Genomic DNA, 56,797 nt, shown 5'->3' on the forward strand with positions numbered 1-56,797 from the left:
CCGCGTCCGGGCAGCAGCTCTTTCAGAATCCGGCAGATATCGTCCATATCAATGGGTTTGCCGGTGTGGGCGTTCATACCTGCCGCCCGGGAGGCGCGCACGTCCTCAGCCAACACATTGGCGGACATGGCCACGATAGGGATGCTGCGCGCCTGGGGATGGCCCGAAGCGCGGATATGCCTGGTCGCCTCATAGCCGTCCATCACCGGCATCTGGATATCCATGAAAATCGCGTCAAAGCGGCCGGGGGCCGAAGCCTCAAAAGCCTCCGCGCCCGCCCTTCCGTCCTCGGCCGTCTCCACCGACGCGCCGGAGAGCTCAAAGATCTGGACAACGATCTCACGGTTGAGCTCGTTATCCTCCACCAGCAGAAACCGCCTGTCAGACAACACATCCTGGGGCGACGAATCGGCGGGTTCGCTGGCCCTGTCGGAAAATATCTTTACCAGGCTCCTGCACAGTACGCTTTTGAAGATCGGCTTTTGCAGGATGGTGTCCAGGGGCTTCTCTGCCGAGTCCATCTCCATATAGCCGTCTCCGTCTGTGACCAGCATGGCCCGGGGATCGGCGCCGCCAGCCCGAATGCAGCGCACCACCTCCATGCCGTCTATGTCCGGCAGCTTCCAGTCCGCCACAACGAGCGCATATGAGGCCTTGCCTGCGGCGCGGACTGCCGCCTCTCCGGAACGCACGGCGTCCACTTCCATGCCAAAGCTGGTGAGATAGGTCTTAAGGAGCTCCAGATCGGTGGGATTGTCGTCCGCCAGCAGAACACGCAGGCCCTTCAAAACCGAAGCACCGTCCAGCTCATCCTCCGCGCCGGGTGGAAGCTTAAATTCCAGTTCGACGGTGAACGTGGTGCCTTTTCCCTCCACGCTCTCCACGAGGAGCTGTCCGCCCATCGCCTCCACGATATTTTTGGCAATAGGGAGGCCAAGACCGGTGCCCTCGGTGTGGTTCACCGTTTTGGAGGACTCTCGGGTGAAAGGCGTAAAGAGCTTGGGCAGAAATTCCGGCGCGATCCCAATACCGGAATCCGCCACTTGGAACCGGAACAGCGCATACTCCATGTGCCGCTGAGGCAGCTCCTCGATGATAAACGTAATGGAGCCTTGCTCCGGCGTGAACTTAACCGCATTGGAGGTGAGATTTAGAAACACCTGATTCAGTCGCAGCGGATCGCCCTCCAGCAGCTCATGGCGGATATTTTTAGTCTCCACGGTAAAGGTCTGCTCCTTGGCCAGGCACTGGGGCTGGACGATGGCCAGGTCCCCCTCAATGAGCTCAGGCAGGGAGAAGGGCTCCGCCGACAGGGTCATTTTGCCGCTCTCGATCTTGGACATGTCCAGCACGTCGTTAATGAGGTTCAGCAGGTGCTTGGAGGAGACCTCGATCTTACGGAGGCATTCCTTCACCTTGGCCCGGTCCTCAATATGGATCTCGGCCAGTTTGCTCATGCCGATTACCGCGTTCATGGGTGTGCGGATGTCGTGGGACATATTGGAAAGGAACCGGCTCTTGGCCGCGTTGGCCTGCTCCGCTGCCGCCACGGCGGCATTGAGGTCCTCCCGGCGCTTCCGGTCCTGCGTGATGTCCGTGGCTGCAAAGATGTACTTGGCCTCGCCGCGCAGCGTCACCGGGAGCGCGGTGAGCTTCAGCCACGCATAGGCCCCCAGCCTGTCGTTGAAGAACCGGCGCTCCCAAACCGTCTTTTCCGTGGGGCGCTCCTCACGCATCCATGTCTGCAAGGCCTGCTGAAATTCCCCGGCCGCCCTGCCGTCCGAACTGGAAAAGTCTCCCGCGGGGATGCCCAGCACCTCCTGTGCATTTTCAAACACATACTCCACCTGAGCGGTTTTATCGTCCACGATAAAGATGACGGTGTCGATATTCTGGGAGATGGCCTGATAGATGTTCTGGATATAGAGTTCGGACTCCCGCCGCCGCTTGGTGCCGTGGTAAAGCATCAAGACGGCCAGAGCCAGGGTGACAAGAATAGCCGCGATAACGACCGCAGCCATCCGGACTGCCAGCGAAATAATCTCCGTGCCGTCCTTTTCCACCATGCTCAGCGGGATTACCGTCACAAAATTCCAGCCGGGCTTTTCATCCAGCGGTACGAAGGAGAGGAACTGCTCCTCCCCTTCAATACTGAAGATAGCGCTCCCTCTGGCACTCGATCTGATTGCATCCATAAATGCAGAGATGGACTCGGGACTGTTCCCGCCCATCTCCAGCACTTGGCGGAATTGGCTGTAGAGCTGCAGGGAACTGAAGCGCACGGGGGAGAGGACGATGCTGCCGTCGGCGTCCAGCACGTAACTGTACCCGGCGTCGTTGTATGTAGTGCCTCCGTAGGTGTTTTGGAGCATCTCAACGGAGTGTGCCACATACAATCCGCCGGCCACCCGCCCGTCCTCGTAGAGGGGCGTCTGGAACAGAACCTGCCGCTTGCCCTGTGCGCCGATGAAGGTGTCGGAGATGCTGGTTTCGCCCCGTAGGGCCGCTCCCGAGAGGCTTTCGTCCTCCGGGAAACCGCCGCCCTCATCTGCGGGTCTGACGCTCCAACAGTTGCCGCTAAAATCCGTGATCCACAGATTGGTAGCGCGATGCAGCTTAGAGTATTCGTCCACCAAGGTCCGGTCGAAAAGCTCAGGGCCGTTCATGCTGATGCTGCTGGCCAGGGATTGGAGGGAGAGCAGTTCGGAGTGCATTTTTTCATCCAAATACTGCGCCTTACTGACGGTTAGTTCGCTGATGTTCGACTTGGTCGTGCTGCGCACCAGATCTTGAATGGACTGTACGTAACCTTTGTTGATAAAAAGAGCGATCAGGGCCGTCAGCACCAAGCACAGACAGACGGCCAGAAATACCATTTTCTTGCCGCCAAATTCCTTCTTTTTCATCTCGGCCCCCCGCTTTCTCTCAGCCTGTATACGCCGCAAGCTGTTCCGCTTGGACGCGGTCGTACTCCTCCGCGGCTTCCTGCGCCGTCATGCCGTCGAACATTTTGATACACAGCTCACGCACGGTGTCCCAGTAGGTGAAATTAAGTCTCATGTCCTCGATGGGGATCTGCCCGCCGCTCATATAGGTTTCGTAGGCCGGCCGCATCCTCTCACTGCTCAGCACGAACGCAACGTCGTCATAAATCGGCAGCTCACTGCCCCCGCCCTCGGAGGTCTTGCGGTAGACGCCGTTTGTGATATAGGAGACGAATTCCAATGCATCCTCCAGGTGCTCGCTGTTGGCGTTGACGCTGAGGCGGGATACCACCGCCGGCAGGGTCACCGTGCCGCCGGGTATGGGGACGCCCTGCGCGATGCAGTTGATCTCCGGATATTTGCTATCCATCCGTTTTATATTGCCCACTGTAACAAAGTAAAAAGCGGTTTTCCCCGCGGCAAAGTCCGGATAATCCGTGTCCCCCGCCTTGAGCGCGTTGACGGCCGCACCGTCGAGCCCGTCACCGTACCACCCCTCCTCCACTGCGGTCTGGAACAGCTCAAAGCCCTCCAGCATGTAATCGCCGATTTTGACCTCGCCGCTGTTCAGCCCCGCAAGCAGTTCCTTGGAATTCTCCGCGCTGTAGATTTGATAGAGGCCGTTGGCCATCGCCGGTACGGTCAACGCATACCAGCGGTTGAGGCTCAGCGGCGTACCGCCGCCAGCCTTGATGGTTCGGCAGCAGTTGATGAACTCCTCCAAATTCTGCGGCGACTCCAGGCCGTACTGCTCCAGCAGATCCACGTTGACAAACATGACGTAAGCCGACATGTTTACCGGGATGCAATAGGCGATATCCCCAATCATCGCCTGATCCTTGGTGGCGTCGTTCAGCTTTTCAAAGACGGGGAGACCGGAAAGGTCGAACAAGTATCCCTTGGCGTGGAGTGGCTTTACGCTGTCCGCGTTGAGGATAAATACGTCGTCTCCTTCGCCGGCGTCCAGACGCTGCTCCAGATATTCGTTGAAGCCGTCTGCCGTGGAAATTCCCTCCAGTGTCACCCGCGGTCCTGAATGGCCTTCATTATAGCGGTCAATCATCTCCTTGTAATACCGCGCCATGCTGGAATCGTTGTCCGTAGGAGCAAAGAACTTCAGAACCTGCTCATCTTGACCCTCGGCTTCATTTTCCACAAAGACCTGCCCGCCCCCGGCAGCCGGAGTGTTTCCGCATCCAGCCAGAAGGCTCAGGCATAAAACCACGGCCATACATAGTGCCGCTGCGCTTTTTCTCATTATCTCTTCCTCCATTTACAAACAGCATTCCATTATTTGCTGTTTTCGGTTGATATACAGATTTCTTTGGGCGGTTCACAAAGCGTTGCCTCAGCACCCCGTTAGGCCGCTAGAAACGACGTGCTGAGGTAAGCTCCGAAAAATACCCCTGCTTGTCCGCACTCACCACCAGGTTTCAGCTCCTGTCAAAAAAGGCCCTTGCGGCTGTTACCGAAGGACTCCGACAAGCCGGAGCACTTGTTTCACTCGGTTATTTTTTAATAAAATATTATAACGCAAATAAATCAAAACCTCAATATGCGTCTTATTTTTTGACAGTTCATAATCGTTTCTCGGTAAACGCTTTCACTAACAAGCTGTAAATTGAAACAAGATTGACAACGTACATGTAATTTGTTGTAATGTACCATCCTTTTTTCCTTTAGGCGCCGTGCCCATTCTATTAAGTATTTTCGTCCACATGTGGCTTTCACATAAGAATATAAAAAGCGCCGAAGCCTATTGTGGCTCTGGTGCATAGTGATGGCAACTTAATGTGGAATTGCTCCTGTTTTTACACTGTACTCCCCGGCCGGGAGTTCAACTCCTGCCGGATGACTTTCTGGGTGCTTAATATCTAAAATTCGAGGCCCTCAACTTTTCTCAGTTGAGGGCCTCGCAAGGCTTGAAAACACTGGTTTTTTTCGGTCAAATATCTTTTTGCCTTGTACTTTGGTCGAGTGGAATTATAGGACTTGGAGTAACCCAGGAAAAAATGATTTGCGAGCAGTGGGCATGCGGTATTTACAACAAAAATCTAAACTGTGGGCAAACGCCATCAAATGAAATGACGGGCAGCGCCTTATATTCCTAAGCCTCTGGCCAGTGTGACCAGAGGCTTTCCATCACAAAACGGCGGGGTGATATGGTTGAACCCATAAATTAAAAAATTGGAGCGTGTGGAAACGAAACACACATGAAAGCGAAGGTTGGCCTGTTAGCTTTTAGCCCGAAAAAAGCCGCTTGTTTCAAGGTTTCGCAGGCCCGGTTTGGAGGAGGCCGGTATCTTTCTATGGCCTGCCCCTGATTTGGACTTCAAAGCATAACATGTATGGCCAGAGCGTGGACAATTAGGCATTCAAAACCCGCTTGTACCAAGGCTTTGCGGGGCCGGTTGGCAGGGGGGGTATGATTTCATGTCCCACCCTTAATTCTTTCCGCAGAAACTAACATTTCAGTCTTGGTGGGCGGGAAAATAAGGCCCAGGAGCGATAACGGCAGGCCGCAGACAATAGGGTACTTCTGGCCACACTGGCCAGAAGTACCCAGCGGGTTTGGGGGCACCCAAACAAGCATTTTCGCGGCGCGAAAATGGCAAGTGTCTATACACTTGCCTTGCTTGCCGTTTTGCGCAACCCCGGAAACCGCGCAATTCATCCCTTCGTTGCATCCTTGCTTATAGGCGTAAAAAGAAATAAAATGAAAAAGAAAAATTGCATTATTTAAGCAACCAAAGACAAAAAACGGGAAGTAGATAGGTGAAGGGCCCTTACATAGACCATAGGAGGTGGCAGGATGGAGGACAACCGAATTGTAGATTTATATTGGGCAAGAAACGAGAGCGCAATCACGGAAACCGCGTCAATGTATGGGAAATACTGCTATGCCATTGCGTATAACATTCTCTGCGATCAGGAGGATGCGGACGAGAGCGTAAACGATACCTACATCGGTGCGTGGAACGCCATGCCTCCACACCGTCCGTCTATCCTGCGTTCTTTCCTCGGAAAAATTACCCGGCGCGTATCCCTCAAGAAATGGCGGGATAGTCATCGGGACAAGCGTGGCGGCGGCGAAGTTTCCCTTGCCCTTGACGAGCTTTCGGAGTGTGTGCCGTCAAACGCCATGGTGGAGGATGAAATTATGGCGGCGGAGCTGTCAAAAACGCTCAATCGCTTTATTGCCAATCTGCCGGTTACGGAAAGGCAAGTATTTCTCTGCCGCTATTGGTATCTGGACTCTATTGAGCAAATCAGCAAAGACTTTTGTTTCAGCACCAGCAAAGTAAAATCCATGCTCCACAGGACAAGGGCAAAGCTGCTTTCACATCTAAAAAAGGAGGGAGTGGCATGAACGCAGGTCACATTCTCGACGCACTTGGAACGATTGATGATAAATACATTATGGAGGCAAAGGAGAGAAGCTTTATGAATACAACGAAAAAAGCCCGAAGCATGAAGCGGACGCTGGCGCTCGTCGCGGTGATTGCCGTGCTGCTGACCCTTTGCGGATTTGCCGCATACCAGTTAGGCTGGTTCGACCCGTGGCTGCAAAAGCCGTCTGCCGATCCGGTGCAAACCGTCCAAAGCGCGATTGAAGGACAGGCCGGGAAGGAATATACGGTCAGCGTGCGTGTGGATGAAATCAAGGTGGATGAAGATGAAACGGCGCGTGTCGCGGCCATGTATTCCGGCAGTGAGCTTGCCCGGGCGCGGGGCTGGACGGACGAGTATCTGGCAAAACACTTTGTTGTGGTATATGCAGACTATTATGTGGAGTACGACCACACAAAGACCTTTATGGACGACGGCCAGACGCAGCAGTATTTTTACTTGACCCAGGACACGGAAACCGGGGAATGGACGATCAGCGACAACACTTCGCCGGATACAAGCGCGACCTCCAGTGCTGTATGGGAATATGAGCCGGTTTTAAGCTCCAAACTCCCCGCATTTCCGTTTCAGTTTGATTTGCCCTATTCGACGATTCAGGCAGAATGCGATACCGGCACGCTCATAGGCTATCATGACCACGACGGTACAGCTTATCCGCAGGGCAAACAGCTATCACTCCCAAGCGGCAGTACCCTTTACTGGACGCCCCAGGCAGAGGAAAATTATAAATATGAGCCTTCTGTCGAAATCACCTTTACCATCTACGATGAAGATGAAGCGACTTTTACCGGCGCCATCTCAATTCAAGCTGAAACAGCCGGGAGCGGTTCGGAAACTGTTGTTTACTCCGCTGTACTCAAAGAAGGATCGGGTCTTTCAATGGCACAGGCAACCGACACAGAGGGAGCGGTTATCACAGTCGCATTTAAACCGCTTGAAAATTAGCCGCCCATTTGTGAAAAGGAAATAGATAATATGAAAAAGCGCCTGGGTGCAATAATCGGCGCGGTATGCGGTGCTACTCTCATTCTCTTTGGTACGGTTGGAGTTTGGACTTTAAACATGACCTATCAAATAATCGACGCAATGCCGAATACCCATATAGTCAGTCAAGGTGCTACTACTCCGATTTGTATCGCATTCATCTTTTTAGGCGTGGGCTTAACCTCGTGGGGCATATACAAATTGTGTGAGTAACACCACCCATATTCCGAAATCGACCACCTATTAAAAAACGATAGTGGGGCAATTTCCAAATCCCTATACTAAAAGTGCAAGGAGCCGAGAGGAAAGGAGGTGACATAATGCAAGTTGAAGTGAAGATAGATGAAAACGTCAAAGACCCGAAAATCATCATTGTTGCCGACAAAATGACAGACGAAATAGGCGCTCTTGTGCAAAGCCTCTCCGCATCTTACCCAAAGGTCATTGCGGGTTTTTCCGGGGACGAGGTTCGGCTGTTGGAAGAAAGCGAGATTGTCCGTATCTATGCGGCAAACCAAAAAGTCTATGCTCAAACGGCAAAACGAGAGTACATTTTGCGCCCCCGCCTCTATGAATTGGAGGAACGGCTGAACAAGCGGCTCTTTGTGCGTATCTCCAATTCTGAAATCATAAATCTGAAAAAGATTGTCCGGCTCGATTTAAGCATGAGCGGCACAATTTGCGTCGAGCTGAACAATCACACGACCGCTTATGTTTCAAGGCGTTATGTCACCAAAATCAAACAAGCATTAGGGATTTAGGAGGTGTCCGGCAATGAAGAAAAAAGTATTGTTCAAAAGCCTTTTCGGTCTGCTCTCCGGCGTTGCGTTAGGCCAGCTTATCGCAATCGTCATATCCGCCGTAAAAGGCGACGGCTCGTTTTACGCCGTCATTCCCGAATTGGTGAATGACTTTGGCGGGGAACAATCCGCAGTTATCGTACAGACGATCTTGCTCGGTGTGTCTGGCGCGATTGTAGGCGCGGCTTCGGTGATATGGGAACTTGACAGGTGGAGCTTGACAAAGCAGACCGGCGCGCATTTCTGCCTGTTTGCTATCCCCTTCATCATTGTCACCTATGTTCTGTACTGGGTGCCCCGTTCTGTCGGCGGTGTAGCCGCTTCGGTTATCGTGCTGGTGGTGATTTATGCCGCCATTTGGTGTGGGGCGTACTTCTCCGCCAAGAGAAACATACAGAAAATCAATGACCAGCTTCACAGGGAATAGGAACCCGACAGGGGCAACCGCAGCTCCGGCGTTTGGAACGTCCCCCAAACTGGGCATGGCACCGGCAGAACGTGGACGAGCTTTCCGATCCCACACACGCATAACCCAGGCGCTTCTGGCCAGTGTGGCCAGAGGTAGGGCGGCCAGTCACGGGAAAGAGGACTGTACTTTGAATATGGAACAACGGGTATTGATCATCGGCAGTGACAAGGCCAACTGCAAGGCCATCAAGTACGCCCTGGCCGAGTACGGAATCGGCGCTTATTACACCCTTTCCGTGGTGGACGGCATCGAGCGCCTGCTGCGGCAAAATTACCAGCTTGTGATCCTGGACGTCTCCCTTTCGGAAACGGAAGGACTGAAACTGATCCGCTTCATGCGGCAGATGAAGGATATGCCCATTCTGGCGCTGTCCTCCCAGGGCGGTATTGAAAGCAGGGAGCGGGCCTACCAAATGGGCGCGGACGATTTTGTGGAAAAGCCCCTGGAGCTGCGGGAGTGCCTTGTGCGGGCCCAAGGCCTGCTCCGGCGCTGTACCGCCGCCGTACCGCCCCTACCCGGCCAGCGGCGGTACACCATCGCCAATCTGGCAACCCTCCTGGTTGACCCCATGACCCGCCGCACCCTCTACAACGGGCGGGAGCTGGAGCTGTCCCGCAGGGAGTTTGACCTGCTGTACCTGCTGGCCTCCCACGAGGGGCGGGTACTCACCCATGAACAACTGCGCTACTATGTGTGGGGCGATGATTTTACGGGCGATGAAAACAAGGCCATCCCGGTCAGCGTGAGCCGACTGCGGCAAAAGCTGGACGGCGGGAGCTTCATTGAGAGTGTCCGGGGCGTGGGCTACCGCCTCAACGACCCCTCGCACAAAAAGGAATAGCCTGTATCATTAGGGCCCGGCTGTCAAACCAGCCGGGGCCTTCTTACATTCTGGTAGAACTTGCGGCGAAACAGAACGCCCAGCGCCTTCGGTTTTAGCTTCTAACCCGCCTGCCAGATAGGCGGGTTTTTGGCACAGGCGAGGACGCAAAAATTATTTCTGGGAAAATTTGTAGGAGAGGGCAACAACCGGCCTCTAACCCGCCTAATAGGTAGGAGGGCTTTTCCGGCCACGGCAAGCCCTCCTGCGCTTCTGGCCAGTGTGGCCAGAGGTGGGGGAAGGTGAAGGGGCGGTTCAGACCGCGCCGCCCTTTCATGTTTCCCCACGGGACATGGGGAGGCTGACAGGCAATCCACCGAAGCAACGAAAGGAGGCAGAATGTCTGATAACTGCGCGGAAAAGTATAGCTATCAGATTGAGAAAATCATGTTTATGGTTGAGCCGGTCTATCGTGATGATGGCGAGACGTTGGCCGCGATCCTGTTAAAGCTCATGCAGGCGGACGCGGAGCGGCTTTGAATTTCGGAGGCATCGTTCCCATTGGTGGTCGGCAGAGGTATCATAATAAGTGTAAATACCGCTTGCCTGACTGCCGGAAAGGAGGACATTTTGAAACAGTCAGGCATTAAAAAACACTCTATCAACACCGCCGCCCTCTACTGCCGCCTAAGCCATGACGATAACATGGACAACGAGTCCAACAGCATTACCAACCAAAAGGCACTTTTGAAAAAGGTGGCAAAGGAGAAGGGTTACGCCGACACCCTGTTTTTCGTGGACGATGGGATCACAGGCACCACCCTTGACCGCCCCGCGTTCAGGCGGATGATTGCCGATATTGAGGCGGGGCTTGTCAACCTGGTCATTACCAAGGACCTCTCCCGGCTGGGCCGGGACTACATCACTGCGGGCGAATATACCGAACGGTTTTTTCCGGAGCACGGCGTCCGCTACATCGCACTGAACGACGGGTACGACTCCGACAGCCCCTATACGGATATCGCCCCGTTCAAGAACATCATCAACGAGTGGTATGCCAAAGATATTTCCAAGAAGCGCCGGATCGTCAACAAGCTAAAGGGCAATTCCGGCGTCCCTCTCTTGCCCCCGCCCAATGGGTACATGAAAGACCCGGAGGCCACCCCCACCCGCTGGATCGTGGACGAGGCCGCCGCCGTGAACGTCCGCCGTATCTTCCGCATGGCCCTGGAGGGATTTGGGATCGGGGAGATTGCTTCGGCGCTGGAGGCGGACGGCATACTTACCCCCACCGCCTACTGGCAGAGCAAGGGCGTGGGACGGGGCGGGAAAAAGGACCTGGGAGAAGGTACAGAAGAAGCGCGGCACCCGCAAGAAGCCCACCACCTACGAGAACTACGGCTATACGCTGAACATTCTCAACGTGGCGTTCGGAGGCCGCAAGCTGGACAGCATCAAGGCGCTGGACGTGGAGCAGTTTCTAAAATCCCTGCGGGCCGCTGGGAAGTCGGATTCCTCTCTGGCAAAATGTCGGGGTATGCTGTAGCAAATCATGCACAAGGCAGAGGCCAACGACTTAATCCACAAGAACCCCGTCCGATTTGCCGACAAGATGAAGGCCAAAGGGCCGGTCAAGTGCAAGGAGGCGTTCACGCAGGAGAAAGTCAAGCTGCTGATGGAGCACTTGCCCGTCGATAGGATGGGCCATACCATACGGCTCATGCTGGCATCGGGTATGCGCACCCAGGAAATGCTGGCGTAGGAGGCCCAGCACATCGAACCGGACGGTTCCTGCATCCATATCCGCCAAGCTGTCAATCTCGTCAAGGGTACTCCCCGAATCGGCCCGCCCAAAACCGCCACCAGCATACGCGACGTGCCCGTACCGCCCAACTTTCGTCCCAGTGCCGTATTTCTTCGGGAGCAGGCAGGGCGGTTTAAATGGGACAGCAACATACCCGGCCAGCCGTTCAATCCCAGCCACTTTCGCCGCAACTTTCAGAGTGTCATAGGAGCGGTGGAGGGCGTGAGGGTGCTCACGCCCCATAGCTGCCGCCACACCTACGTCTCCCAGCTCCAGGCCCTTGGCGTGGACATGGAGACCATTCAAAGCATGGTGGGCCGTGCAGACATAGAAATGACCCAGCACTACCTGCACGTCCAGGAGGAAACCCGGCGGGCCGCCGCAGACAAGTTCAGCAAAGCCTTTGGAATGACGCGATAAATGAGAGAGAAAATTCGCTGTGATACCGTGGATTCTGGTACGCGATTCTGGTACGGTTCCACGGAGCGGTTTACGATAGGTGACGGGCTGTGCCGCCTTATTTGATTGGGTGGCAGGCAGTCTGTTCTCCATTCTGGTATGATTCTGGTACGGGGGAAAAACAGGCCTCGGACATAAAAAAAGAAAGTCCCGAAACCATTGCGGTTTCAGAACTTTCTTGGTCCGAGTGACTGGATTCGAACCAGCGGCCTCTTGAACCCCATTCAAGCGCGATACCAAACTTCGCCACACCCGGATGTCACCGACTCGCTCAGGCGACTTTGATATATTAGCATATTTATCCCGCGGATGCAAGAGGAAAATTACATTTTTATTAAAAATTTTCCCGGTTGGAAAATAAGTCAGACGAAAACTCTACGATCTCCTGAAAAATCCAGGCAAACTGGGACATACTGAAAGAAAATGTGACAGGAGAAATTTTTATGGAACGTCTGGTCTGCCTGGCGGCGGGATACCTGTGCGGCTGCTTCCTCACCGCCGAAATCGTCGCTCACTATCGGACAGGACAGGGCGCCGCCAGTCTGGGCACAGGAAATCCGGGTACGGCGAATGTGGTCGGACACCTCGGTATCGGATGGGGTGCCTTGGTGCTGTTGGGAGATGCGGGGAAAACGGCGCTGGCGCTCGCGCTGTGCCGCTTTTGGCTCGCCCCCGGTCTCGGCATGGTTGGAGGACTCTACGCCGGCCTGGGCGCCGTTCTGGGCCATAATTTTCCGGTCTGGAGACGCTTCTGCGGCGGAAAGGGCGTGGCAGTCACCTGTGCAGCCATTGTGCTGGTTTCGCCCCTCTGGGGCGCGGTATCCTGTCTGGCCGGGTTGGCGGCCGTATTGCTCAGCGGATATCTGCCACTGGGAGCAGTCCTTATTCCCTGCCTTTTTATTTTTCCGGCGTTTGCCGTCCATGGGGTTGAGCCGGGTATCCTGTCGGCGGTGCTGGCGATTTTGATGGTTATACGGCATATCCACGGGCTGGAGCGTATTGCCAGCCATACAGAAAAGAAGTTTGGCCCACGGCGGACTTAAAGCACGGAAACACCTTGACAAAGCTGCTGGAAATCACTATAATAAATGGCAGTCTGTTATCGGGGTGTGGCGAAGCTTGGTATCGCGCATGGTTCGGGTCCATGAGGCCGCGGGTTCGAATCCCGCCACTCCGACCATTGAAAAGACCGTCGACATTTGTCGGCGGTCTTTGCTATATCCATACTTTTGTTCAATGCCTAGTGTAAATCCCGTAATTACGCCCAACAGCGAAAATGACTGACAGGATTTGTTTTTGGTGATATAATTTATACAATTAGATATGTAAAAGCGAAATTGTTTTATACGGGGTGGCTTTATGAACGAAGAGGCATTAAAAAAAGCACAATACTTTTATAATCAAGCCTGGCGTTTTATGAAGTGCGCAGAGCGCTGTATGGGAACAGAAAATGATGATGGTTCAATACAAATTATTGGTGGAAGCTATCCAACATTATCAACGCCAACTATGGTTAATGCTGCTTTTTCATGTGAAGTATTTCTCAAGGCGATTCTTATTCTTTTCTCCATAGATTATAAAAAGGGACATGGGTTAAAATATTTGTATGATTTATTGCCGAACGAAGAATATAAGGAGTATTTGAAAATAGCTCCGTCCTCGGGGCAAACATTTGAAGAAGAGTTAGATGCACATTCAGAGGATTTTGTTGCTTGGCGCTATTATATGGAAACTCCTGGTGAATATCAAATGTCTCCAATGTTTACATTCTTACTTATGAATAACCTACAGTCCTTATCAAAAGCATTAATTGAACAACATTTAACTCAGAATATTATGTAAAAACAGCTTACTAATAACCGGAAAACTATTAATTTTGACTTTCTATTTCTAAGTCCTATAATTACACTCGGACCGAGAAAAGAAGACCGTCGACAGTATGTCGACGGTCTTCTTTTGCTTTGCAGGCGCTTGGCAGATATCCGGTTACTCCGCAGAGATCGCACTGGTTTACTGGCCTGGACTTTTTGTGGTATAATCCAGAAAAGGAGTGACTGTCCATGGAACAGGAGCACAAGCGCCGCGTGCGGTATAAGGGAACCCACCCACGCAGCTTTCAGGAAAAATATAAGGAATTGTCCCCGGACCAGTACCGGGCTGATGTAGAGGCCATCATTCAGCGGGGGAAGACCCCCGCCGGGATGCACATTCCCATCATGGTAAATGAAATTCTGGACGTTCTGCAAATCAGGCCGGGGCAGGTCGGCTATGACGCCACCCTGGGCTATGGCGGACATACCTCAAAAATGCTGGAGCAGTTGGGTGGGGAGGGACACCTCTATGCCACCGACGTGGACCCTGTGGAGTCGGAAAAGACCCGCGCGAGGCTGGAGTCGCTGGGCTACGGTCCCGATATTCTGACGATACGGCGAATGAATTTTGCCGATTTGGATCAGGTTGCCCCCGGCGTAAAGTTTGATTTTGTGCTAGCCGACCTGGGGGTCTCGTCCATGCAGATAGACAACCCGGATCGGGGGTTTACCTTTAAATACGACGGCCCCCTGGACCTGCGGCTGGACCCGACAGCCGGGGTCACAGCGGCGGAACGTCTGCGGGAGCTGGACGAGGACGAGCTGGCCGCGATGCTGTCTGAGAACTCTGACGAGCCCCATGCCGGCCGCATCGCCTGCGCCGTTATGCGCAGCTTCAAGCGGGGCGGCACAATCGAAACCACGAAGCAGCTCTCCGCCGTGGTTGAGGAAGCCCTGTCTTTTCTCCCTGCCGACGAGCGCAGAGAGGCGGTGAAGAAGTCCTGTCAGCGCACCTTCCAAGCCCTGAGAATCGACGTCAACAGTGAATTTGAGGTGCTGTACGCATTCCTGGAGAAGCTGCCGGGGGTGTTGAAGAGCGGGGGGCGGGCCGCGGTGCTGACCTTCCACTCCGGCGAGGACCGACTGGTCAAAAAGGCGTTCAAGCAGTGCCGGCGGGAGGGAATATACAGCCGGGTGGCGGAGGAGGTCGTCCGCCCCTCCGCGCAGGAGTGTTTTCGGAATCCCCGCGCCCGCTCGACCAAGCTGCGCTGGGCCATCCGTGCATGAGACGCAGATGCTCCACCGTTCAAAGGCTCCGCAGTCCACTATCATAGTGGGCTGCGTTTTTTTAGGGGGTTGTCCGATAGAGTCAACGTGTTACAATGGCATTAACCGGACCGGTCAACAGAAAGCGGGGAAAGCCGATGAATGAGAAGTTTTTTACACTGTCCCAGGAGAAACAGGACCGTATCGTCAACGCGGCCTTTCGGTGCTTTGCTGAAAACGGCTACAGGCGTACCGTCACCGACGACATCGCCGCCCAGGCGGGGATATCAAAGGGCCTTTTGTTCCACTATTTTGGAAATAAGCGGACGCTTTACGATTACCTCTTTCAATATGGCCTGCAATTTGTCGGGGAGCGTCTGAGGGCGCTCTACGACTGGGAGAGGGAGGACCTCTTTGCAGTGGTGCTCCGCTCTGCAAGGGTCAAGGCGGAAATCGTGCGGGAATACCCCTTTATTTTTCGTTTTATCATGAATGCCTACTATGAGGAACACGGAGAGACAGGGGAGCGGATCAAGGAGATCTACGGGGATGTCGTAAAGCGGAGCGTGGAGCAAATGATGCAGAAGGTGGATTGGAGCCGTCTGAAAGCCGGGGCGGACGCGCGTCAGCTGCTGAACGTCGTCATTTGGTGCGCCGAGGGCTTCATGCTTGAGCGGCAGCGGGAGGGGACCACGGGCGATCCGGACTGCCTATGCAGGGACTTTGAGGCCCCCATGCAGATGCTGAGGGACGCTTTTTACGAGAGTGAGCCGTCCGACCCGATTTGAGATGAGGGAGTGGTACCAAGTGCTGAACTATTTTTCGTGCCTCTGTTTTATATGGGCGGCGGTCGGGCTTGGGTCACGGCTCCTGATTGTGCGCCTTGGTGAGCGGTGGAAGGATTGGGAGGAGCACTCAGCCTACACGGAGTCCCGCCCCAAGTGGCTGTATGCGGCGGACCTGCTGGCGGTGGCGGTTGTTGCGTTTACCTGGTATATGGTTTGGAAAACAGAGATAACCGGCGCGTGGATCGCCGCGCTGCTGCTGTCGCTGGTGTTAATTAAGGTGTGCGCCCAGATGTACCGCTACAATTCCTTCAGGAAATTTATTCAGCGGGTTCTGGGCGACCGGAAATTGTTTCGGGCCGTAAACTGGAGCGTCGGCGGATTCAGCGCAGTCGTTCTGGCGCTTGGCGTTTACTATATGCTGCAGCTGATACGCGTATAGGCCGGAACGATGAGGGAAATTGATATGATTGATATGACGGAAAAATACGTGGAATCTCTCAACGGAAGGACCTGCTACTGGATCTCCCGCCCGAAGAGCGGGGGCGCGGCGCGGTGCCTTGTCTTCCTGCACGGCATGACGGCCGACCACACGCTGTTTGAAAAGCAGCTGGAGTTCTTCTCCGCGGATTTCACCGTGCTCGCGTGGGACGCCCCGGCCCACGGAAGGTCGAGGCCCTACCGGGACCCGGCCTATGCCAACGCCGTGGGTGAGCTGGAGCGGATATTGGCCGCGGAGAACATCACCCGGGCCGTCTTCATCGGGCAGTCCATGGGCGGCTTCCATACTCAGAGTTTCCTGACGCGTCACCCTGAGACGGTGGAGGGCTTTGTCGGTATCGACACCTGTCCCTACGGGGAGGGGTACTACTCCCGCTCCGACCGGTGGTGGCTGCGGCAGGTGGGGTGGATGTCCCGCCTCTTCCCCCTGAGAATACTGAAAAGGTCCATTGCAAAGGCGGCGGCCGTCACGGGGTACGCCCGCAAAAATATGCTGCGCGCCCTCGCGCCCTACGGCAAGGAGGAGCTATGCCGCCTCATGGGGCTGGGCTTTGCCGGGTTCCTGGAGGAAAACAGGGACCTTCGGATTACATGCCCCGTTGTCCTCATTGCCGGCGAACGGGACGGCATCGGAAAGGCGCGGCAGTACAACAGGGCCTGGCATGAGCATACGGGCTTTCCGCTGTACTGGGTCAAGCAGGCGGGGCACAACGCCAACTGCGACAATCCCGTGGAGGTCAATCGGATTATCGCTGAGTTTATCGCGGGACTGTAGAAACCGGGGCGCGGAGAGCCGCGCCCCGGTTTCAGCTTGTCAAAGAAGCCCTGAGGGGCTTCTTTGACAGAAAGCTGCATGCCGAATGGGGCTCAATTTTCTGGGAAAGGTCTCCTAATCCGTCGTGAGAAGTGACATTTCTGAGGCGCATGTCCCCAGAAATGACGGATTTTCATTTGATTCCGCCGTCCGCGGACGGCGGAACTCTGCGGGGCGTTCTCTGTGGAGGCTTTTTGCGGAAATTTTTTGCATAGCGGGCGGCCCGTCCGAATAGAGATGGTGTACATAAGATTTTGTCCTGGTGTACGCCAGAGAAGGGATGGGCCCTATGGAGAGCGCATATCGCGATTGGGAACGGCAGAGGACGAACAGTGCGGGGCGCCATACGGCCTCCCGGCGCGGCACAAAGGTGGCGCTGGGCCCCAGGGAGTGCCGGCGGCTGGCGCAGCTTGGGATTTGCGTCGTCCTCTTTTTGGTGGTATTCATCGGGAAGGGGGTCTTCCCGGAGCAGATGGTGGCGGCGCGGGAACAGATTACGGGGCTTATCAGCGGGGATACGGATTTCCGGGCGGCCTTCGCCTCGCTGGGGAAGTCCATCTCCGACGGCGAGCCGGTGCTGGAGACCCTGGGCGGCCTTTGGGTGGATGTCTTCGGAGGGGGGCAGCGGGTGGAAGTGGATACCTGGCAGCCCTCGGCGCTGTATGAGAAAAGCAGCGCCCTTATCGGCGTTCCTGCCACCGCTGCCGGGATTCTGGCCTTGGACCTGAGCAAGACGGAGCTCCCCGCGGTCACGACGCCGGTACAGGCGGAGACTCCGCCGGAGGAGACGGCGCAGCCCGTGGAGACGACGCCGTCCCAGGCTGAGCCGGCCGAGCCCGCTGTGGTGGACATGGGCTACACCGGCGAGGCGCTGCCCGCCAACGCATCCATGGATAAGTACAGCCTGGGCATCGCCCAGACCATGTCGCCCATCCAGGGGGCGGAGGGGGCCTGGGTCTCCTCGGGCTACGGCTGGCGGGAGCACCCGGTGGACGGCGGCGAGAAGTTCCACAACGGCGTGGACCTGGCGGTGAACGACGGCACCCACGTCAAGGCGTTTGCCGACGGTACCGTGGACTACATTGGGGAGAGCCCCATCTACGGCCTCTATACCCAGATTGACCACGGGAATGGCGTCACCACGTTCTACGCCCACTGCGGCAAGCTGCTGGTCCAGCAGGGGCAGAGCGTGAAGATGGGGGACGTCATCGCCGAGTCGGGGGAGACGGGCAACGCCACCGGCCCCCACCTCCACTTTGAGATCAAGAAGGACGGCGTGCTGCTCAACCCCCTCTACTATATTGAAACACCCTAATTTGCGCTGGGGGCGGCTTGAAATCAGCGGCGGGTTTCTCCTGGCGGCCGCCGCGCTCTACTACCTGGACGATCAGGGAGTGCTCCTCTGGGGAGCGCTGGCCTGCGCGCTCCACGAGCTGGGCCACTATGCGGCAATTTTCGGACTGGGCGGCAAGGTGAGCCGAATCCGCCTGTCCGCTTCCGGGGCGGAGATGGTGCTCTCTTCCGCCCGGCCCTTGGGGCCGGGGGCGCAGATGATTGCCGCGCTGGCGGGGCCGGCGGTCAACCTGGGGCTGGCGCTCCTTGCCGCGCGGCTGGCGGTGCGCTTCGGGGAGGGCTGGTACGTCTTCGCCGGGCTGAATCTGGGGCTGGCGGGCTTCAATCTGCTCCCCGTCGCGCAGCTGGACGGGGGGCGTGCGCTCTACTCCCTCATTACACTGCTGTGGTCGCAGCGCCTGGCGGAGCGGGTCACCGGCTTCTGCTCCGCCCTGGTGGCGGAGGGGCTGGTGCTGGCAGGGGCGGCGGTCCTGTGGCGTAGCCGGGGCAACTTCACCCTGCTGGTCACGGCGCTGTGGCTGGTATGTTCCCTGGTGCGGCAGGAGAGGGCCCGAAAACCTGCCTATTCCCGAAAATAAGGCAAAAATATGCTTGCAATCGTGCTTTTCCTGTGGTATCATATTACGGTCTCAATAAAGGGTGGTCCTCTGCGGCATGGTAAATCAGCCGGCATGAACGCCTATAAAACAGGAGGAAAAGTTTATGGATCTCATGCAGGCATTTACTGAGAAGCATCTCAAGGCCGAGCCCCCCAAGTGCGACATCGGCGACACCGTTCGTGTCCACATCCGGGTCAAGGAAGGCAACCGCGAGCGTATTCAGGTCTTCGAGGGCACCGTCATTGCCAAGAAGCACGGCGGCATCGAGGAGACCTTCACTGTGCGCCGTATCTCCTACGGCGTCGGCGTGGAGAAGGTGTTCCCCGTCCACGCTCCCTCCATCGAGAAGATCGAGGTCGTCCGTCACGGCAGGGTCCGCCGGGCGAAGCTCTACTACCTGCGCGACCGCGTTGGCAAGAGCGCCAAGATCAAGGAGAAGCTGTAAGACACGATACGAAAAAGAGAGGCGTTTGCCTCTCTTTTTTGTTGCTTTCGGGGGATGAAAAGTGGGGCGGCCCCCTTTTTTTTCAGCCATATATTGTGTATAATACTTAGACCTTGTATGATAAATGGCAACACGGCCAATCGGCGGGTCTTTTTCCGCCCGAACGGCGCAGTTATTCCTTGAAATCCGTCAGGATTCCTGCGAAAACCGCTTGCCGGACGAAAAAATCCCGCGCCGCTGGGCGTATTGCCATTTATCAAACTAGGCCCAGATATATCATAAAGCGGAGGACGCGAGATGAACATTCAGTGGTATCCCGGACACATGACCAAGACCCGGCGGCAGATCGAGGCCGACCTGAAAAATGTGGACATGGTGGCGGAGATCATCGACGCCCGCATCCCGGTGGCCTCCCGCAATCCGGATATCGACGCCATCGTGGGGAGCAAGCCCCGGCTGATTGTCCTCAACCGGGCGGACCAGGCCGACCCGGCGGGGAACCGGGCCTGGAGGGCCTGGTTCCAGGACAGGGGCTATACGGTGCTGGAGACCGACGCCAAGACCGGGGCCGGGGTCAGCCAATTCTCAATTACCATCAAAGAGGCGCTGAAGGACCAAATTGCCCGCTGGCGGGAGAAGGGACAGGTAGGCCGCATCGTCCGCGTGATGGTGGTGGGCATTCCCAATGTGGGCAAATCCACCTTTATCAACAAGGTCGCCAAGCGGAAATCCGCAAAGGCGGGGGATAAGCCCGGCGTCACCCGGGGCAAGCAGTGGGTTGCGGTGGACGCAGGGCTGGACCTGCTGGACACGCCGGGCATCCTCTGGCCCAAGTTCGAGGACGAGCGGATCGGGCTCAACCTGGCCTTTACCGGCGCGGTGAAGGACGAGGTCATGGACGCGGAGACCCTGGCCTGCCACCTGATGGAGACCCTTGCGGAGCGTTATCCGGACGCCCTGCAGGAGCGGTACAAGCTGGAGCTGCCGCCCGTAAGCGGGCAGCTGGAGGGACTGGCCTACGGGTATGACCTCCTGGAGCGGGCGGCCCGGAAGCGGGGCTTTCTCATCTCCGGCGGAGAGCCGGATACGGAGCGCATGGCAAAAATTCTGCTGGACGAGTTCAGGGGTGGAAAGCTGGGGCGCTTTACCCTGGAGCTGCCGGAATCGGTTTGAGGACTTGCCGGGCTTTCGTCGGCTTAGCCGTTCCCCAGGGGGCCGCTGTAATATAAAGGGCAATTGACGGGAGGCGAGGGACATGGACTTCTGGATAATCGAGCGCTCCTGCTTTGAGCGGGGCTATACTCTGGTCTGCGGCGCGGATGAGGCGGGAGCCGGCCCGCTGGCCGGGGCGGTGTACGCGGGGGCGGTGGTTCTGCCCGCGGGGCTGGTGATCGACGGGCTCAACGACTCCAAGCAGGTCAGCGAGAAGCGCCGGGAGGCCCTCTTCGACGTCATCAGGGCGGAGGCGGTGGCCTGGGCGGTGGCGAGCGTGGACGAGGCTGAGATTGACGCCATCAACATCCTCAACGCCCGTCTCAAGGCCATGGACCTGGCAATCCGCGCCCTGGACCCCGCGCCGGAATACGCCCTGATTGACGGCAACCGGGACCGGGGCATCACCATCCCCCACGAGACGGTCGTCAAGGGGGACGGCCGCAGCGCCAGTATCGCGGCGGCCTCCATCCTGGCCAAGGTGAGCCGGGACCGCTATATGCTGGAGATGGCGGCGCGTTACCCGGAATACGAGTTCGAGCGGCACAAGGGCTACCCCACCAAGCGGCACTATGAGCTTCTGCGGAAGTACGGCCCCTGTCCCATCCACCGCAAGACCTTCCTGAAAAAGCTGTGAGCGGCGGGAATACCAAGCTGCTGGGCAGGTGGGGGGAGTCCCTGGTGGCGGAGGACCTGCGCCGGAAGGGGCAGCGCCTGCTGGCGGCGGGCTATCAGTGCCGCTTCGGGGAGATCGACCTGATTACAGCGGATGAACAGTATATTATCTTTACGGAGGTCAAGCTGCGCAGGGACGACCGTTTCGCTCCGGGCCGGGCGTTCGTGGACGCCCGGAAGCAGGCGCGGCTGCGCACCACGGCTGAGCTTTACCTCGCCCAGTTCCCCACCGGACTTCAGCCCCGCTTCGATGTGGCCGAGGTCTACGCGCCCCGGGGGATGGAAACGGAGCATCCGCGCATCCTCTATTTTGAAAACGCCTTTTAGGAGCGAACCGGCGATATGAGTGAGATTGATTTATTTGACGGACACTGCGACACCATCTCCCGCTGCCTGGAGCTTGGGGGAGGCTTTAGGCGCAGCGGGGGCCACCTGGATTTGGAGCGGACCGGAAAGTTCCGGCGTTACGCCCAGTTTTTCGCCGTCTTCGGCGACGGCGCCGCCGTGCCGGGTCTGCCCCTCTGGGAGCTGACCCTGCGGGAGTACGCCCTGTTCCGTCGGGAACTGGCGGCCAACGCGGATCGGCTGGCGCTGTGCCGCACGGGGGCGGAGGCCGAGGCGGCCTATGCCCGGGGAAAGACGGCCGCTTTCCTCTCCGTGGAGGGGGCGGAGCTGCTGGACTGCGACCTACATAAATTGGAGGAGGCCTACGCCATGGGCGTCCGGGCGGTGAATCTGACCTGGAATCATTCAAACGCCCTCTCCGGCTCCAACGCGGAGGAGACAGGCCGGGGGCTGTCCGGGCAGGGGAGGGCCTTCGTCCGGCGGATGGAGGACCTGGGGATGCTGGTGGATGTGTCCCACCTGTCCGACCCGGGCTTCTGGGATGTGGCGCAGCTGTGCGCCGGCCCCTTTTTTGCCAGTCATTCCAACTCCAGAGCCGTATTTTCCGCGCGGAGAAACTTGACCGACGCGCAATTTACTGCCATAATAGAGCATCATGGCGTGGCCGGACTCAATATGTTCTCCGATTTTCTGGGGGAGGACCCGGACATGGAGACCATACTGGCCCATCTGGAGCACTTTCTGGCCCTGGGCGGCGAGCAGAATATCGCCCTGGGCGGGGACTGGGACGGCATCTCCAGGATGCCCCGGGGCTTCGCCGGCATCCAGGACATGGATAAGCTCTTTGAGCGGCTGTTGCAGAGAAACTATTCGGAAGCGCTGGTGCGCGACCTGTTCCATAACAATCTGATGAGGGTAGTGAACGAAGTATGTACTATGTAAGCACGCGCAGCAAGAATCACCGTCTGACCGCCTCTCAGGCCATTGCCCAGGGACTGGCCGTGGACGGCGGGCTCCTGACGCCCGAGGTCTTCCCGAAGCTCTCCCACAACGGCCTCAAGACCCTGACCGACATGTCCTACCAGCAGCGGGCGGTCTATGTGATGAACCCCTACCTGGAGGACTTCACCGCCTCCGAGCTCTCCTCCTTCGCCACCAAGGCCTACGGCCCGGACAAATTCGACGCCAGAGAGGTGGCCCCCGTCCGCACCGTGGACGGCAATACCCACTGCCTGGAGCTGTGGCACGGGCCCACCTGCGCCTTTAAGGACATGGCCCTCCAGATGCTGCCCCACCTTCTAAGCGCCTCTCTGGTGAAGAACGACGAGAAGAAGACGGCCTGTATCCTGGTGGCCACCTCGGGGGATACCGGCAAGGCCGCCCTGGAGGGCTTCCGGGACGTGGACGGCACCCGCATTCTGGTTTTCTACCCCAAGGACGGCGTCTCCGCCATCCAGCAGCTCCAGATGAACACCCAGGAGGGGGAGAATGTCGGCGTCTGCTCCGTGGTGGGCAATTTCGACGACGCCCAGACGGGCGTGAAGAAGCTCTTCTCCGACGAAAAGCTCCGAGCGGAGCTGGCCGGACGGGGTTATTTCTTCTCCAGCGCCAACTCCATCAACTGGGGCCGGGTCCTGCCCCAGATCGTCTACTACGTCTCCGCCTACTGCGACCTGGTGAAGACGGAGAAAATCCAACTGGGTGACCCTGTCAACGTCTGCGTGCCCACCGGCAACTTCGGCAACATCCTGGCGGGCTACTACGCCGGACAGATGGGCGTGCCCATCCGCAAGTTCATCTGCGCCTCCAACAGCAACAACGTGCTCACCGATTTCCTGAGGACCGGCGTGTACGACCGCAACCGCAGGTTTTATAACACCATGTCCCCCTCCATGGACATCCTCATCTCCTCCAACCTGGAGCGGATGCTCTATGAGCTCTCCGGCTCCAGCGACGGGGAGGTCCGCGGCTACATGGATCAGCTCGCTGAAAAGGGCAGATACGAGGTGGGCGACGCCGTCAAGGGCAAGCTGTCCAGGTACTTTGCCGCCGGCTTCTGCGACGACGCCCAGACCCAGAGGGTCATCGCCCGCATGTGGAATGAGCACAAATACCTCATCGACCCTCACACCGCCGTGGCCTTCGACGTGCTGGACCAGTACCGGGCGGAGACCGGAGACGACACCGCCGCCATCGTGGTCTCCACCGCCAGCCCCTTCAAGTTCTGCGACAGCGTACTGGGCGCGCTGGGCGTGACGGACCTCCGGGAGGGCACCGACATCCTGGGCCAGCTCTCCGAGCTGACCGGCGTGAGCGCCCCCGCGCCCCTGGCCGGTCTGGCCGGCAAGGAAGTCCGCTTTACGGATAACACCACCAAGGACCATATGGTCGATAAGGTGCTGGAGATGCTGAAATGAGACCAGCCTATGTAAAGCTGGGCATGCTGGGTCTGATGTTTTTGCTTTGCACAAGCTGTGGGACGGAGGAGCCGTCCGCCACGCCGGAGCCTGTCCGGCAGGAGTTCAGCGAGGACTATACCGATGCGGCGGTCTACCGCGTCGTCGGCTGGGATTTGGATCTGGAGGCGATGGACACCTACCCCCAACGGGTGGATTCTGTGTCTGAGGGCAGGGATGGTGCGATGGTCGTCGACCTGTCCGTTAAGAATCAGACCTATTATTTTCTGGAGCCGGTCCCTATTGACGGGCGGGATTACTCAGAAGAGATTGCCGCCTATTTAAAGCCCTCTGAAAAGGTCACTTGGGAGAGCGATGATTTGATGGCGCTGCTGGATAAGGTCGACGGCGGGGATGTGTTCGCTTTTGCCAGCAACGCGGCCTATTGGGCGGCGCATTCTCTGGAGTATGATGAAGAACTGGCTCGGCGCATCTCGAACGGAGAATGCGATACCCTGAACGCAGAGGAGGCGCTGGCCCGGGGAGGAGGTACTTGCAGCGAGTATACAAACCTCTTTTTGGCGCTGATGCGGGCCAGGGGCATCCCGGCCCGATTTGAAACAGGAATCTGTTTGGACGGCGAGGGGAAGCCTATGTCCTCACATGCCTGGGCGTCTTTTTTTCTGGACGGTTATGGGTGGATCCCTGCCGACCCACAGATTGGGAGCGTGGGTATTTACGACAACTATATTAGGCTGGAGCTGGGACTGGATTTTGCCGATATCGGGAAAGCGTTTCAGGACTACGGGTGCTATGTAACCCTTGCTCCAACATGATAGCGGAGGAATAAAATGGCGCTCTATGCAATCGGAGACACCCACCTCTCTCTGGGGGCCGACAAGCCCATGGACGTGTTCGGCGGCAACTGGGAGGGGTATGTAGAAAAGCTCCGGGCGGGCTTTGCCAGGGTCGCGCCGGAGGACACGGTGGTCCTCTGCGGCGACCTCTCCTGGGGGATGAGCCTTCCCCAGGCCCGGGAGGATTTTGCGTTTTTGGACGCGCTTCCGGGGAAAAAGTATCTGCTGAAAGGCAACCATGACTACTGGTGGGGCACCGCCGCCAAGATGAACGCCTTTTTTGCCGAGTGCGGTTTCAATACCCTGCATATTCTGCACAATAACTGTGGGGAGTACGGGGATTTGGCCCTCTGCGGCACCCGGGGCTGGTTCTATGAGGAGGACCGGGGCGGCCACAACGAGAAGGTCTTCAACCGGGAGCTTGTCAGGCTGGAGGCGTCCCTCAGGGCGGCGGGAGAGCGGGAAAAGCTGTGCTTTCTCCACTACCCGCCCTGCTACCAGGGCTACGTCTGCACTGAAATTATTGCGCTTCTGGAGCGGTACGGCGTGAAGCGCTGCTACTACGGGCATCTCCACGGCGGCAGCCACCGGCTGGCCGTCGAGGGGAGATACGGCGCGGTGGAATACCACCTGGTCTCCGCCGACTATTTGAACTTCAACCCCCAAATAATCTGTGAATAATTGAAAAAAGGGCTGGAAATTTAGTCTGTTTTCTGGTAGTATAAATCGGATAACGCAAAAGGGCGCTTCAAAGGTTGTTTTTTACCCGCTGCAAGCGCTGACAGGAGGAAGTAACAACATGAATGTCAAGAGCGTAGAGAAGAAGGAAAAGAGCACTGTCGAGCTCGTCATCGAGGTCAGCCGCGAGGAGTTTGAGGCCGCTATCGATAAGGTCTACAAGAAGCAGCGCGGCAGCATCTCCATCCCCGGTTTCCGCAAGGGCCATGCGCCCCGCAAGATCATCGAGGGAATGTACGGCTCCGGTGTTTTCTATGAAGATGCCATCAACGATGTTTACCCCGAGGCCTATGCCGAGGCAGTCGAGCAGGAGAAGCTGGATGCCGTGGCCTATCCCGACGTGGAGATTCTGGACGCCGGCAAGGACGGCTTCAGCTTCAAGGCCGTCGTGACGGTCCGCCCTGAGGTCAAGCTGGGCGACTACAAGGGCCTCACCGCGCCCAAGGCCGAGGCTGCCGTGTCCGACGAGGATATTGACGGCGAGCTCAAGCCCTTTATTGAGCGCGCCACCCGCCTGGTCTCCGCCGACCGCGCCGCCCAGAACGGCGACACCGTCGTGTTGGACTTCGAGGGCTTCGACAACGGCGTGCCCTTCGAGGGCGGCAAGGCCGAGGGCCACAGCCTGGAGCTGGGCTCCGGGTCCTTCGTCCCCGGCTTTGAGGAGCAGCTCGTCGGCATGAAGGCCGGCGACGAGGGCGACATCAACATCACCTTCCCCGAGGACTACCACGCAGAGCTGGCCGGTAAGAGCGTGGTCTTCCACGTGAAGCTGCATGAGGTCAAGGAGAAGCAGGCCCCCGTGGTGGACGACGAGTTCGCCAAGGACGTGTCCGAGTTCGAGACCCTGGCGGACCTGAAGAAGGACCTGGGCGAGAAGCTCAAGGAGCGCCGGGAGGCCCAGGCCAAGAGCGACTTTGAGAACGCCCTGATGGAGCAGGTGGTCGCCAACATGGAGGTTGAGATCCCCGACGCCATGGTGGAGCACCGCGCAGACCAGATGGTGGACGACTACGCCCGCCGCATCACCTCCCAGGGCATCCCCTTTGAGAACTACCTCCAGATGATGGGCATGACCGCGGCCGACTTCAAGAAGCAGGCCATGGAGGGGGCCCTCCATCAGGTCCAGGGCGATCTTGCGCTGGGCGCCATTGTGGAGGCCGAGAAGATCGAGGTCTCCGACGAGGAGAAGGAGGCCGAGTACGCCCGTCTGGCCGAGCAGTACAGCATGGATGTGGAGCAGATCAAGGCCGCTGTTCCGGTTGAGGATCTGGAAAAGGAGCTGAAGACCAAGAAGGCCGCCGAGGTGGTCTACAGCACCGCCAAGGCCGGCAAGGCCCCCGCCAAGAAGGCCGCGAAGAAAGCGGAGGAGTCCGACGAGGGCGAGGAGAAGCCCAAGAAGAAGGCCGCCCCCAAGAAGAAGGCCGAGGAGCCCGCCGAGGGCGAGGAGAAGCCCAAAAAGAAGGCCGCCCCCAAGAAGAAGTCTGAGCCCAAGACCGAGGAATAAGTTTCATAAAGCCGGGCATACTTTAGCGGTATGACTGCCCAGCTTTTGCCATGGGGTATGTGTGCGCCCCGAGGTGATGATGGGAGCGGACCGGTTGGGGAGCGCCATGTGCACCGCTCTCCAGCGTCCCTACATCAAAAAAAGGAGATCTTTCACTATGAGCTTAGTCCCTTATGTAGTAGAGCAGACCAACCGCGGCGAGCGTTCCTACGACATTTTCTCCCGCCTGCTCAACGACCGCATCATCTTCCTGGGCGAGGAGGTCAATGCCACCACCGCCAGCCTGGTCGTGGCCCAGCTCCTCTATCTGGAGGCCCAGGACCCGGACAAGGACATCCAGTTTTACATCAACAGCCCCGGCGGCTCCGTCACCGACGGCATGGCCATCTATGACACCATGCAGTATGTGAAATGCGATGTGTCCACCATCTGCATCGGTATGGCGGCCAGCATGGGCGCGTTTCTGCTGTCCTCCGGCGCCAAGGGCAAGCGCTTTGCCCTGCCCAACGCCGAGATTATGATTCACCAGCCCTCCGCCGGGACTCAGGGCCAGATCACCGATATGGCGATCCACCTGAAGCGCCTGGAGATCATCAAAAAGCGGATGAACAAGATTCTGGCCGACAACACAGGCAAGCCCATCGAGGTCGTCACAGCCGACTGTGAGCGCGACAACTTCATGTCCGCCGAGGAGGCGCTGGAGTACGGCCTGATCGACAAGGTCTTTTATCAGCGGTAACGAGGATAGGGAAGGGAGCGGGGAACGAGCGCCCCGCTCCTTTCTCCGCATTTTTCGGGGCGGCAGGCCGGTTCGCTGATTTCCCCACGCGGCGGCCGTGAGGGCCCCCTTTTCCCTTTGCGTTTCTTGCCGGCGGCAATTGCCGCACGGCGCCGGGGCCTTCGCCCCGCTCACTATCGTTCGTATCACGAACAGGAGCAATGAGGTAACACTATGCCTAAAAACGACGAACGTAAGCCGGTACGCTGTTCCTTCTGCGGCAAGCACCAGGAGCAGGTCGCCCGCATCATCGCGGGGCCGGGTGCCTATATCTGCAACGAGTGCGTCCATCTCTGCATGAGCATTCTGGACGATGCGTACGACCCGGAGGAGCAGGCCGCTCCCGACATCCCGGACGTGATCCCCACGCCCCGGGAGATTCGCGAGGTGCTGGACCAATACATTATCGGCCAGGAGACCGCCAAGGTGGCGCTCTCCGTGGCGGTGTACAACCACTACAAGCGCATCTATTTCGGCGGCGCGGACGGGGTGGAGCTGCAGAAGAGCAATATCCTGCTGCTGGGACCCACGGGCAGCGGCAAGACCCTCTTCGCCCAGACGCTGGCCCGCATCCTGAAGGTGCCCTTTGCCATCGCCGACGCCACCACGCTCACCGAGGCGGGCTACGTGGGCGACGACGTGGAGAACATCCTCCTGCGTCTGGTCCAGGCCGCCGACTTTGATATCGAGCTTGCCGAGCGCGGCATCATCTATATCGACGAGATGGACAAAATCACCCGCAAGAGTGAGAATACCTCCATCACCCGGGACGTGTCCGGCGAGGGCGTGCAGCAGGCCCTGCTGAAAATTCTGGAGGGCACCGTGGCCAATGTGCCGCCCCAGGGGGGGCGGAAGCACCCCCATCAGGAGTTCATCCAGATCAACACCAAAAACATCCTCTTTATCTGCGGCGGCGCGTTCGACGGCATTGAGAAAATCATTGAGCGCCGCCTGGATAAGAAGTCCATGGGCTTCGGTGCGGAGATCCAGAGCAAGAAGGAGCGGGACGCGTCCGCCCTGCTGGGCGAGATTCAACCCCACGACCTCATCAAGTTCGGCATCATCCCCGAGCTGGTGGGCCGGCTGCCTGTGGTCACCACTCTGCGCTCCCTGAACCGGGAGCAGCTCATGCAGATTCTCACAGAGCCCAAAAACGCCCTGGTGAAGCAGTATGAAAAGCTCCTGGAGTACGACAATGTGGAGCTTGTCTTCGAGCCGGAGGCCCTGGAGGCCGCGGCCGACAAGGCCATCGAGCGTGAAATCGGCGCCCGCGGCCTGCGCGCCGTGCTGGAGGAGACCATGACCAGGGTCATGTACGACGTCCCGTCCGATCCCACCATCACCAAGGTAATCATCACCGGCGCCTGTGTGCGGGGCGAGGAAGAGCCGGCCCTGGAGCGCGACAGCGAGCGCACCGAGCGCCCCCGTCTGGGCAGCGCGGCCCTCCGCGCAGAGAAGGGCGGCCTGCCCGCCCAGGGCAACGTCTCCTGACGCGCAGCAGAATACCATTTAATATTATCGCAAAGGGCGGGCGGCCGGTGGCCGTCCCTACTCCCCACGAGGGTATGTAGGGGCGCCCATTGGGCGCTCGCCGTCTATAAGGAAGTGATCCGAATGACCAAAACCAAGAGCCCTGTCGTGATGCCCGCGCTGGCGCTGCGGGGGTTGACTATCTTCCCCAATATGCTGCTTCACTTCGACGTGGGGCGGGAGGCATCCATCAAGGCGTTGGACGAGGCCATGGCCACGGGGCAGCCGATTTTTCTGGTGGCGCAGAAGGAGATCACCGTGGAGACCCCCAGGGCCGAGGACCTCTTCTCCATCGGCACCATCTCCAACATCCGGCAGATCCTCCGCCTGCCCGGCGACAATGTGCGGGTCATGGTGGAAGGTGTGGCCCGGGGCCAGCTGGCCGGCCTCTGCCAGACGGCGCCCTACCTCATAGCGGAGGTGGCGGAGATCGAGGCGGGTGAGAGCGTCAGAAGCTCGCCGCGCACCGAGGCGCTGATCCGCCGCACCTACGATCTCTTTGAGACCTACTCCGAGCTTGCGCCCAGGATGACGCCCGACGTGCTGCTGAGCGTGCTCTCCAGCGACGATCCTGGCTATATCGCCGACTACATCGCTCAGAATATCGCCATGCGCGCCGGGGACAAGCAGGCCGTTCTGGAGGAGCTGCGCCCGGTCCGCCGCCTGGAAAAGCTCTATCAGCTTCTCCGCCGGGAGGTGGAGATCCTGGAGCTGGAGCAGGGGATGCAGAACAAGGTCCGGGAGAGCCTGACCCAGAACCAGAAAGACTACTTCCTCCGGGAACAGCTCAAGGTCATCCAGCAGGAACTGGGTGAGGATGGCGGCGGCGACAGCGAGGCGGCCGAGTACCGGGAGAAAATTGCCCGGGCCAAGCTGCCGGCCGAGGTGGAGGAGAAGCTCAGAAAGGAGCTGGGGCGGCTGGAGAAGCAGCCCTTTGGCTCCGCCGAGGCCACCGTCCTGCGCAACTATCTGGATATTTGCCTGGAGCTGCCGTGGAACCGGAAGAGCAAAGAGCGCACCGACGTGGCTGCGGCCAGGAGGGTGCTGGACGCCGACCACTTCGGCCTGGAGAAGGTCAAGGAGCGGATTCTGGAGTTCCTCTCCGTAAAGCAGCTGGCCCCGGAGCTGAAGGGGCAAGTGCTCTGCCTTGTCGGACCGCCCGGCGTCGGCAAGACCTCCATCGCGATGTCCGTCGCCCGGGCCACCAACCGGAAGCTGGCCCGGATCTCCCTGGGCGGTATCCACGACGAGGCCGAGATTCGCGGCCACCGCAAGACCTATGTGGGCGCCATGCCCGGAAGAATCATTGCGGGCGTCCGCCAGGCGGGAAGCAGTAATCCTTTACTCCTGCTGGACGAGATAGACAAGCTGGTATCCAGCATCCACGGCGACCCTGCCTCGGCGCTGCTGGAGGTGCTGGATGGGGAGCAGAACAGCACCTTCCGGGACCACTTTCTGGAGCTGCCCTACGACCTGTCCGACGTGCTCTTCATTACCACCGCCAATACCACAGATACCATTCCCAGGCCCCTGCTGGACCGCATGGAGGTCATTGAGCTCACCAGCTATACCGACGAGGAGAAGCTGCAGATCGCCAGGCGGCATCTGCTGCCCAAGGAGCTCAGGCGCCACGGCCTGAAAAAAGCCCAGCTCAAGCTGACCGACGACGCTATTCGGGAGATCATCACCGGCTACACCAGGGAGTCCGGCGTCCGGGTCCTGGAGCGGGAGCTGGCGGCCCTCTGCCGAAAGGCGGCAATGCGTGTTGTGACAGATGGTGTAAAGTCTATCTCCATCACGGGCGACAACCTGGAAGGGTATCTGGGCGTGCGCAAGTATCAGCCGGAGCGGCTGCCCGGACTGGAGCAGGTGGGCGTGGTAAACGGCCTGGCCTGGACCAGCGTGGGCGGCGAGCTGCTGGAGGTGGAGGCCAACGTGGTCCCCGGCACCGGCAAGGTGGAGCTGACCGGAAACCTGGGGGACGTGATGAAGGAGTCTGCCCATGCGGCCCTCACCTATATCCGCAGCCGGGCCGCCCAGCTCGGCATTGAGCAGGATTTTTATAAAAATAAGGACATCCACGTCCACTTCCCGGAGGGGGCGGTTCCCAAGGACGGGCCGTCGGCCGGCGTGGCGATTACGGTCGCCATGGTCTCCGCCCTCACCAATACGCCGGTTAAGCGGTGTATTGCAATGACGGGTGAAATCACGCTGCGCGGCAGAGTGCTGGCCATCGGCGGCCTGAAGGAGAAGACGATGGCCGCCCTGCGCAGCGGAATAAAGACCGTGCTTATCCCCGCGGACAATGTGAAGGACCTGGAGGAGATTGACCAGACAGTCCGGGCGGCGCTCCATTTTGTTCCGGTGGAGCAGGCCGACGCCGCCCTTGCCGAGGCCCTCAGCCTGACCATGTCCGCCCAGGGCCAGGAGCTGGCCGGGCGGGCCGCCGAGAGCAGGCGGGCGGAGGCCGGACTCAACCTCAAGCAGTAGCCGGGCGCGGTATGGGAGAGCCATGCCGGGAAAGGAGCCTCTATGCCATTGAACCTACAAAAGGCGGAATTCATCCGCTCCGCCGCCAGCGCGGCGGATTTTCCCCGGGACATGCTGCCGCAGGTGGTCTTCTCCGGAAGATCCAACGTGGGCAAGTCCTCGGTCATCAACAAGCTGCTTCTGCGCAAAAACATCGCCCGTGTGGGGGCCGCGCCGGGGAAGACCACCCATATCAATTACTTTCTCATCGACGGGAAGGTCTACCTGGTGGATCTGCCGGGCTATGGCTACGCCAAGGTCTCCATGGCGGAGAAGGCGCGCTGGGGCCGGCTCATTGAGAGCTGGTTTGCGGACACCTCGCTGATGACCCTGGGCGTAATGATCGTGGATGCGCGCCACAAGCCCACGGCGGACGACTGCACCATGGGCGAGTGGTTCAAGCAGAGCGGCAAGCCCTTCGTCGTTGTGGCGAACAAGCTGGACAAGCTGAAAAAAAGTGAAATAGAGCCCAATATGGCCCGTATCCGCGAGACGCTTGAGCTGGCGGAGAATGTGAAGGTGATTCCCTTTTCGGCCGAGAAGGGAGACGGCCGGCAGGAGCTGCTGAGCGCCATTTTGGGAGCTGTGGGGGAGAGTCTATGAAATTCGTGCGATTTGAGCGGGCGGGGGAGCCCGCATGGGGCGTGTTAAAGGGGGAGACCGTGCGCACCTTGGCCCACGCGCCCTATCAGAGCGTCTCTTACGACGGCGGCCTGCTCCCGCTGTCCGAGTGCCGTCTGCTGGCCCCCTGTGAGCCGACCAAGATCGTCTGCGTGGGGAAGAATTACTACGACCATGCCATGGAGATGGGGGAGGGCGTGCCCGACAGGCCCATCCTGTTCCTGAAGGCGCCCAACACCCTTAACTGCCACGAGGGCAGGGTCCACGCCCCGGCCTTCGTCACCCGCCTGGACTACGAGGGGGAGCTGGCCTTCGTGGTGAAGAAGCGGGCAAAGGACGTAAAGGCGAAAGACTTTGCGGAGTATATTCTGGGCTATACCTGCCTCAATGACGTGACCGCCAGGGACATTCAGAAATCGGACGGACAGTGGAGCAGGGGCAAGAGTATGGACGGGTTTGCGCCGGTCGGACCCTGGGTGGTGGACGGCGTGGACGGGGCGGATCTCGCCATTGAGACCCGGCTGAACGGCGAGACCGTTCAGAAATCCCGGACCTCCCTCTTCATGACCAAGCTCCCGGAGCTGATGGAGTTCATCACCGCCTCCATGACCCTGGAGCCCGGCGATGTGGTGACCACCGGCACCCCTGCCGGAATCGGCGCCATGAAGCCCGGCGATGTGGTCGAGGTGGAGATTGAGGGCATCGGAGTGCTGCGCAGCCATATTGTGTGACGAATAGAGGAGGCCGTCCCGGAGACCGGAGACGGCCTCCTCCGTTTTGACGGAGCAGGCCGGGGCAGAATCCTTCGCAGCGGGAAACACTGCTCCAACACCTTGTGTTTTGAGCGCCGATTTGCTATAATAATGTCCAATATTTCATCTGCTGCACAAGGGAAGGGGGAGCGTTGCCGTGCTGCGCCATATCTTGCTTGGAACCATGCGCAATCTCCGGGATTTGGGCGGATATCCCACGGCGGACGGCCGCTGTACGCGGTATGAGCGCCTCCTCCGGGGCGATCTGCCCCAGGGCTTTACCGGGAGGGACGCGGACTGGCTGCTGCGCCGGAACATCACGACGGTGGTGGATCTGCGCAGCAGGTGGGAGGCGGAGAACAGGCCCTGTGCGCTGCGAGATCTCCCCGGCTTCACCTACCGCCACCACGTCCTGGCGGGCGGCGAGACGCCGCCCAATGCCGAGGACGACGTGGCGGGCGGTTATTTCCGTATGCTGGACCGGCCGGAAAACGTGCTGCCCATTATGAGCGCGATAGCGGACGCCGGCGGCGGGGTGCTGTTCCACTGCACGGCGGGGAAGGACCGCACCGGCTGCGTCGCCGCCCTTCTGCTGGCCTGCGCGGGCGTGGGGCTGGACGATATTTTGGCGGACTATCAGATCTCCGAGACCTACATGCTGGACTGGGTGCGCCAGGCTGCGGCCCAGATGCCGGACAAGGCGGCTTTTGTCGGGCGCTCCAAGAGCGAGTATATGGAGGGCTGCCTTGACCTGGTGAACGCCAAATACGGCGGCGTGGAGGGCTATCTCCGGGCCGTGGGACTGACGGACGGGCAGCTCGGGCGCCTGCGGGGCAAATTGCTGGACACAGACTGACGAAGGGTGGCGTACCTTTGCGCGGAATACAAACTGTCTTAAACAATCTGGACTGGATGGGCCTGGTCTCCCTGCTGCTGAGCGCAGTGGGAGTGCTTCTATGCATGACGGTCCATGAGCTCTGCCACGGACTGACAGCCTGCCGGCTGGGGGACCCGACGGCGAAGCGCATGGGCCGGCTGAGCCTGAATCCGATCAAGCATATTGACATCCTGGGGTTTGCGATGCTGCTCTTCGTGGGCGTGGGCTGGGCGAAGCCCGTCCCCGTGGATATGCGCTATTTTAAGCGTCCCAAGCGGGACATGGCGCTGACCGCCCTGGCGGGGCCCGTGTCCAATATGGTATTGTCCTTTCTGCTGCTGGCCCTCTACTCCGGGCTGGTTCGGATTCTTCCGGGCGGGCTGGCCGCCTACTTTCTGCTCAATTTTCTCTCCAGGACGGCGGTGATGAGCATCGGCCTGGGACTTTTCAACCTGCTGCCCATCTCGCCCCTGGACGGATCAAAGATTTTGTTTTCCCTGTTTCCGGACAAGGTATACTATACCATATTGCGGTATGAGCGTTACGTCATGATCCCGCTGATGATTCTGATGTTCGTCGGGGTGTTCGACGGCCTGCTGGACTTCTGTATCAACGGGGTGCTGGGCGTGATGCTCAGAATGGTGGGTTTGACGTAACCGGCATATGAAATTTGATCCGGCAGGGAGGTGACCGCCATGGAGACGCCCATCTTTCATCTGGAGAAGGTGGTTAAGGCAAAATCCGAGGACATGGAGGACTTCACCGGGCCTCTGGACCTGATTCTCAGCCTGCTGTCCAAGAACAGGATGGAGATCAAGGACATCCAGATTGCCGTGATTCTGGAGCAGTACATGACCTGGATGGCCCGGCGCAAGCAGCTTGATCTGGAGGTCGCCAGCGAGTTTGTCACCATGGCGGCCCAACTGGTGTTCATCAAGACCCGTATGCTCCTTTCCATCAACGACGAGGAGGCCCTCTCCGAGATGGAGCAGCTGATCGCCTCCCTGGAGGAGCACCAGCGGCACGAGAACTTCACCCGCATCAAGGGCGTGATTCCCGAGCTCTCCGACCGCTTCGCCATCGGCAGGGACTACATTACCAAGGTGCCCGAGGCGATCCCGGTCAACAGGAGCTACCGCTATCACCACAAGGCGGAGGATCTGCGCAGGGCCATGCTCTCGGTGATGGAGCGGACGGACCACCGCCTGCCGCCGCCGATGGCGGCTTTTGAAGGGATCGTGGGCCGGGAGCCCTACCCGGTGTCCGACAAGGCGGGCGAGATTGTCCAGCGGCTGGTCCGGTTCGGGGTCACGCGGTTCCGTGCGCTCTTTCAGGGCAACCGCAGCCGCTCGGAGATTGTTGCAACCTTTATCGCCGTGCTGGAGCTCTGCAAGGCCAAAAAAATCCGCCTGGCGGGCACCGAGTCGGACTGTACCGTGACCTGTACGACGGGCGAGGCGGAGCCGGATTTTGAATTCTCCACCGATGTGGTTTAGGCCTTGTTTGAAAAAATGCCGGACGGGTTCCGTCCGGACAGAACAAAAGTATAAGGGGTTTCCGCGCGGCATCGGCCGGGCGGGAGATAGGTTTATGGATTTAAAGGAAATGGAGTCGGCCATTGAGGGCATTCTCTTTGCCGCCGGGGACAGTGTGGGAGTAGAGCGGATCTGCATGACGCTGGAGGTGGACCGGGAGACGGTGGACTCGGTCTGCCAGAAGCTGGCCGACGACTACCGCTACCAGCGCCGGGGCATCCGGCTGGTGCGGATGGACAACAGCTATCAGCTCTGCTCGGCCCCGGAGTATGCGGACTACATCCGTAAGGCCTTTGAGAGCCGCAAGCCCGCCCGGCTGTCCCAGCCCGCGCTGGAGGTGCTCTCCATTATCGCCTACTATCAGCCGGCCACCCGGGCCTACGTGGACCAGATCCGCGGTGTGGACAGCTCCTACACCGTGGGACTTCTGCTGGAGCGGGACCTGATTGAGGAGTGCGGCCGCCTGGCCGTGCCGGGCAGGCCCATCCTGTACCGAACCACACAGACCTTTCTGCGGTCCTTCGGGCTCGCCAGCCTTGAGGAGCTGCCCGAGCTCCCCAACGCCAGCGCCGAGGACGGGCAGATTGCCCTGGAGATGCGCTCCGCGGTGGAGAAGCTGAGGGCGGAACAGGAGGCTGCGGCCGGCGCCGGGGCGGAGGAGGAGATCTCGGAGGAGGAGCTTCTGGCCGCCGCCGAGGAGCTGGCCCGGAACGAGAAGCGGGAAACCGCGGACGGCGAGACGGCGGCGCTGCCGCCGGAGACGGAGGAGTAGACCATGGGGATCCTGCGGGTCCTGGGAATCATCATTCTTGTCCTGCTGCTGATATCCCTCATTCGGATCGGCGGTACGGCTGAGTACGGCGAGGCGGGCATTCTGGTCCGCGCGCGGCTGGGCTTCATCCGGTTTACGGTCTACCCCCGCAAAAAAAAGGTGAAGAAAAAGCCTGCAAAAGAAAAGAAGCCGGAGCGGGAGCAGTCCGCGCCCGGGGAGACGCCGCCCTCCAAACCGGGCGGGCTGTTCAGCACCGTGAAGGAGTTTCTGCCCCTGGTGGCCGACGCGGCCGGGCAGTTCAAACGGAAAATCAGGGTGGACAGGCTCTGTCTGGACTTTACCGCCGCGGCCCCCGACCCGGCGGCGGCGGCCATGGCGTTTGGCGGGGCAAACGCTGCGCTGGGTATGATTTGGCCCATTTTCGAGAATAATTTCAATATTCAGGACCGGCGTATCCGCACGGAGGTGGACTTCAACCGCCGGGAGCCGGTGATTTATGTGTTCGCGTCCTTTTCCCTCACCATCGGGCAGGCCGTGGTCCTGGGGATACGGCTATGTGCACGCTTTTTAAAGGTACTCTCACACCTGAAGACCCGGCAGAAAAAACAGAAAGAGGCGGTTTGACCATGGAAAACAAGCAGCATCCCATCGGCGATCTGATGAGCACCACCATGCAGAAGATCCGCGAGATGGTGGACGTAAACACCATCATCGGCGCGCCTATCCAGACCGGAGAGGTCACCATCATCCCCGTGTCCAAGGTGAGCTTCGGCTTCGCCTCGGGCGGCAGCGACTTCACCACCAAGAATCAGAAGCCCGAGGCGGACAACGCCTTCGGCGGCGGCAGCGGCGCGGGCGTGAACATCATGCCCATCGCCTTCCTCATCGTCAAGGGCGACTCCGTGCGCCTGCTGCCCGTGGCGCCCCCGCCCGGCACCACTGTGGACCGGGTGGTGGAGATGGTGCCCGAGGTCATCGACCGGGTCACCGGCTTCATCGAAAAGCAGCAGGACAAGAAGGAGCCCGACAGCGCGTTTTAACCCCGGGAGAATTCCGCGGCGGCCGGGGACATAAAAGAGGCCGGACAGGGCCATACTAGCACCATCTATCGTGTTTTCGAGGTGGCGCAGTATGAAGCGTATGTTTGCGGCCCTGTTCGCCGTTTTGTTCCTCTCCTCCGTGCTCTCCGTCCGGGCCCGGGCCGCCGCGCCCACCCTCTCCGCCGCGTCCGCCATCCTGGTGGACGGCGGGTCGGGACGGGTGCTCTTTTCCCAGAATGCGGACGAGGAGCGGGCCATCGCCAGCATTACCAAGCTGATGACCGCCCTGGTGGCGGTGGAGTCCACCGCCGATCTCTCTCAGGAGGTCACCGTCAAGCGTGAGTACACCCTCACCGAGGGCTCCTCTATGTATCTGAAGGTGGGGGAGAAGCTCACCCTGGAGGATTTGCTCTACGGCCTGCTCCTGGTCTCGGGCAACGACGCCGCGCTGGCGGTGGCGGGCTTCTGCGCGGGCGATGTGGAGACCTTCGTGGAGTGGATGAATCGGAAGGCGGAGGAGCTGGGCATGGAGCACAGCCACTTCTCCAACCCCAACGGCCTCTCCAGCGACGACCACTACTCCACCGCCGCCGACATGGCGAAGCTGGCCAGGGTGGTCATGGACAACGAAATTCTTGCAAAAATCGTCTCCACCAAATCCATTACCATCGGCACCCGGAGCCTTACGAACCACAACAAGCTCCTCTGGCAGTATGAGGGCTGCGTGGGCATGAAGACGGGCTACACCGACAAGGCCGGGAGGACCCTGGTCTCCAGCGCGGAGCGGGACGGCCAGCGGCTCATCGCCGTGACCCTCTGCGACCCCAACGACTGGCGGGATCACGCAGCCCTCTTCGACTACGGCTTTGAGGAGTGGCCCGGCGCCATGCTGGCCACCGCCGGGAAGGATGTGCGCAGCCTCCCGGTGACGGGGTCGCTGGTCCGCTTCGTGCCCGTACGGACCGAGAGCGGCGTGAGCTATCCCCTGGGCGCGGGCGAACGGGTGACCGCCAGGATAGACCTGCCGGAGACGGTGAAGGCCCCCGTCGAGGAGGGGGCGATTGCCGGAAGCCTGACCTTTTATATGGACGGCGAGCCCATCGGCAGCACCTATCTGGTCTACTCCAGAAGCGTGAAAAGCGACGCGCTGGAGGAGCAGAGCCTGGTTGAGCGTATTCTGAGCCTTTTCCGGGGGGACAAGACCGCCAATGTGATGGCGGCGTTTTACCCCAGGACATTTTAAAAACTAGAGTGTATCTGAAACATCCAGGCGGCGCGCCTTTCGGCGGAAACTGCGACCTGCCGCGCCGTTTTTCCTTGGAATCCACCCAGGATTCCTGCGAAAAACGGCTTGCATGACGCCTTCCGCTCGAAATCCACACCACCCCGAAATTTCAGATACACCCTAGACGACTGCGGATTGCCGCGCCGGTCACTTCGCCGGCGTGGCAATCCTGCTCAAAAGAGGTGAACGGCGTGGAGGAACGCCTGCAAAAACTACTCTCCGCCTGCGGCGTGGCCTCCCGCCGGACGGCGGAGGGGTACATTGAGGCCGGCCGTGTGACCGTCAACGGAAGCGTGGCCCGCCTGGGCGACAAGGCGGACCCGGCGCGGGACCGGGTGGAGGTGGACGGCAAGCCCGTCCGGCCGGTGGGGGAGCATACATATATCCTGCTCCACAAGCCCCGGGGCTATGTGACCACCCTCTCCGACGAGAAGGGCCGCAGGACCGTGGCGGAGCTGGTGTCCGCCTGCGGTGCCCGTGTCTGGCCTGTGGGCCGGCTGGACCTGGACTCGGAGGGGCTGCTCCTTATGACTGACGACGGGGAGCTGACCCACACGCTTCTTCACCCCAGCCACGGGGTGGAGAAGGAGTATCTGGTCTCGGTCACCGGCGACGTGGACGCCGCGCTGCCCATCCTCAGAGGACCCATGAGCCTGGACGGCGTGCCCCTGGCCGCCGCCGGGGTGGAGGTGCTGCGCCGGGAGGGCGGGGGCCGCGCCTGCCTCTCGGTGGTCATTCACGAAGGAAAGAACCGCCAGGTGCGGCGGATGTGCGCCGCCGCCGGACTGGAGGTCAGGCGCCTCAAGCGGGTCAGGGAGGGGACGCTGGCGCTGGGGGAGCTGCCTCCGGGCCGCTGGCGGCGTCTGACGGGGGAGGAAGTGGCCCGGCTGCGCGGCGGATAAGGGAGGGAAGTCCCGCCATTTTGCAAGGAAAATGTTACGTCTTGCAGAATGCTATTGATTTTCAGCCGAATTCCCGGTATGATACTATTTGCTGATTCAGAGAATGGCGCGCCCCGAAACGGGGGGTACCGGGAGGATAGAGGAACCATGTCCAAGGATATATTATCGGTTATTCAGGCCAGTATGAGCGCCTTTTCCAAGGGCCAGAAGCTCATTGCCAAATTTATTCTGGAGTCCTACGACAAGGCGGCCTTCATGACCGCCAGCAAGCTGGGCAAGACGGTGAACGTCAGCGAGTCCACGGTGGTGCGCTTTGCCGCCGAGCTGGGCTATGACGGCTATCCCGCCATGCAGAAGGCCCTGCAGGAGATGATCCGCAACAAGCTTACCTCCATCCAGCGCATCGAGGTCTCCAACGACCGCATCACCGACCAGGACCTGCTGCCCATGGTGATGCAGTCGGACATTGAGAAGATCCGCATGACCATGGAGGCGGTAAGCCGTGAGGATTTTTACCACACGGTGGACGCCATCGTGTCCGCCCGGCGCATCTATATCCTGGGCGTGCGCTCCGCCTCGGCCATCGTGAGCTTTTTGGGGTTCTATTTCAACCTGATTTTTGAAAACGTGGTCATCGTACATACCACCTCGGTCAGTGAGATGTTTGAACAGATTCTGCGGGTGGGGGAGGGCGACGTGGTCATCGGTGTCAGCTTCCCCAGATACTCCAGCCGGACGGTGAAGGCCATGCAGTTTGCCCGGGACCAGGGCGCGGTGGTGGTGGCCATTACCGACAGCGAGGCGTCCCCGCTGGCCGCCATCGCCAACCACGCGCTCCTCGCCAAGAGCGATATGGCCTCCTTTGTGGACTCCCTGGTGGCCCCGCTCTCCATGGTCAACGCCCTCATCGTGGCGGTGGGCCGCCGGAAGAACGAGGACCTGTCCCGGACCTTCGAGACCCTGGAGCGGATCTGGGACGAGTACGAGGTCTATGAGAAGGTAGAGGAAGAAACGTAAGCGCCTGCACGGCAGGCTCGGATGAAGGATGATGGAAATTTGACGCCGGATATAATCGTGATCGGCGGCGGGGCGGCGGGATGTCTTGCCGCGCTGACCGCCGCCCGCCAGGGTGCCTGTGTGACCCTGCTGGAACGGAACCAGAAGCTGGGCCGCAAGCTCTATATTACGGGGAAGGGCCGCTGCAACGTGACAAACGACTGTGGCGCGGACGAGGTGCTCAAAAACGTCCCGCATAACAGTCGTTTTCTCACCAGCGCCGTCACCCGCTTCCCGCCCTCAGCGGTGAAGGAGCTCTTCGCCGGGCTGGGGGTGCCCCTCAAGACGGAGCGGGGCGGCCGGGTTTTCCCCGCGTCGGACAGGGCGGCCGACATTATCGACGCCCTCCTCATGGGCCTGCGCCGCGCGGGCGTGAATATCGCGCAGGAGCGGGCGGAAGCCCTCCTGACGGAGGGTGGGGCCGTCACCGGCGTGACGACGGAGCGGGGTCGGTTTCCATGTAAGGCGGTTATCCTTGCCACTGGCGGCGTCTCCTATCCTCTGACCGGCTCCACCGGGGACGGCTACCGCATTGCGGAGGCCCTGGGCCATACGGTGATTCCCCCCAGACCCTCCCTGGTGCCTCTGGTGGCCGAACAGGATTTTTGCGCCGCAATGCAGGGGCTGTCCCTGAAAAATGTATCGGTTAAGGTTCAAAATTCCAGGAACAAGGTCGTCTTTCAGGAGCAGGGCGAGATGCTCTTCACCCACTTCGGACTGTCCGGGCCGCTGATTCTGAGCGCCAGCGCCCATATGCGGGACTTTGATAAGGAGCGCTACAGCGTTTTTATCGATATGAAGCCCGCCCTGGACGAAAAGACCCTGGACGCCCGGCTCCTGCGGGACTTTTCCGAGAATCCCAACCGGGACCTTCACAATGTGCTGGACGCCCTGGTGCCCCGGCTGATGTCCCCGGTGCTGGCGGAGCTGTCCGGCATCCCGGGGGAGACCAAGGTCAATTCCGTCACCAGGGAGCAGCGCCGCCGCCTGCTGGAGCTTCTCAAGGGCCTGCGGGTGGATATCCGGGGGCCGCGCCCGGTGGAGGAGGCGATTATCTCCTCCGGCGGGGTGAAGGTCACTGAGGTGGACCCGAAAACCATGGGGTCCAAGCTGGTCTCCGGGCTGTACTTCGCCGGGGAGCTTTTGGACGTGGACGCCTACACCGGCGGCTTTAACCTCCAAATCGCCTGGGCCACGGGCCGCGCGGCGGGGGAGGCGGCCGCGGCAGCCCTGTAGCGGCGGGGGCGCAGCCCCACAGCTTTGATTGGGAGGATACCACATGACTTATAAAAGCATCGCGGTGGACGGGCCGTCCGGCGCGGGGAAGAGCACCCTGGCAAAAATGCTGGCCGAGGCCCTGGGCTACCTCTATGTGGACACCGGCGCCATCTACCGCACGGTGGGCCTGTCCGCCTGCCGGCGGGGCGTGGACCCCGGCGACGGCGCGGCGGTGGTGCCCATGCTGGCCGGGCTGGACATCGATCTCAGGCATGGAGAGGACGGTCTGCAGCATATGTATCTGGACGGCGAGGACGTGACCGACGAAATCCGCCGCCCGGAGATCTCCAAGTACGCCTCCGCCGTGTCGGCCCTGCCTCAGGTCCGGGCATTCCTGATGGACATGCAGCGGGAACTTGCCCGGCGGCAGAACGTCATTATGGACGGCCGGGATATCGGTACGGTGGTGCTGCCCGGAGCGGACGTGAAAATTTTTCTCACCGCCGCCCCGGAGGACCGGGCGAAGCGGCGGTATGCGGAGCTGCTGCAGCGGGGGCACGGGGGCGATTACGAAACCGTCCTGCGGGATATCATCCAGCGGGACGAGAACGACACCCGCCGGGCGGCGGCTCCCCTCAGGCAGGCGGAGGACGCCCTGCTGGTGGACACCACGGGCAACTCCCTGGAGGAGAGCTTCGACGTGCTGCTGAATACCATCAAGGAGCGATTGGACGCATGAGAACAGCGTATGCTATCATCTGGACCATTGTGTGGCCATTCTTCAGCCTGTTCCACCCCTGCCGCTGTATCGGCAGGGAGCATATCCCCGAGGGGGGCGCCCTGTTCTGCGCCAACCATACCCGCCTCAGCGACCCGGTCTGTCTGGTGATGGCGGTGGGCCGGAAGCACCAGATGCGGGTCATGGCGAAGGCGGAGTTCATGCGGGCGCCCATCCTGGGCTTTCTCCTGAAAAAGGCGGGGGTCTTCGCCGTGGAGCGGGGCAAGTCCGACGTGGGCGCCATCAAGACCGCCATCAAATTCCTCAAGAGCGGCGAAAACGTGCTGCTCTTCCCCGAGGGGACCCGGGTGAGGGACGGGGAGGAGGGCGAGGCCAAGACCGGCGCGGCCATGCTGGCCGTCCGCACCGGCGTGCCCATCGTCCCGGTGTACATACCCGCCAGGAAGCCGTGGTTTCGCTTTACCGACGTGGTGATCGGCGAGCCCTACTATCCCCAGGTGGAGGGCAGGAAAGGCACCGCCGAAGAGTACAAGGCGATTGCCGAGGATCTGATGGAGCGCATTTACGCGCTGGGGAAGGCGGCATGAGCCTGCGCCTTGCGGAGCACGCCGGCTTCTGCTACGGGGTGAAGCGGGCGGTGGAGCTGGCGGAGCAGGCGGCGGCCTCGGGCAAGAAATGCGTCATGCTGGGCCACCTCATCCACAACGACAGCGTGATTGCGCGGCTGGAGGCCATGGGGATTTCCAGCGTGGAGCGGCCCGGGGACGTGCCGGAGGGGGCCGCGGTCATCATCCGGTCCCACGGGGAGCCCAGGGCGGTGTTTGAGCTGCTGGAATCCCGGGGGGCGGAGATTCTGGACGCCACCTGTCCCAACGTCTCGCAGATTCATAAAATTGTCGCCGAGGCGGAACAAAACGGACGTCAGAGCGTCATTATAGGGTCCCCGGAACATCCGGAGGTCCGGGCGATTGCCGGCTGGTGCCGCCGGGGCGTGGTGCTGGCCGACTGCGAGGCCCTGGAGCGCTGGCTGGACGAGGAACCGGAAAACCGCGCAAAACCAATCACAATGGTCTCTCAGACCACGTCCACCCGGGCTGATTGGGATTTGTGCGTAGAAAAAGCAAAAAAAGAGTGTACAAATTTAAAAGTTTTTGATACAATATGTGGTGCTACGTGCAAGCGGCAGCGGGCGGCCCAAGCTCTGGCCGCCGAGAGCAACGCCATGATTGTGATTGGAGACCGCAAAAGCGCCAACACGAGACACCTGGCCGAACTCTGCCGCGCCCTCTGTCCCATGGTCATATGGATCGAACGAGGGGCGGAGCTGGAACCTTCCAACCTGTATGGGAAGGCTTCTATTGGAATCACCGCGGGCGCGTCTACGCCGGGGTGGATTATAAAGGAGGTCTATGACAAAATGAGCGACGAAATCATGGAGATCGAAGAATCCTTTGCTGAACTGCTGGAGAAATCGATCAAGACTTTAAATACAGGGGAGAAGGTTACAGGCGTCGTCACTGGTATTACGCCTACGGAGATCTACGTCGACCTGGGCACCAAGCACGCCGGTTACATACCGGTGTCCGAGCTCACCGACGATCCCACTGTTAAGGTCGAGGACCTGGTTAAGGTCGGCGAGGAAATCGAGACCTACGTCATGCGCGTGAACGATCAGGAGGGCGTGGTCACCCTGTCCAAGAAGCGTCTTGACACCGTCAAGAGCTGGGACGACGTGGCCCAGGCCTGCGAGGATCACACCACCGTGGAGGGTGTGGTCACCGAGGAGAACAAGGGCGGTGTCGTGGTGTCCATCAAGGGCGTGCGCGTGTTCGTCCCCGCCTCCCAGACCGGTCTGCCCCGGGAGACGCCTATGAGCGAGCTGCTCAAGCACAAGGTCCGTCTGCGCATCACCGAGGTCAACCGCGCCCGCCGCCGGGTGGTGGGTTCCATCCGCGCTGTCGCCAATGAGGAGCGCGCCGAGAAGGCCGCCGCCGTCTGGGAGGGCATCGAGGAAGGCAAGAAGTATGACGGCGTGGTGAAGAGCCTGACTTCCTACGGCGCTTTCGTGGACATTGGCGGCGTGGACGGCATGGTCCATATCTCCGAGCTGAGCTGGAGCCGTATCAAGCATCCCTCCGAGGTGGTGAAGACCGGCGACGCCGTCCAGGTCTATGTCATTTCCTTCGACAAGGAGAAGAAGAAGATCTCCCTGGGCATGAAGGACCGCGGCCAGGATCCCTGGGCTGTGTTCACCGACAAGTACGGCGTGGGCGACACCGCCAGCGTCAAGGTTGTCAAGCTCATGACCTTCGGCGCTTTCGCCGAGATCGTGCCCGGCGTGGACGGCCTGATCCATATCTCCCAGATCGCCGATCACCGGATTGACAAGCCCGGCGACGCGCTGAGCGAGGGAGAGATGGTGGACGTGAAAATCACCGATATCGACATGGACCGCAAGAAGGTCTCCCTGTCTATCCGCGCCCTGCTGGAGGATGCCCAGCGCTCCGACGCAGGCGAGGACAGCGGAGAGGACACCCTGGTGGCCACCTCTGAGGGCGGGCACACCGAGGTCGCGCCCGGGTTCGAGAGCGCTCCCGAGGAGTAAGAAGCGCGGCGCATTACTGCCTGTATACACAAAAAGAGGCCTGTTTTCCATGGAAAACAGGCCTCTTTTTTGGCTATTTATATGTAAATTTTGATTTTACTTGCAAAATGTTATACAGAAGGCTATAATATAAGTATCATTTCGGTACGATAGGGAAAGTAGGTTTGGGAGCGCTGGGAGGTGCAACATGTTTCAGGTAGGCGATAAGATCGTGCATCCGATGCACGGCGCGGGCATTGTGGACAGTATCGTCCAGAAGAAGGTGAACGGTGTGGTGCGGGAGTACTACATTCTAAAGCTTCCTGTGGGCGGCATGCTGGTGATGATCCCCACTGAGAACAGCGGGGAGATCGGCGTCCGGCCCGTGTGTGAGAGGGATGAGGCGGACAAGGTGATTGCTGCCATGCCCGATATTGAGGTCGATATGACCCAGAACTGGAACCGCCGCTACCGGGAAAACATGCTGCGTCTGAAGAGCGGGGACCTGCTGGAGGTGGCCCGGGTGGTCAAGGGGCTGATGCTGCGGGACGGGGACCGGGGACTCTCCACCGGGGAGCGGAAGATGCTCCACTCTGCCAAGCAGATTCTGATCTCCGAGATCGTGCTCTCCCAGAACACCAGCTATGAGGACGTGGAGGCGCGCATAAACTGCGCGCTGGCGTAATAGAATTCCAGGGGACGCCCGGCTGGGAGCCGGACACGCTCCGGGGCGATTGTGCGCATCCCGCCGCCGTGCGGAGACGCTCCGGTCAGATCTGGGCGCGAAACGTGATCCCCCACGGCAAACGCGGGGGATTTTGTTTTGCCCGCATTGGCGAAAGGATGATGCATCATGGGGCTTTTCGGCCGCCTGCGGCGGAGAAAAAACGCTCAGACCCCCTACTGCGCCGCGGTGGTGCCCGCCGCAGGCAGCGCCGCGCGGATGGAGGGGCAGGATAAAATCCTGACCATTCTGGGCGACTATCCCGTATTGGTACATACCCTGCGCGCACTGAACGACAGCGCCCTCATCCAAGAGATTGTCGTGGTCACCCGGGGAGACCTGATTGTCCCGGTGGGCCAGATCTGCAGGGACTTCGCCTTCGGCAAGGTCACAAAGGTCATCGTGGGCGGGGATACGCGCACCGCCTCCGTTCTGGCCGGGGCCCGGGAGGTGAGCGGGGAGGCGGAGCTCATCGCCATCCACGACGGGGCGCGGCCCCTGGTGCCGCCCGAGGTGGTGGACGCGGCCATCCTCCGGGCGGCGGAGTGCGGCGCGGCTGCCCCTGCCGTGCCCGTGAAGGACACCGTCAAGCGGGCGTCCGGCGCCCTGGTGGAGGCCACGCTGGACCGGGACAGCCTCTTCGCCGTTCAGACGCCCCAGGTCTTTCATGCCGACCTCATCCGTGGCGCGCTCCAGAAGGCGCTGGACGACGGTGCGGCGGTCACCGACGACTGCGCCGCCGTGGAGCGCATCGGCATGACGGTGGCCCTCACCGAGGGCTCCTATGAGAACATCAAGATTACCACGCCCACGGACCTGTTGATTGCCGAGGCCATCCTGAGCGGGAGGGAATGACCCTTTCGCCGGGGCCGGAAATTTTGGGCGGAGCGCAGAGGAGCTTGAGCTTATGAGAATCGGACACGGCTATGACGTACACCGCCTGGTGCCGGAGCGGAAGCTGATTTTGGGCGGTGTGGAAATTCCCTTTGAGCTGGGCCTCCTGGGCCACTCGGACGCCGATGTGCTCACCCACGCCCTGATGGACGCCCTGCTGGGCGCCGCCGGGCTGGGGGACATCGGCGGGGCCTTCCCGGACAGCGATCCGGCCTACGAGGGCATCTCCAGCCTCCTTCTTCTGGAGCGGGTGATGGGGATGCTGGCGGGCAAGGGGCTGCGTGTAGGCAGCGCGGACATGACCATCCTCTGCCAGCGGCCCAAGCTGGCGGGCTATCTTCCACAGATACGCGCCCTCCTGGCGCAATACCTGGGGATCCCCGGGGACCGTGTCAATGTGAAGGCCACCACCGAGGAGGGGCTGGGCTTTACCGGCCGGGGCGAGGGCGTCGCCGCCCACGCCGTGGTCCTGCTGGAGGAAGACGGCGGATAAAAACCAAACGCGCCCCTCGTGCATACACTGCACTGAGAGGAGCGTTTTTTTATGGTCTATTATCTTATCATCTGCCGCTCTCTGACCTATGCGCAGCGGACGGCCCAAGCACTGGAGCGGGCCGGCATCACCGCCCATATCCTGCGGTCTCCCAAGAGCATCTCCGGCGAGGGGTGCAGTCATTCCGTCAAGGTGTCCGAGCGTAACCTGCCGGACGCTCTGGTGGTTCTGAACCGGGTGGGACTCACGCCCAAGCGGGTCTTTATCATGTCCAGCGACGGCAGCTACAAAGAGGTGAGGCTGCTGTGATATACCTGGACAGCGCGGCAACCACCCTGCAAAAGCCGCCCGCCGTGGTGCGGGCGGCCTCCTACGCCATGGAGCACATGGCGAGCCCGGGCCGGGGCGGGCACCGCCCGGCCATGCTGGCGGCCGAGACCGCCTTCGCCTGCCGTGAGGCGGCGGCGGAGCTTTTCCATATGGAGAACCCCGAGAACGTGGTGCTGACCTTCAACGCCACCCACGGCCTCAATCTGGCGATTAAGTCCATTGTCAGGCCGGGGGACACGGTGCTCATCTCAGGCTACGAGCACAACGCCGTGTCCCGCCCGCTGTATGCGATAGAGGGCGTGCGCATCAAGGTGGCGGCGGCGCCCCTGTTCCGGCCGGAGCTGCTGTATCAGCGCTTCGAGGAGCAGCTCACCGGGGACGTGGCCGCCGTGGTCTGCAACCACGTCTCCAACGTGTTCGGGTACGTCCTGCCTGTGGAGCGCGTCGCCGCGCTCTGCCGGGCCAGGGGTGTGCCCTTTATCCTGGACGCCTCCCAGTCCGCCGGCTGCCTGGACGTGAATATGCCCCGGCTGGGCGCGGCCTTCGCCGCCATGCCGGGGCACAAGGGGCTGTACGGTCCCCAGGGTACCGGCCTGCTGCTGTGCGGCGCCGGCGCGGAACCCCTCCTGGAGGGGGGGACCGGCAGCCTGAGCAGCCAGCAGGCCATGCCCGAGTTCCTGCCCGACCGGCTGGAGGCCGGTACCCACAACATCCCCGGCGCGGCCGGACTGCTGGAGGGCATCAAGTACGTCCAGTCCCAGGGCATGGAAAAAATACTGGCCCACGAGCGCAGGCTGACCCTCCGCGCGGCGGAGGGCCTCGCCGGCATTCCCGGCGTGACGGTCTACGCAGACGAAAAGCTGGAGCGCCAGGCGGGCGTTCTCTCCTTCAATGTGGACGGTTTGGACTGCGAGACGGTGGGGGAGACCCTTGGCGGGCAGGACATCGCCGTCCGGGCGGGGCTCCACTGTGCGCCGCTGGCCCACAGGTCCGCCGGTACCCTGGAGATTGGCACCGTCCGGGCCAGTTTTTCCGCGTTCAATACCCCCAAGGAGGCCGACGCGCTGGTTCGGGCCGTGGCGGTCATCGCCGGGGAAAAGAAATAGTGCGGCGGAGCGGTATTCAGGCCGCTCCGCCGTTTTTTCTCATTTAATATGATAAAGGGATTGCTATTCAACAGAGAGTGATTTATAATATAGGAAAAGAAGGAAAAATAAAGAAAATGACGAATGCGTACGCATTCGTGTCTTTTACACTGTAAAAGACAATCCTGCACTATGCGGCGCTCTCACAACTGAAATCATCGGGCAAACCTGTCTAAAGACAGCGACGCAAAGCTAGAGGGGCTAATCCGCTTTGAAGAGAGCGGTATGCCAGCCAGCCGTGGAATGCGCCATCTTTGCCGACAGGGGAGAGGGCGCTTTTTCTTTGAAAGGAGGAGCGGGCACAGCGGTATGAAGTACGGGGCGAATAGTATGGAAGAAACAAAAGGAGGAAGGTAAAATGAAGAAAAAGTTGGTGGCCCTGCTGGCGGCCGCGGTTATGCTGGTCTCGCTGCTCCCGGCGGCGTTCGCGGCGTCGGAGGTGACCACGGAGCAGGCGCTTATCGACGCCGTGGCCGCCGGCGGTGAAGTCAACCTGGGCGCGGATATCACACTGAGCGGCCCACTGAGCATTGACAAAGCAGTTACCATCAATGGCGGCAATCACACGCTGACCTATACGGGAAACGATGCGGCAATTGCGGCCACATCGAACAATCTTCTGACAGTCAATGACCTGAACATCACCGCAGCGGCGGCGGGAGCCGACGGAATTTCTCTGTCCGGTACGGCTCCAAAGCTCACGGTAAACGGCTGTGTGCTGACAGTCAACGACCGCGGCGTAAACGATTTTCCGGCGGATTACAACAATTTGGTGACCGGCGCGGCGATTACTGTTTTAAACTCCACGATTCAGTGCTCCAGACTTCCTTCCGGTCAGAGCTATGAAACCTGGGCCACGGTGGGCGATACGCGGGGCCTATCGCTGACCGATTTAAAGGCTGCTGCGGTAACGGTAGACAATTCTGTAATTCAGGGCTTTGGCTACAGTATCAACATCAACGGACACAGCGACAGCCAGGGCGTAAGCGATACGCAGAATACGCTGTTTACCATTACAAACAGCACCATTCGGGGCTGGGCGGCCATTAATATCTGGAGTATCAACGCCACATATAATATTACCAATTCCCATCTGATGGGCATCAATGTGGCGACCTCCGGCCAAAATGGGTTTTCCACGATTGCGCTGAATAACGGGATATATGGTTCCGTGACGAACAAGCCCAATGTTTTCAATATTATGGATGGCTCTATTCAGGCATACAAGTATAGCAGTAATGCAGACCTGTCCCAGAACCTAATTCGCGTAGAAGCGGAGGGGCAGACGAAGTTTAACTTTGATGTGTTGGACGAAATATCGGTCATTCTGGAAGCAAATGAGACCGAATATGGAGTGTTTATCACCGCTTATCCCGGAATGAGCGACGCTGAGCTTGCAAATTGGTTTGAAAGCAATGTGACCGGTTGGGAATATGTTGAGGCCAATGTCCCGCCCTATGTGGGATATGCCGGCTATAGGATGGCGTTAAAGCCTTATATTCCTCATGAGGGAGGAATGATTAAATGAAGTTGAAACGAGTTCTGGCGGTGCTGCTTTGCGCGGTGCTGCTTTGCGCGGTGCTGCTTTGCGCGGTGCTGCTTATGGTCGGAACGCCGCTTGCACTGGCAGCGGACGAGGAGGGGAGTTTCCCCAACGAGTATGCCGACTTTTTAGAAGACGGTATTGCTTATAAGATTGTAGACCACGAGAAACACCAGGTAGAGGTCGCGCCGCGCTATAAATATGCGCCGGGCGGCGCACATGCCGCGGGTTCGTATTATTGTAAAACTTCTTACGAGATTCCAGCGTCTGTGACCCACGAAGGTACGGAATACGCAATTGTCGGAATTGCGGCAGGAGCGTTTGTTCAGGCTGGAAATATAACATCAATCACCTTTGCGGCAGATTCAGAAATAGAGTACATTGGCGATGATGCATTTGGGGCAACTTCTCTGACCTCAATTACCATTCCAGCGTCCATAAAGGAAATCGGCGGGTCGGTATTTACCCCTCCTCTCAGCGGAACGGCAACGCTGAGTACCATTGTTTTTGAGGCGAACAGTCAGCTTGAGAAAATCGGATTCCGTGCATTTTGGCATTGTAGGGCGGTGACCTCCCTGACGCTTCCTGAAAGCGTTAAGAGCATTGAAGGACAGGCGTTTGCGGACAGTGGAATTGAAAACCTGAGCATTCCTGCCGGGGTATGTGACATCGCCGCCGACGCCTTTGACGGCTACGACCATATAGATACCCTGACAATCGTCCCGGAAAACCTGGCGTACAGTCTGGAAGGCGGTACGTTTAGCAGTTCGACGGCGGTACTGCGCCAGTTTGATAAAACAGCAACCAGCGTTACCGTGCCGGAGGGCGTGACAGCGCTCAGCGAAGATGTTTTTAAAGGCTGTGCCGGTTTGGAAACCATCAGCTTGCCAGACAGCCTGAGGACGATAGGTCGTGGGGCGTTCAGCGGGTGCGCGGCATTGAAAAGCATCACGCTTCCTGATGACGTAACGGAGCTTCCCGACGCGACAACCAGCATCAACGGCGTTTTTACGAACTGCAGTTCCCTCGAAAGCGTTACTATGCCGTCGGTCACCACGATTGGTAAATACGCATTTAGCGGCTGTTCGAGTCTGAAGAGCATTGATTTGCCCGACACATTGACCTCTGTAGGACAAAACGCTTTTCGCAAAGCAGGACTGACATCCATTGTAATACCCGCATCAGTAACCACACTTGAACAAAACTCGTTTGCTACTTGCGCGGATTTGGCCAGCGTTGTCATTCCAGCAAGCGTAACGTCTATTGGAAAAAACGCTTTTAACGGCGCACTGAAGAAGGATGGGTCTGCGCTTGTAATGCAGGGCGAGACCGTTCCGACGATTGATGAAAATGCATTTAAAAATGTGGCTGCCACGCTGACCGTTTATTATCCCGAAGCCGCGAAAGACGGCTATGAGGCCGAAGTTTCTTTTACTGGCAAGACAAAAAGTGGGTTTGCCCTGAACGTTGACAAACCGGCAGTCACGGCCTACAGCGGCGATACCGTAAAATTGGCTCTCACCATGACCAAGCCTGTGGGCGCGGAAGTTACTTGGACCGCCAATCAGCCTGACATCGCGGATATCGCCTCCAGCAGCGATGCAGATTTGGTGCTTAACGTGAAATCCGCCGGAAAGGCCACTTTTACCGGGACCATGAAAGTGGGCGGGCTGGCTCTTATATCTGTGACGGTGGACCTGACCGGTGAAACGGTCTATGTTCCCCCTTCCACGCCGTCCAAGCCAGGGACGACCGTGACCAATCCCGACGGCTCCACGACCACCACCAAGACCGACGCCAACGGGACCGTCACCGAGACCACCAAGGGGCCCGACGGCTCCACCACCGTGGTGGAGACCAGGAAGGACGGCACGGTCACCGAGAAGCAGGAGACCGCTGACGGCGTCAAGTCCGAAACCGTGACCAGGCCCGACGGCTCCAAGGGCACCACTACCGTCACGGCCGGGGGGGAGACCAGGGCGGAGGCCACCGTCACAGTCAAGGCGGTGGAGACCGCCGCCAGGGCCGAGGCGCCCGTGGTGCTGCCGGTGGCCCCCGTGGCCGCAGCCAAGACCTCCGGGGCCGCGCCCGTGGTCTCCGTCACCCTGCCGTCCTCCGCCGGGGCCGTCGCCGTCAAGGTGCCCGTGGCCGGCGTGACCGCCGGCACGGTGGCCGTGCTGGTCCATGCCGACGGCACGGAGGAGATTGTCATGAAGTCCACTGTGGATGCCGATGGCGTGGCTCTGACCCTGGACGGCTCCGCCACCATCAAAATCGTAGACAACAGCAAGGCGTTTGCCGATACCGCGCCCGTCAGCGGCTGGGCGGGCGACGCCATTGACTTCGTTACCTCCCGCGAGCTCTTCCAGGGCACCGGGGAGAACGCCTTCTCGCCCCTGATGACCACCGACCGCGCCATGATTGCCACCGTGATTTGGCGGCTGGAGGGCAGGCAGTCCGCCGCCGGCGCCGCGCCGGCCGACGTGCCCTCCGACGCATGGTATGCCGACGCCATGGCCTGGGCGGTGGAGCAGGGCATCGTGAACCCGGACAACGGCAGCGTCAGCCCCGCCGCCCCCGTCACCCGGGAGCAGCTGGCCGTAATGCTCTACCGCCTCAGCGGCGCTCCCGCCGTGAGCACCTCCGTCAGCGGCCAGGTCTCCGCCTGGGCCGCCGACGCCATGGCCTGGGCGGTGGAGCAGGGCCTGATTCAGGGCGACGGCGCATCCCTCAACGCCGGGGCCGCCGCCACACGCGCAGAGGTGTCCGCCATCCTGATGCGCTATATCAGCCTGTAGTATCTAAATGCAAAGAGACGTGGCGGCCCGGGAAGGGCCGGCACGCCCCCCCCCGCCCCCCCCCCCCACGTCTCTTTGCGGTCCGGGCGCCGTGGCGCTTCAAAAGCCCCCGGCGCCCAATCTTAGAAAAATTCCGCAATAAAGGCTGTTTTCTGGGTAAAACAGCCGCTCTGAGGCGTATGAGAGAAAACCGTGTGGAAACAGGGGGATCAGGAGAGGTTATCGCCCTTTTTGGGGCTACCGCCGGCGTGGGTGGAGATATTAATAGAAAATTCATGTTCGCCTTATTGCCATTTTGTCACCGATAAAGTATAATCTTTAAGATAGGCAGATTGCGGGAAATCCCATCCCGAAGCTGCCCAACAGGCAGTGAGAAACGCGGGTGAGATTGGCATGGACATCATCATACAGTGGTGGCAGGGGGTGCTGGAGATCCTCCGGACCATCGGCATTCCTGAAATCGTGGATATCGTCATCATGGCGTTCATCTTCTACAAACTCTTGATGCTGGTGCGCCGCACCAGCTCGGGACAGGTACTCAAGGGCGTGCTGATCGTTGTGGTGGTCTTCGCACTGGCCAGCGCGTTCCAGCTCACCGTGTTCAGCTATCTCCTGGGCAAGGCCCTGGAGTGGGGCGTTCTGGCGCTGGTGATTCTGTTCCAGCCGGAGCTGCGCCGCTTCCTGGAGCAGATGGGCCGCAGCAAGCTGGGGAAGCTGGGGGGCGTCTTCTCCCACAATGAGACCCCCGACGAGATGGCCGCCGCCATCACCCAGACCGTGGCGGCCTACACCGACCTCTCCAAGACCAAGACCGGGGCGCTGATGGTCTTCGAGCGGCAGAACCTGCTGGATGATGCGATTAAAACGGGCACGGTGCTGGACTGCGCAGTGAACGCCGAGCTTTTGAAGAACATATTCTGGAACAAGGCGCCCCTCCACGACGGCGCGGTGATTGTCCGCGGCGGCCGCATCGCGGGCGCGGGCTGTATGCTCCCCCTGTCGGGGAACGTGAACCTCTCCCGTGAGCTGGGGATGCGCCACCGGGCGGGTATCGGCGCCAGCGAGGCGTCCGACGCGGTGGTGGCCATCGTCTCCGAGGAGACCGGCTCCATTTCGGTGGCGGTGGGCGGGATGCTCAAGCGGCATCTGGCGCCGGAAACCCTGGACCGGCTCCTCCGCAACGAGCTGATGCCGGAGCAGGAGGCCGAGGCCAAGCCCAAGTTCAGCCTTGCCGGTATTTTCAAGTCCAAAAAGGGAGAGGACGCCGATGTGGAACAAAATCAAAAATAGCAAATGGCTCTACGTCCTGCTCTCCATTCTGATGGCGGTAATCCTTTGGGCCTATGTGGTAAAGGAGGCGGACCCGGACCTAACCAAAGACGTCGCGGGCATCCCCGTGACCTTCACTGGGACGGGCATCCTGAACTCCCGCAACCTCATCGTCACCGAGGGCGGGGAGCAGTCCCTGACGCTGAATATCTCCGCAAAATCCGCCACCCTGAACAAGCTCAGCCGGGATACGATCAGCCTGACGGTGGATCTTTCCAACATCGTGGAGCCGGGGACGTTCCGCCGGATTGTCAACGTCAGCTATCCGCAGAACGTCAACCAGGGGGATATCAGCCTGAACACGGAGCTGGACGGGCTGTATATCGAGTTCACCGTCTCCAAGAAGGAGACCAAGGAAGTCCCCGTCTATGTGGAGTTCAGCGGCAGCATCGCCAAGGGCTATCAGGCGGGGGAGGCCACGATTACCCCCGGCACCATCAGCGTCAGCGGACAGCGCGAGCTGGTCAACCAGGTCGCCAGCGCCAAGGTGGTCCTCACCCAGCAGGAGCTCAGCGAAACCTATGAGGGGGATCTGGCCTTCGTCTTTGTAGGGTCCGACGGCGAGGAACTGACGGACGCCAATATTCAGAGCAACGTGGACACCGTCCATGTGATTTACCCCATCGTGCAGTACAAGCAGATTCCGCTGGTGGTGGAGCTGGTGCCGGGCGGCGGAGCCACGCCGGACGACGTGACGGTCTTGCCGCTTCTGGAGGGCGCGGAGCCGCTGGAGGATCAGCCGGACGGCGCCAGGCAGGTGGTGGTGGGCGAGATCAGCATCACCGGGCCGGAGGACGAGCTGGACGGGCTGCACAAACTGGTGGTGGGCCAGGTCGATCTGGCGGATGTCATCACCAGCAAGACCTATACGTTCCCCATAACCCTCTCGGAGGGCTTCGGAAACGAGAGCGGCATCCAGGAACTTTCGGTCAGCGTCGCCATCAAGGAAGGGGCGCTGGCGAGACGTGAATTTGCCGTGACCAATATTGTCCTCGTGAACAAACCCGAGGGCCTCAATGTCGAGCTGGTCACACAGTCCCGGCAGGTTACCATCCGGGGGACGCAGGAGGCCGTGAACCGCATCTATGAAGGGCAGCTGCGCATTGTGGCGGACGTTGCCGCCAGCAACGCCACCGCCGTGGGACGGCACAACATCCCCGCCAAGGTCTATGTGGACGGCAGCGACGACGTGGGCGTCGTCGGCGGCGACTACAATATTACGATTGATATTACGCAGTAGGAGGGAAGGGCGCTATGACCCAGACGGCGATGGTCAAACGGCTGGTCAGTTCCAGAAAAGCGGAGATCGTCGTCCGCCGAGAGTCGGCCTGCGGCCACCACTGCGCCACCTGCGAGGGCTGCAAGATGTACGACCAGCCCACCGTCACCGTGACCGCCGAGAACGAGGCGGGGGCCATGCCGGGGGATACCGTGACGGTGGAGACCTCCAGCGCTCACGTCCTCGGGATGGCCGCGGTGGTCTACCTGCTGCCCTTCGTCCTCTTCTTCACGCTCTACCTGGCGGCGGGAGCGCTGTCCTTTTCTACGCCCGTATCCGTTACCCTGGGCGTGGTGGGATTTGCCGCCGGGGCGGCGGCGGACCTGCTGCTGGACCGCCGTGTGAAGAGGAAGCAGGCCCTCTCGTTTCGCATCGTCTCCGTGGAGCGGCGCTGATGTTCGGATACGTCAGGCCCTTCCGGGAGGAGCTGAAGGTCCGGGAGCTGGAGGCCTATGAGGCCATGTACTGCGGCCTCTGCGCCGCCATGGGCAGGCGGCACGGCTTCGTGGCCCGGATGTTCCTCAACTACGACTTCACCTTTCTGGCCATGCTTCTCGCCCCGAAGGAGGACAGGCCGTCCACCGGGTACTGCCGCTGCCCCGCCAACCCGCTGAGGAAGAAGTGCGCCTGCACCGCCGGCGCGGGGCTGGAGGCGGCGGCGGACGAGAGCGTGATTCTCAGCTATTGGAAGCTCCGGGACACGGTTGAGGACGAAGGCTTCTGGAAGGGGCTTGGAGCGCGTGTCCTCTCGGTGCTCCTGCGGCGGGGCTACCGCAGGGCGGCCTCCTCCCGCCCCGGGTTCGACGCCGCCGCCCGCGGCTGCCTGGAGGAGCTCCGGGCGCTGGAGCTGGCCGGCTCCCCCTCCCTTGACCGCACGGCGGACACCTTCGCCCGGCTTCTCCAGGCGGCCGCGCCGGACTCCGGCGACGAGGTGCGGGACCGGGCGGTGGGACAGCTTCTCTACCACGTGGGCCGCTGGATTTACCTGACCGACGCCTGGGACGATTTGGGC

Annotated in this window: 56 protein-coding genes, 2 tRNA genes, 1 pseudogene and 1 riboswitch (2 of these 60 only partly in view); of the genes and pseudogenes, 56 read left to right on the forward strand and 3 right to left on the reverse strand. The window is 60.0% G+C overall.

The features are described from left to right. Together H8S62_RS12705 and H8S62_RS12710 are read right to left on the reverse strand one after the other, a co-directional pair. Positions 1-2,906, reverse strand: partial view of a response regulator gene (locus H8S62_RS12705; protein WP_186919671.1) — the 5' portion only. Its footprint begins 10 nt before the window's first position; the window shows 2,906 of its 2,916 coding nt (coding positions 1-2,906); the start codon lies at positions 2,904-2,906; its stop codon lies off the left edge, out of view. Between the two features lie 19 nt (positions 2,907-2,925). Next, a complete protein-coding gene (locus H8S62_RS12710) occupies positions 2,926-4,242 on the reverse strand; it encodes an ABC transporter substrate-binding protein (protein WP_186919672.1) in 1,317 nt (438 codons plus the stop codon). Between the two features lie 1,554 nt (positions 4,243-5,796). Here H8S62_RS12710 and H8S62_RS12715 point away from each other — a divergent pair. The 8 genes from H8S62_RS12715 (at position 5,797) to H8S62_RS12755 (ending at position 11,692) form a co-directional block, all read left to right on the forward strand. Then, positions 5,797-6,354 carry an RNA polymerase sigma factor gene (locus tag H8S62_RS12715; RefSeq protein ID WP_155151171.1) on the forward strand — a complete coding sequence of 186 codons (558 nt, stop codon included), beginning with the start codon at positions 5,797-5,799 and terminating at the stop codon, positions 6,352-6,354. Then, on the forward strand, positions 6,351-7,340 hold the full coding sequence (locus H8S62_RS18105) for a hypothetical protein (protein WP_243255677.1): 990 nt from the start codon (positions 6,351-6,353) through the stop codon (positions 7,338-7,340). The genes H8S62_RS12715 and H8S62_RS18105 overlap by 4 nt, the downstream gene beginning before the upstream one ends. A gap of 359 nt (positions 7,341-7,699) precedes the next feature. Then, the gene (locus H8S62_RS12725; RefSeq protein WP_186919674.1) at positions 7,700-8,140 is read left to right on the forward strand and encodes a LytTR family DNA-binding domain-containing protein; all 441 of its coding nucleotides are present in this window, start codon (positions 7,700-7,702) and stop codon (positions 8,138-8,140) included. A 13-nt stretch (positions 8,141-8,153) separates the two neighbouring features. Continuing rightward, positions 8,154-8,606, forward strand: a complete 453-nt coding sequence (locus tag H8S62_RS12730; RefSeq protein ID WP_186919676.1) for a DUF3021 domain-containing protein — start codon at positions 8,154-8,156, stop codon at positions 8,604-8,606. Between the two features lie 175 nt (positions 8,607-8,781). Then, on the forward strand, positions 8,782-9,489 hold the full coding sequence (locus tag H8S62_RS12735) for a response regulator transcription factor (RefSeq protein ID WP_243255686.1): 708 nt from the start codon (positions 8,782-8,784) through the stop codon (positions 9,487-9,489). Positions 9,490-9,867: 378 nt separating this feature from the next. Further along, the gene (locus H8S62_RS12740; protein ID WP_186919679.1) at positions 9,868-10,008 is read left to right on the forward strand and encodes a hypothetical protein; all 141 of its coding nucleotides are present in this window, start codon (positions 9,868-9,870) and stop codon (positions 10,006-10,008) included. 90 nt (positions 10,009-10,098) lie between these two features. Next, on the forward strand, positions 10,099-11,166 hold the full coding sequence (locus tag H8S62_RS18110; protein WP_243255679.1) for a recombinase family protein: 1,068 nt from the start codon (positions 10,099-10,101) through the stop codon (positions 11,164-11,166). 178 nt (positions 11,167-11,344) lie between these two features. Next, the gene (locus H8S62_RS12755) at positions 11,345-11,692 is read left to right on the forward strand and encodes a tyrosine-type recombinase/integrase (RefSeq protein WP_186919681.1); all 348 of its coding nucleotides are present in this window, start codon (positions 11,345-11,347) and stop codon (positions 11,690-11,692) included. Between the two features lie 218 nt (positions 11,693-11,910). Here H8S62_RS12755 and H8S62_RS12760 read toward each other — a convergent pair. Next, positions 11,911-11,987 (reverse strand) — tRNA-Pro (locus H8S62_RS12760). Between the two features lie 187 nt (positions 11,988-12,174). Between H8S62_RS12760 and H8S62_RS12765 the strand changes: the two genes are divergently transcribed. From H8S62_RS12765 to H8S62_RS12995, 48 genes and pseudogenes are all read left to right on the forward strand, one after another. Further along, positions 12,175-12,774 (forward strand): glycerol-3-phosphate acyltransferase, encoded by a 600-nt coding sequence (locus tag H8S62_RS12765; protein WP_155151156.1) that lies wholly within the window; start codon positions 12,175-12,177, stop codon positions 12,772-12,774. Between the two features lie 60 nt (positions 12,775-12,834). Continuing rightward, positions 12,835-12,911: transfer RNA gene (locus H8S62_RS12770), tRNA-Pro, on the forward strand. A gap of 179 nt (positions 12,912-13,090) precedes the next feature. Beyond that, positions 13,091-13,573, forward strand: coding sequence for a HEPN domain-containing protein (locus H8S62_RS12775; protein ID WP_186919683.1), 483 nt, complete (start codon positions 13,091-13,093; stop codon positions 13,571-13,573). A gap of 218 nt (positions 13,574-13,791) precedes the next feature. Next, positions 13,792-14,829: a 16S rRNA (cytosine(1402)-N(4))-methyltransferase RsmH gene (gene rsmH / locus H8S62_RS12780; RefSeq protein WP_186919684.1), complete on the forward strand. Its 1,038-nt coding sequence runs from the start codon at positions 13,792-13,794 to the stop codon at positions 14,827-14,829. Between the two features lie 137 nt (positions 14,830-14,966). Next, on the forward strand, positions 14,967-15,596 hold the full coding sequence (locus H8S62_RS12785; protein ID WP_186919686.1) for a TetR/AcrR family transcriptional regulator: 630 nt from the start codon (positions 14,967-14,969) through the stop codon (positions 15,594-15,596). 19 nt (positions 15,597-15,615) lie between these two features. Continuing rightward, positions 15,616-16,035 (forward strand): hypothetical protein, encoded by a 420-nt coding sequence (locus H8S62_RS12790; protein WP_186919688.1) that lies wholly within the window; start codon positions 15,616-15,618, stop codon positions 16,033-16,035. 24 nt (positions 16,036-16,059) lie between these two features. Continuing rightward, the gene (locus H8S62_RS12795) at positions 16,060-16,869 is read left to right on the forward strand and encodes an alpha/beta fold hydrolase (protein WP_243255681.1); all 810 of its coding nucleotides are present in this window, start codon (positions 16,060-16,062) and stop codon (positions 16,867-16,869) included. 328 nt (positions 16,870-17,197) lie between these two features. Then, a complete protein-coding gene (locus H8S62_RS12800; protein WP_186919690.1) occupies positions 17,198-18,223 on the forward strand; it encodes a M23 family metallopeptidase in 1,026 nt (341 codons plus the stop codon). A gap of 1 nt (position 18,224) precedes the next feature. After that, positions 18,225-18,839: a site-2 protease family protein gene (locus H8S62_RS12805; protein WP_186919691.1), complete on the forward strand. Its 615-nt coding sequence runs from the start codon at positions 18,225-18,227 to the stop codon at positions 18,837-18,839. Positions 18,840-18,963: 124 nt separating this feature from the next. Beyond that, the gene (gene rplS / locus H8S62_RS12810; RefSeq protein ID WP_155146705.1) at positions 18,964-19,305 is read left to right on the forward strand and encodes a 50S ribosomal protein L19; all 342 of its coding nucleotides are present in this window, start codon (positions 18,964-18,966) and stop codon (positions 19,303-19,305) included. Between the two features lie 297 nt (positions 19,306-19,602). Beyond that, entirely contained in the window at positions 19,603-20,478 is an 876-nt protein-coding gene (ylqF, locus tag H8S62_RS12815; protein ID WP_186919693.1) for a ribosome biogenesis GTPase YlqF, read from the forward strand. An 82-nt stretch (positions 20,479-20,560) separates the two neighbouring features. Further along, positions 20,561-21,154, forward strand: a complete 594-nt coding sequence (locus H8S62_RS12820; RefSeq protein ID WP_186919695.1) for a ribonuclease HII — start codon at positions 20,561-20,563, stop codon at positions 21,152-21,154. Continuing rightward, on the forward strand, positions 21,151-21,519 hold the full coding sequence (locus tag H8S62_RS12825; protein WP_173023856.1) for a YraN family protein: 369 nt from the start codon (positions 21,151-21,153) through the stop codon (positions 21,517-21,519). Before H8S62_RS12820 ends, H8S62_RS12825 begins: the two co-directional genes overlap by 4 nt. Positions 21,520-21,534: 15 nt before the next feature. After that, complete coding sequence (locus tag H8S62_RS12830) at positions 21,535-22,479, forward strand: dipeptidase (protein WP_186919697.1); 945 nt, start codon at positions 21,535-21,537, stop codon at positions 22,477-22,479. Further along, the gene (gene thrC, locus H8S62_RS12835; protein ID WP_186919698.1) at positions 22,467-23,954 is read left to right on the forward strand and encodes a threonine synthase; all 1,488 of its coding nucleotides are present in this window, start codon (positions 22,467-22,469) and stop codon (positions 23,952-23,954) included. Before H8S62_RS12830 ends, thrC begins: the two co-directional genes overlap by 13 nt. Continuing rightward, positions 23,951-24,769, forward strand: a complete 819-nt coding sequence (locus H8S62_RS12840) for a transglutaminase-like domain-containing protein (RefSeq protein ID WP_186919700.1) — start codon at positions 23,951-23,953, stop codon at positions 24,767-24,769. The genes thrC and H8S62_RS12840 overlap by 4 nt, the downstream gene beginning before the upstream one ends. Positions 24,770-24,784: 15 nt before the next feature. Then, positions 24,785-25,471 (forward strand): metallophosphoesterase, encoded by a 687-nt coding sequence (locus H8S62_RS12845; RefSeq protein ID WP_155146688.1) that lies wholly within the window; start codon positions 24,785-24,787, stop codon positions 25,469-25,471. Between the two features lie 118 nt (positions 25,472-25,589). Beyond that, positions 25,590-27,032 carry a trigger factor gene (gene tig / locus H8S62_RS12850; protein ID WP_186919702.1) on the forward strand — a complete coding sequence of 481 codons (1,443 nt, stop codon included), beginning with the start codon at positions 25,590-25,592 and terminating at the stop codon, positions 27,030-27,032. Between the two features lie 157 nt (positions 27,033-27,189). Continuing rightward, positions 27,190-27,771, forward strand: a complete 582-nt coding sequence (clpP, locus tag H8S62_RS12855; protein WP_155146684.1) for an ATP-dependent Clp endopeptidase proteolytic subunit ClpP — start codon at positions 27,190-27,192, stop codon at positions 27,769-27,771. A 213-nt stretch (positions 27,772-27,984) separates the two neighbouring features. After that, the gene (gene clpX / locus H8S62_RS12860; protein WP_155146682.1) at positions 27,985-29,301 is read left to right on the forward strand and encodes an ATP-dependent Clp protease ATP-binding subunit ClpX; all 1,317 of its coding nucleotides are present in this window, start codon (positions 27,985-27,987) and stop codon (positions 29,299-29,301) included. Between the two features lie 123 nt (positions 29,302-29,424). Next, the gene (gene lon, locus H8S62_RS12865; RefSeq protein WP_186919703.1) at positions 29,425-31,830 is read left to right on the forward strand and encodes an endopeptidase La; all 2,406 of its coding nucleotides are present in this window, start codon (positions 29,425-29,427) and stop codon (positions 31,828-31,830) included. 42 nt (positions 31,831-31,872) lie between these two features. Continuing rightward, the gene (yihA, locus tag H8S62_RS12870) at positions 31,873-32,472 is read left to right on the forward strand and encodes a ribosome biogenesis GTP-binding protein YihA/YsxC (RefSeq protein ID WP_186919705.1); all 600 of its coding nucleotides are present in this window, start codon (positions 31,873-31,875) and stop codon (positions 32,470-32,472) included. Then, positions 32,469-33,221 carry a fumarylacetoacetate hydrolase family protein gene (locus H8S62_RS12875; protein ID WP_155146676.1) on the forward strand — a complete coding sequence of 251 codons (753 nt, stop codon included), beginning with the start codon at positions 32,469-32,471 and terminating at the stop codon, positions 33,219-33,221. Before yihA ends, H8S62_RS12875 begins: the two co-directional genes overlap by 4 nt. A gap of 178 nt (positions 33,222-33,399) precedes the next feature. Beyond that, the gene (locus H8S62_RS12880; protein ID WP_155146674.1) at positions 33,400-34,098 is read left to right on the forward strand and encodes a tyrosine-protein phosphatase; all 699 of its coding nucleotides are present in this window, start codon (positions 33,400-33,402) and stop codon (positions 34,096-34,098) included. 17 nt (positions 34,099-34,115) lie between these two features. Next, entirely contained in the window at positions 34,116-34,775 is a 660-nt protein-coding gene (locus H8S62_RS12885) for a site-2 protease family protein (protein ID WP_243141835.1), read from the forward strand. A gap of 39 nt (positions 34,776-34,814) precedes the next feature. Continuing rightward, positions 34,815-35,615 (forward strand): segregation and condensation protein A, encoded by an 801-nt coding sequence (locus tag H8S62_RS12890; RefSeq protein ID WP_155146673.1) that lies wholly within the window; start codon positions 34,815-34,817, stop codon positions 35,613-35,615. Between the two features lie 94 nt (positions 35,616-35,709). Further along, positions 35,710-36,426 carry an SMC-Scp complex subunit ScpB gene (scpB, locus tag H8S62_RS12895; protein WP_155146671.1) on the forward strand — a complete coding sequence of 239 codons (717 nt, stop codon included), beginning with the start codon at positions 35,710-35,712 and terminating at the stop codon, positions 36,424-36,426. A 3-nt stretch (positions 36,427-36,429) separates the two neighbouring features. Beyond that, positions 36,430-37,050, forward strand: a complete 621-nt coding sequence (locus H8S62_RS12900; RefSeq protein ID WP_186919706.1) for a DUF2953 domain-containing protein — start codon at positions 36,430-36,432, stop codon at positions 37,048-37,050. Positions 37,051-37,052: 2 nt separating this feature from the next. Beyond that, positions 37,053-37,466, forward strand: a complete 414-nt coding sequence (ytfJ, locus tag H8S62_RS12905) for a GerW family sporulation protein (protein WP_155146667.1) — start codon at positions 37,053-37,055, stop codon at positions 37,464-37,466. Between the two features lie 91 nt (positions 37,467-37,557). After that, positions 37,558-38,709: a D-alanyl-D-alanine carboxypeptidase family protein gene (locus H8S62_RS12910; protein ID WP_186919708.1), complete on the forward strand. Its 1,152-nt coding sequence runs from the start codon at positions 37,558-37,560 to the stop codon at positions 38,707-38,709. Between the two features lie 233 nt (positions 38,710-38,942). Next, on the forward strand, positions 38,943-39,653 hold the full coding sequence (locus tag H8S62_RS12915) for a pseudouridine synthase (RefSeq protein WP_186919710.1): 711 nt from the start codon (positions 38,943-38,945) through the stop codon (positions 39,651-39,653). A 147-nt stretch (positions 39,654-39,800) separates the two neighbouring features. Next, positions 39,801-40,670, forward strand: a complete 870-nt coding sequence (locus H8S62_RS12920) for a MurR/RpiR family transcriptional regulator (protein ID WP_155146661.1) — start codon at positions 39,801-39,803, stop codon at positions 40,668-40,670. Between the two features lie 21 nt (positions 40,671-40,691). Next, positions 40,692-41,945 carry a BaiN/RdsA family NAD(P)/FAD-dependent oxidoreductase gene (locus tag H8S62_RS12925; protein ID WP_155146659.1) on the forward strand — a complete coding sequence of 418 codons (1,254 nt, stop codon included), beginning with the start codon at positions 40,692-40,694 and terminating at the stop codon, positions 41,943-41,945. 43 nt (positions 41,946-41,988) lie between these two features. Beyond that, complete coding sequence (cmk, locus tag H8S62_RS12930; protein WP_186919711.1) at positions 41,989-42,666, forward strand: (d)CMP kinase; 678 nt, start codon at positions 41,989-41,991, stop codon at positions 42,664-42,666. Next, the gene (locus tag H8S62_RS12935) at positions 42,663-43,253 is read left to right on the forward strand and encodes a lysophospholipid acyltransferase family protein (RefSeq protein ID WP_155146655.1); all 591 of its coding nucleotides are present in this window, start codon (positions 42,663-42,665) and stop codon (positions 43,251-43,253) included. Before cmk ends, H8S62_RS12935 begins: the two co-directional genes overlap by 4 nt. Beyond that, positions 43,250-45,271: a bifunctional 4-hydroxy-3-methylbut-2-enyl diphosphate reductase/30S ribosomal protein S1 gene (locus tag H8S62_RS12940; protein WP_155146653.1), complete on the forward strand. Its 2,022-nt coding sequence runs from the start codon at positions 43,250-43,252 to the stop codon at positions 45,269-45,271. Before H8S62_RS12935 ends, H8S62_RS12940 begins: the two co-directional genes overlap by 4 nt. A gap of 187 nt (positions 45,272-45,458) precedes the next feature. Continuing rightward, positions 45,459-45,935 (forward strand): CarD family transcriptional regulator, encoded by a 477-nt coding sequence (locus tag H8S62_RS12945; protein WP_155146651.1) that lies wholly within the window; start codon positions 45,459-45,461, stop codon positions 45,933-45,935. Between the two features lie 168 nt (positions 45,936-46,103). Then, on the forward strand, positions 46,104-46,829 hold the full coding sequence (gene ispD, locus H8S62_RS12950) for a 2-C-methyl-D-erythritol 4-phosphate cytidylyltransferase (protein ID WP_186919713.1): 726 nt from the start codon (positions 46,104-46,106) through the stop codon (positions 46,827-46,829). 52 nt (positions 46,830-46,881) lie between these two features. Beyond that, positions 46,882-47,361 carry a 2-C-methyl-D-erythritol 2,4-cyclodiphosphate synthase gene (gene ispF, locus H8S62_RS12955; protein ID WP_186919714.1) on the forward strand — a complete coding sequence of 160 codons (480 nt, stop codon included), beginning with the start codon at positions 46,882-46,884 and terminating at the stop codon, positions 47,359-47,361. Positions 47,362-47,412: 51 nt separating this feature from the next. Beyond that, positions 47,413-47,670 carry a putative Se/S carrier protein gene (locus H8S62_RS12960; RefSeq protein WP_155146645.1) on the forward strand — a complete coding sequence of 86 codons (258 nt, stop codon included), beginning with the start codon at positions 47,413-47,415 and terminating at the stop codon, positions 47,668-47,670. After that, positions 47,667-48,797, forward strand: a complete 1,131-nt coding sequence (locus tag H8S62_RS12965) for an aminotransferase class V-fold PLP-dependent enzyme (RefSeq protein WP_173023854.1) — start codon at positions 47,667-47,669, stop codon at positions 48,795-48,797. Before H8S62_RS12960 ends, H8S62_RS12965 begins: the two co-directional genes overlap by 4 nt. Before the next feature lie 190 nt (positions 48,798-48,987). Beyond that, positions 48,988-49,080, forward strand: a riboswitch (cyclic di-GMP riboswitch). 114 nt (positions 49,081-49,194) lie between these two features. After that, positions 49,195-50,364: a right-handed parallel beta-helix repeat-containing protein gene (locus tag H8S62_RS12970; protein ID WP_155146642.1), complete on the forward strand. Its 1,170-nt coding sequence runs from the start codon at positions 49,195-49,197 to the stop codon at positions 50,362-50,364. A gap of 74 nt (positions 50,365-50,438) precedes the next feature. Continuing rightward, positions 50,439-51,686, forward strand: a pseudogene (locus tag H8S62_RS18715) (leucine-rich repeat domain-containing protein); the annotation flags it as partial. Positions 51,687-51,743: 57 nt separating this feature from the next. Then, positions 51,744-53,177 (forward strand): S-layer homology domain-containing protein, encoded by a 1,434-nt coding sequence (locus tag H8S62_RS18560; protein ID WP_341481061.1) that lies wholly within the window; start codon positions 51,744-51,746, stop codon positions 53,175-53,177. Between the two features lie 393 nt (positions 53,178-53,570). Beyond that, positions 53,571-54,467, forward strand: a complete 897-nt coding sequence (gene cdaA / locus H8S62_RS12980; protein ID WP_155146638.1) for a diadenylate cyclase CdaA — start codon at positions 53,571-53,573, stop codon at positions 54,465-54,467. Beyond that, on the forward strand, positions 54,445-55,746 hold the full coding sequence (locus H8S62_RS12985; RefSeq protein ID WP_155146636.1) for a CdaR family protein: 1,302 nt from the start codon (positions 54,445-54,447) through the stop codon (positions 55,744-55,746). Before cdaA ends, H8S62_RS12985 begins: the two co-directional genes overlap by 23 nt. Positions 55,747-55,760: 14 nt before the next feature. Then, positions 55,761-56,180 carry a SoxR reducing system RseC family protein gene (locus H8S62_RS12990; protein WP_155146634.1) on the forward strand — a complete coding sequence of 140 codons (420 nt, stop codon included), beginning with the start codon at positions 55,761-55,763 and terminating at the stop codon, positions 56,178-56,180. Further along, positions 56,180-56,797 carry the 5' portion of a DUF5685 family protein gene (locus H8S62_RS12995; RefSeq protein WP_155146632.1) on the forward strand. The gene runs 270 nt beyond the window's last position, so the window shows 618 of its 888 coding nt (coding positions 1-618); its start codon is at positions 56,180-56,182; its stop codon lies beyond the right edge, outside the window. The genes H8S62_RS12990 and H8S62_RS12995 overlap by 1 nt, the downstream gene beginning before the upstream one ends.

The sequence above is a fragment of the Lawsonibacter faecis genome, from assembly GCF_014287675.1.
Lineage (GTDB): Bacteria > Bacillota > Clostridia > Oscillospirales > Oscillospiraceae > Pseudoflavonifractor > Pseudoflavonifractor faecis.

What these genes read in the sequence shown, in the direction of transcription:
- H8S62_RS12710 (WP_186919672.1), bottom strand. Translation starts at nt 4,242, where the DNA reads ATGAGAAAAAGCGCAGCGGCACTATGTATGGCCGTGGTTTTATGCCTG.
- H8S62_RS12715 (WP_155151171.1), top strand. Translation starts at nt 5,797, where the DNA reads ATGGAGGACAACCGAATTGTAGATTTATATTGGGCAAGAAACGAGAGC.
- H8S62_RS18105 (WP_243255677.1), top strand. Translation starts at nt 6,351, where the DNA reads ATGAACGCAGGTCACATTCTCGACGCACTTGGAACGATTGATGATAAA.
- H8S62_RS12725 (WP_186919674.1), top strand. Translation starts at nt 7,700, where the DNA reads ATGCAAGTTGAAGTGAAGATAGATGAAAACGTCAAAGACCCGAAAATC.
- H8S62_RS12730 (WP_186919676.1), top strand. Translation starts at nt 8,154, where the DNA reads ATGAAGAAAAAAGTATTGTTCAAAAGCCTTTTCGGTCTGCTCTCCGGC.
- H8S62_RS12735 (WP_243255686.1), top strand. Translation starts at nt 8,782, where the DNA reads ATGGAACAACGGGTATTGATCATCGGCAGTGACAAGGCCAACTGCAAG.
- H8S62_RS12740 (WP_186919679.1), top strand. Translation starts at nt 9,868, where the DNA reads ATGTCTGATAACTGCGCGGAAAAGTATAGCTATCAGATTGAGAAAATC.
- H8S62_RS12765 (WP_155151156.1), top strand. Translation starts at nt 12,175, where the DNA reads ATGGAACGTCTGGTCTGCCTGGCGGCGGGATACCTGTGCGGCTGCTTC.
- H8S62_RS12775 (WP_186919683.1), top strand. Translation starts at nt 13,091, where the DNA reads ATGAACGAAGAGGCATTAAAAAAAGCACAATACTTTTATAATCAAGCC.
- rsmH (WP_186919684.1), top strand. Translation starts at nt 13,792, where the DNA reads ATGGAACAGGAGCACAAGCGCCGCGTGCGGTATAAGGGAACCCACCCA.
- H8S62_RS12785 (WP_186919686.1), top strand. Translation starts at nt 14,967, where the DNA reads ATGAATGAGAAGTTTTTTACACTGTCCCAGGAGAAACAGGACCGTATC.
- H8S62_RS12795 (WP_243255681.1), top strand. Translation starts at nt 16,060, where the DNA reads ATGATTGATATGACGGAAAAATACGTGGAATCTCTCAACGGAAGGACC.
- H8S62_RS12800 (WP_186919690.1), top strand. Translation starts at nt 17,198, where the DNA reads ATGGAGAGCGCATATCGCGATTGGGAACGGCAGAGGACGAACAGTGCG.
- rplS (WP_155146705.1), top strand. Translation starts at nt 18,964, where the DNA reads ATGGATCTCATGCAGGCATTTACTGAGAAGCATCTCAAGGCCGAGCCC.
- ylqF (WP_186919693.1), top strand. Translation starts at nt 19,603, where the DNA reads ATGAACATTCAGTGGTATCCCGGACACATGACCAAGACCCGGCGGCAG.
- H8S62_RS12820 (WP_186919695.1), top strand. Translation starts at nt 20,561, where the DNA reads ATGGACTTCTGGATAATCGAGCGCTCCTGCTTTGAGCGGGGCTATACT.
- H8S62_RS12830 (WP_186919697.1), top strand. Translation starts at nt 21,535, where the DNA reads ATGAGTGAGATTGATTTATTTGACGGACACTGCGACACCATCTCCCGC.
- thrC (WP_186919698.1), top strand. Translation starts at nt 22,467, where the DNA reads ATGTACTATGTAAGCACGCGCAGCAAGAATCACCGTCTGACCGCCTCT.
- H8S62_RS12840 (WP_186919700.1), top strand. Translation starts at nt 23,951, where the DNA reads ATGAGACCAGCCTATGTAAAGCTGGGCATGCTGGGTCTGATGTTTTTG.
- H8S62_RS12845 (WP_155146688.1), top strand. Translation starts at nt 24,785, where the DNA reads ATGGCGCTCTATGCAATCGGAGACACCCACCTCTCTCTGGGGGCCGAC.
- tig (WP_186919702.1), top strand. Translation starts at nt 25,590, where the DNA reads ATGAATGTCAAGAGCGTAGAGAAGAAGGAAAAGAGCACTGTCGAGCTC.
- clpP (WP_155146684.1), top strand. Translation starts at nt 27,190, where the DNA reads ATGAGCTTAGTCCCTTATGTAGTAGAGCAGACCAACCGCGGCGAGCGT.
- clpX (WP_155146682.1), top strand. Translation starts at nt 27,985, where the DNA reads ATGCCTAAAAACGACGAACGTAAGCCGGTACGCTGTTCCTTCTGCGGC.
- lon (WP_186919703.1), top strand. Translation starts at nt 29,425, where the DNA reads ATGACCAAAACCAAGAGCCCTGTCGTGATGCCCGCGCTGGCGCTGCGG.
- yihA (WP_186919705.1), top strand. Translation starts at nt 31,873, where the DNA reads ATGCCATTGAACCTACAAAAGGCGGAATTCATCCGCTCCGCCGCCAGC.
- H8S62_RS12875 (WP_155146676.1), top strand. Translation starts at nt 32,469, where the DNA reads ATGAAATTCGTGCGATTTGAGCGGGCGGGGGAGCCCGCATGGGGCGTG.
- H8S62_RS12890 (WP_155146673.1), top strand. Translation starts at nt 34,815, where the DNA reads ATGGAGACGCCCATCTTTCATCTGGAGAAGGTGGTTAAGGCAAAATCC.
- scpB (WP_155146671.1), top strand. Translation starts at nt 35,710, where the DNA reads ATGGATTTAAAGGAAATGGAGTCGGCCATTGAGGGCATTCTCTTTGCC.
- H8S62_RS12900 (WP_186919706.1), top strand. Translation starts at nt 36,430, where the DNA reads ATGGGGATCCTGCGGGTCCTGGGAATCATCATTCTTGTCCTGCTGCTG.
- ytfJ (WP_155146667.1), top strand. Translation starts at nt 37,053, where the DNA reads ATGGAAAACAAGCAGCATCCCATCGGCGATCTGATGAGCACCACCATG.
- H8S62_RS12910 (WP_186919708.1), top strand. Translation starts at nt 37,558, where the DNA reads ATGAAGCGTATGTTTGCGGCCCTGTTCGCCGTTTTGTTCCTCTCCTCC.
- H8S62_RS12920 (WP_155146661.1), top strand. Translation starts at nt 39,801, where the DNA reads ATGTCCAAGGATATATTATCGGTTATTCAGGCCAGTATGAGCGCCTTT.
- H8S62_RS12925 (WP_155146659.1), top strand. Translation starts at nt 40,692, where the DNA reads ATGAAGGATGATGGAAATTTGACGCCGGATATAATCGTGATCGGCGGC.
- cmk (WP_186919711.1), top strand. Translation starts at nt 41,989, where the DNA reads ATGACTTATAAAAGCATCGCGGTGGACGGGCCGTCCGGCGCGGGGAAG.
- H8S62_RS12935 (WP_155146655.1), top strand. Translation starts at nt 42,663, where the DNA reads ATGAGAACAGCGTATGCTATCATCTGGACCATTGTGTGGCCATTCTTC.
- H8S62_RS12940 (WP_155146653.1), top strand. Translation starts at nt 43,250, where the DNA reads ATGAGCCTGCGCCTTGCGGAGCACGCCGGCTTCTGCTACGGGGTGAAG.
- H8S62_RS12945 (WP_155146651.1), top strand. Translation starts at nt 45,459, where the DNA reads ATGTTTCAGGTAGGCGATAAGATCGTGCATCCGATGCACGGCGCGGGC.
- ispD (WP_186919713.1), top strand. Translation starts at nt 46,104, where the DNA reads ATGGGGCTTTTCGGCCGCCTGCGGCGGAGAAAAAACGCTCAGACCCCC.
- ispF (WP_186919714.1), top strand. Translation starts at nt 46,882, where the DNA reads ATGAGAATCGGACACGGCTATGACGTACACCGCCTGGTGCCGGAGCGG.
- H8S62_RS12960 (WP_155146645.1), top strand. Translation starts at nt 47,413, where the DNA reads ATGGTCTATTATCTTATCATCTGCCGCTCTCTGACCTATGCGCAGCGG.
- H8S62_RS12970 (WP_155146642.1), top strand. Translation starts at nt 49,195, where the DNA reads ATGAAGAAAAAGTTGGTGGCCCTGCTGGCGGCCGCGGTTATGCTGGTC.
- cdaA (WP_155146638.1), top strand. Translation starts at nt 53,571, where the DNA reads ATGGACATCATCATACAGTGGTGGCAGGGGGTGCTGGAGATCCTCCGG.
- H8S62_RS12985 (WP_155146636.1), top strand. Translation starts at nt 54,445, where the DNA reads ATGTGGAACAAAATCAAAAATAGCAAATGGCTCTACGTCCTGCTCTCC.
- H8S62_RS12990 (WP_155146634.1), top strand. Translation starts at nt 55,761, where the DNA reads ATGACCCAGACGGCGATGGTCAAACGGCTGGTCAGTTCCAGAAAAGCG.